The organism is Actinomyces sp. HMSC065F11, assembly GCF_001813085.1.
Taxonomy (GTDB): Bacteria; Actinomycetota; Actinomycetes; order Actinomycetales; family Actinomycetaceae; genus Gleimia; species Gleimia europaea.
Genome location: NZ_KV811483.1, coordinates 2,570 through 49,688, shown reverse-complemented (window position 1 = coordinate 49,688; position 47,119 = coordinate 2,570). Strand labels below are relative to the sequence as shown.

At 55.6% G+C, this 47,119-nt stretch carries 40 protein-coding genes; 13 read left to right on the top strand and 27 right to left on the bottom strand.

What is annotated here, in order from left to right; genetic code table 11:
* Window positions 1–54: 54 nt before the first annotated feature.
* From HMPREF2891_RS07335 to HMPREF2891_RS07310, 6 genes are all read left to right on the top strand, one after another.
* Complete coding sequence (locus tag HMPREF2891_RS07335) at window positions 55–1,842, top strand: alpha-galactosidase (protein WP_315940659.1); 1,788 nt, start codon at window positions 55–57, stop codon at window positions 1,840–1,842.
* A 32-nt stretch (window positions 1,843–1,874) separates the two neighbouring features.
* The gene (locus tag HMPREF2891_RS07330; RefSeq protein ID WP_070618330.1) at window positions 1,875–3,146 is read left to right on the top strand and encodes an ABC transporter substrate-binding protein; all 1,272 of its coding nucleotides are present in this window, start codon (window positions 1,875–1,877) and stop codon (window positions 3,144–3,146) included.
* 68 nt (window positions 3,147–3,214) lie between these two features.
* Window positions 3,215–4,117, top strand: coding sequence for a carbohydrate ABC transporter permease (locus HMPREF2891_RS07325; RefSeq protein WP_070618333.1), 903 nt, complete (start codon window positions 3,215–3,217; stop codon window positions 4,115–4,117).
* A complete protein-coding gene (locus HMPREF2891_RS07320) occupies window positions 4,117–4,950 on the top strand; it encodes a carbohydrate ABC transporter permease (protein WP_052038770.1) in 834 nt (277 codons plus the stop codon). Before HMPREF2891_RS07325 ends, HMPREF2891_RS07320 begins: the two co-directional genes overlap by 1 nt.
* A 21-nt stretch (window positions 4,951–4,971) precedes the next feature.
* A complete protein-coding gene (locus HMPREF2891_RS07315) occupies window positions 4,972–5,994 on the top strand; it encodes a LacI family DNA-binding transcriptional regulator (RefSeq protein WP_070664738.1) in 1,023 nt (340 codons plus the stop codon).
* Window positions 5,994–6,632 (top strand): sugar O-acetyltransferase, encoded by a 639-nt coding sequence (locus tag HMPREF2891_RS07310; protein WP_070664736.1) that lies wholly within the window; start codon window positions 5,994–5,996, stop codon window positions 6,630–6,632. Before HMPREF2891_RS07315 ends, HMPREF2891_RS07310 begins: the two co-directional genes overlap by 1 nt.
* A gap of 295 nt (window positions 6,633–6,927) precedes the next feature.
* Here the strand turns inward: HMPREF2891_RS07310 and feoB are convergent, their stop codons facing one another.
* The 9 genes from feoB to HMPREF2891_RS07265 form a co-directional block, all read right to left on the bottom strand.
* The gene (feoB, locus tag HMPREF2891_RS07305) at window positions 6,928–9,153 is read right to left on the bottom strand and encodes a ferrous iron transport protein B (protein WP_070664734.1); all 2,226 of its coding nucleotides are present in this window, start codon (window positions 9,151–9,153) and stop codon (window positions 6,928–6,930) included.
* Window positions 9,150–9,374 carry a FeoA family protein gene (locus tag HMPREF2891_RS07300; RefSeq protein ID WP_083309375.1) on the bottom strand — a complete coding sequence of 75 codons (225 nt, stop codon included), beginning with the start codon at window positions 9,372–9,374 and terminating at the stop codon, window positions 9,150–9,152. The genes feoB and HMPREF2891_RS07300 overlap by 4 nt, the downstream gene beginning before the upstream one ends.
* Window positions 9,375–9,665: 291 nt before the next feature.
* Window positions 9,666–12,368 carry a pyruvate, phosphate dikinase gene (gene ppdK / locus HMPREF2891_RS07295; protein WP_070664732.1) on the bottom strand — a complete coding sequence of 901 codons (2,703 nt, stop codon included), beginning with the start codon at window positions 12,366–12,368 and terminating at the stop codon, window positions 9,666–9,668.
* A gap of 206 nt (window positions 12,369–12,574) precedes the next feature.
* The gene (locus tag HMPREF2891_RS07290) at window positions 12,575–15,040 is read right to left on the bottom strand and encodes an ATP-dependent Clp protease ATP-binding subunit (RefSeq protein ID WP_070664730.1); all 2,466 of its coding nucleotides are present in this window, start codon (window positions 15,038–15,040) and stop codon (window positions 12,575–12,577) included.
* 91 nt (window positions 15,041–15,131) lie between these two features.
* Window positions 15,132–15,560 carry a D-aminoacyl-tRNA deacylase gene (gene dtd, locus HMPREF2891_RS07285; RefSeq protein ID WP_070664728.1) on the bottom strand — a complete coding sequence of 143 codons (429 nt, stop codon included), beginning with the start codon at window positions 15,558–15,560 and terminating at the stop codon, window positions 15,132–15,134.
* Window positions 15,557–16,756 (bottom strand): CAF17-like 4Fe-4S cluster assembly/insertion protein YgfZ, encoded by a 1,200-nt coding sequence (locus tag HMPREF2891_RS07280; RefSeq protein ID WP_070664726.1) that lies wholly within the window; start codon window positions 16,754–16,756, stop codon window positions 15,557–15,559. Before HMPREF2891_RS07280 ends, dtd begins: the two co-directional genes overlap by 4 nt.
* A gap of 2 nt (window positions 16,757–16,758) precedes the next feature.
* A complete protein-coding gene (locus HMPREF2891_RS07275; RefSeq protein ID WP_070664724.1) occupies window positions 16,759–17,334 on the bottom strand; it encodes a heme-binding beta-barrel domain-containing protein in 576 nt (191 codons plus the stop codon).
* Between the two features lie 97 nt (window positions 17,335–17,431).
* A complete protein-coding gene (locus HMPREF2891_RS07270) occupies window positions 17,432–18,448 on the bottom strand; it encodes a hypothetical protein (protein WP_148131743.1) in 1,017 nt (338 codons plus the stop codon).
* Window positions 18,449–18,696: 248 nt separating this feature from the next.
* A complete protein-coding gene (locus tag HMPREF2891_RS07265; RefSeq protein ID WP_070664720.1) occupies window positions 18,697–19,272 on the bottom strand; it encodes an Lrp/AsnC family transcriptional regulator in 576 nt (191 codons plus the stop codon).
* Window positions 19,273–19,610: 338 nt separating this feature from the next.
* On the opposite strand from HMPREF2891_RS07265, the gene HMPREF2891_RS07260 reads away from it, so the two are divergent.
* The 3 genes from HMPREF2891_RS07260 to HMPREF2891_RS07250 are packed head-to-tail and all read left to right on the top strand — an operon-like array spanning window position 19,611 to window position 21,750.
* The gene (locus tag HMPREF2891_RS07260) at window positions 19,611–20,231 is read left to right on the top strand and encodes a DUF47 domain-containing protein (RefSeq protein ID WP_070618375.1); all 621 of its coding nucleotides are present in this window, start codon (window positions 19,611–19,613) and stop codon (window positions 20,229–20,231) included.
* 3 nt (window positions 20,232–20,234) lie between these two features.
* Complete coding sequence (locus HMPREF2891_RS07255) at window positions 20,235–21,287, top strand: inorganic phosphate transporter (protein ID WP_070618378.1); 1,053 nt, start codon at window positions 20,235–20,237, stop codon at window positions 21,285–21,287.
* A gap of 7 nt (window positions 21,288–21,294) precedes the next feature.
* Entirely contained in the window at window positions 21,295–21,750 is a 456-nt protein-coding gene (locus tag HMPREF2891_RS07250; protein ID WP_070618381.1) for a septum formation family protein, read from the top strand.
* A gap of 90 nt (window positions 21,751–21,840) precedes the next feature.
* Here HMPREF2891_RS07250 and pstB read toward each other — a convergent pair whose 3' ends face one another.
* From pstB to HMPREF2891_RS07160, 18 genes are all read right to left on the bottom strand, one after another.
* The gene (pstB, locus tag HMPREF2891_RS07245) at window positions 21,841–22,620 is read right to left on the bottom strand and encodes a phosphate ABC transporter ATP-binding protein PstB (RefSeq protein WP_034507247.1); all 780 of its coding nucleotides are present in this window, start codon (window positions 22,618–22,620) and stop codon (window positions 21,841–21,843) included.
* Window positions 22,621–22,632: 12 nt separating this feature from the next.
* Window positions 22,633–23,586, bottom strand: coding sequence for a phosphate ABC transporter permease PstA (pstA, locus tag HMPREF2891_RS07240; protein WP_070664718.1), 954 nt, complete (start codon window positions 23,584–23,586; stop codon window positions 22,633–22,635).
* Window positions 23,586–24,515 carry a phosphate ABC transporter permease subunit PstC gene (gene pstC, locus HMPREF2891_RS07235; protein WP_070664716.1) on the bottom strand — a complete coding sequence of 310 codons (930 nt, stop codon included), beginning with the start codon at window positions 24,513–24,515 and terminating at the stop codon, window positions 23,586–23,588. The genes pstA and pstC overlap by 1 nt, the downstream gene beginning before the upstream one ends.
* Entirely contained in the window at window positions 24,516–25,631 is a 1,116-nt protein-coding gene (pstS, locus tag HMPREF2891_RS07230) for a phosphate ABC transporter substrate-binding protein PstS (RefSeq protein ID WP_070664714.1), read from the bottom strand.
* Window positions 25,632–25,785: 154 nt separating this feature from the next.
* Complete coding sequence (locus HMPREF2891_RS07225; protein ID WP_261666852.1) at window positions 25,786–26,799, bottom strand: NUDIX hydrolase; 1,014 nt, start codon at window positions 26,797–26,799, stop codon at window positions 25,786–25,788.
* A 215-nt stretch (window positions 26,800–27,014) separates the two neighbouring features.
* The gene (locus tag HMPREF2891_RS07220) at window positions 27,015–28,250 is read right to left on the bottom strand and encodes an Nramp family divalent metal transporter (protein ID WP_083311304.1); all 1,236 of its coding nucleotides are present in this window, start codon (window positions 28,248–28,250) and stop codon (window positions 27,015–27,017) included.
* 103 nt (window positions 28,251–28,353) lie between these two features.
* On the bottom strand, window positions 28,354–29,259 hold the full coding sequence (locus HMPREF2891_RS07215) for a glycine betaine ABC transporter substrate-binding protein (protein ID WP_070618397.1): 906 nt from the start codon (window positions 29,257–29,259) through the stop codon (window positions 28,354–28,356).
* Window positions 29,260–29,313: 54 nt separating this feature from the next.
* A complete protein-coding gene (locus HMPREF2891_RS07210) occupies window positions 29,314–29,988 on the bottom strand; it encodes an ABC transporter permease (protein WP_070618400.1) in 675 nt (224 codons plus the stop codon).
* Window positions 29,985–30,692: an ABC transporter permease gene (locus tag HMPREF2891_RS07205; RefSeq protein ID WP_034507263.1), complete on the bottom strand. Its 708-nt coding sequence runs from the start codon at window positions 30,690–30,692 to the stop codon at window positions 29,985–29,987. Before HMPREF2891_RS07205 ends, HMPREF2891_RS07210 begins: the two co-directional genes overlap by 4 nt.
* Window positions 30,689–31,492, bottom strand: coding sequence for an ABC transporter ATP-binding protein (locus HMPREF2891_RS07200; RefSeq protein ID WP_070618402.1), 804 nt, complete (start codon window positions 31,490–31,492; stop codon window positions 30,689–30,691). Before HMPREF2891_RS07200 ends, HMPREF2891_RS07205 begins: the two co-directional genes overlap by 4 nt.
* Window positions 31,493–31,652: 160 nt before the next feature.
* Window positions 31,653–33,917, bottom strand: coding sequence for an RNA degradosome polyphosphate kinase (locus HMPREF2891_RS07195; protein ID WP_070664712.1), 2,265 nt, complete (start codon window positions 33,915–33,917; stop codon window positions 31,653–31,655).
* A 41-nt stretch (window positions 33,918–33,958) separates the two neighbouring features.
* Window positions 33,959–34,594, bottom strand: coding sequence for a hypothetical protein (locus HMPREF2891_RS07190; protein ID WP_083309324.1), 636 nt, complete (start codon window positions 34,592–34,594; stop codon window positions 33,959–33,961).
* A 43-nt stretch (window positions 34,595–34,637) separates the two neighbouring features.
* On the bottom strand, window positions 34,638–35,192 hold the full coding sequence (locus tag HMPREF2891_RS07185) for a sortase family protein (protein ID WP_070618410.1): 555 nt from the start codon (window positions 35,190–35,192) through the stop codon (window positions 34,638–34,640).
* A gap of 44 nt (window positions 35,193–35,236) precedes the next feature.
* Window positions 35,237–40,825 (bottom strand): LPXTG cell wall anchor domain-containing protein, encoded by a 5,589-nt coding sequence (locus tag HMPREF2891_RS07180; RefSeq protein WP_070664710.1) that lies wholly within the window; start codon window positions 40,823–40,825, stop codon window positions 35,237–35,239.
* 2 nt (window positions 40,826–40,827) lie between these two features.
* Window positions 40,828–41,802 (bottom strand): Cna B-type domain-containing protein, encoded by a 975-nt coding sequence (locus tag HMPREF2891_RS07175; protein ID WP_070664708.1) that lies wholly within the window; start codon window positions 41,800–41,802, stop codon window positions 40,828–40,830.
* Complete coding sequence (locus HMPREF2891_RS07170) at window positions 41,786–42,598, bottom strand: class C sortase (protein WP_186822314.1); 813 nt, start codon at window positions 42,596–42,598, stop codon at window positions 41,786–41,788. The genes HMPREF2891_RS07175 and HMPREF2891_RS07170 overlap by 17 nt, the downstream gene beginning before the upstream one ends.
* A 133-nt stretch (window positions 42,599–42,731) precedes the next feature.
* Entirely contained in the window at window positions 42,732–44,357 is a 1,626-nt protein-coding gene (locus HMPREF2891_RS07165) for an isopeptide-forming domain-containing fimbrial protein (RefSeq protein WP_070664706.1), read from the bottom strand.
* Between the two features lie 97 nt (window positions 44,358–44,454).
* Window positions 44,455–44,961: a hypothetical protein gene (locus tag HMPREF2891_RS07160; RefSeq protein ID WP_070664704.1), complete on the bottom strand. Its 507-nt coding sequence runs from the start codon at window positions 44,959–44,961 to the stop codon at window positions 44,455–44,457.
* Window positions 44,962–45,087: 126 nt separating this feature from the next.
* On the opposite strand from HMPREF2891_RS07160, the gene HMPREF2891_RS07155 reads away from it, so the two are divergent.
* The 4 genes from HMPREF2891_RS07155 to HMPREF2891_RS07140 form a co-directional block, all read left to right on the top strand.
* Window positions 45,088–45,324 (top strand): type II toxin-antitoxin system RelB family antitoxin, encoded by a 237-nt coding sequence (locus tag HMPREF2891_RS07155; protein ID WP_070664740.1) that lies wholly within the window; start codon window positions 45,088–45,090, stop codon window positions 45,322–45,324.
* 178 nt (window positions 45,325–45,502) lie between these two features.
* On the top strand, window positions 45,503–45,739 hold the full coding sequence (locus tag HMPREF2891_RS07150; RefSeq protein WP_070664702.1) for an antitoxin VbhA family protein: 237 nt from the start codon (window positions 45,503–45,505) through the stop codon (window positions 45,737–45,739).
* On the top strand, window positions 45,736–45,939 hold the full coding sequence (locus tag HMPREF2891_RS07145) for a hypothetical protein (protein WP_070618432.1): 204 nt from the start codon (window positions 45,736–45,738) through the stop codon (window positions 45,937–45,939). The genes HMPREF2891_RS07150 and HMPREF2891_RS07145 overlap by 4 nt, the downstream gene beginning before the upstream one ends.
* Window positions 45,940–46,333: 394 nt before the next feature.
* Window positions 46,334–47,119 (top strand): hypothetical protein (locus tag HMPREF2891_RS07140; protein WP_070664700.1); only part of this gene is annotated, 786 nt, incomplete at its 3' end.

Below are 47,119 nucleotides of genomic sequence, written 5' to 3'. Positions count from 1 at the left end.
CCCTACTATTAAACTGTCTAACTTTCAGGGGACAATTCATTCGAACAGGGCCCACTGCGTATCCGCGCGGAGCTAACCAACCTCTCTGAGTCCGATTACCACTTGGAAGAGCTGGGCATCTCACTTAACTTGCCGCTGGAAGCTAATGAAATCTTCGATACCACCGGAAGGTGGGGCAAGGAACGCGTGGCTCAAAGCCGCCCCGTAGTTCTAGGCTGTGACCTGCGCGAAGGACGCCACGGACGCACCGGCTTTGACGCTCCTGGCTTCACTTTCGTTGGCCCGAAGGGCTTCTCGTTCCGCCAAGGCGAAGTTTGGGGCCTGCACACCGCGTGGTCTGGCAACCACCGCACCTGGGTGGAAAAGTCAATCGCCGGCCAGCAGGTCATTGCAGGTTCGGAAGTGCTTATGCCCGGTGAAGTTACGCTGGGCAAGGACGAAACGTACTCGACTCCTTGGTTCTACGCTGTGCACGGTTACGGTCTAGACGACGCTGCCCAGCAGGTACACCGCTGGTTCCGCAGCCGCAAGAATCACCCAAAGACTGAGCGTCCCGTAACCCTTAACGTATGGGAAGCGGTCTACTTCAACCATGATCTTCCGAAGCTCCAGAAGCTCGCTCAAAAGGCTGCCGAAATTGGCGTAGAGCGCTTCGTCCTCGACGACGGCTGGTTCCTCGGCCGCCGCGATGACTTTAAGGGGCTCGGCGACTGGTACGTGGATGAAGATGTTTGGCCAGATGGACTATCGCCATTGGTTGACATGGTGCACAACCTCGGTATGCAGTTCGGGCTCTGGTTTGAGCCGGAAATGATCAACGAAGATTCCAACCTGGCCCGTAAGCACCCGGACTGGATCATGGCCGCGCAGGGAAGCACCGATGCAAAAGACCTACCGCTACAGTGGCGCCATCAACAGGTTCTCAACATCGCAATCCCGGAAGCGTTTGAGTATGTTAAAGACCGCGTCGTGTCGCTAGTACGCGAGTATTCGATCGACTACATCAAGTGGGATCACAACCGTGACCTGATCGAAGCGGGTAACACTCAGCTTGGCGGACGCGCTGGCGTATCTGCTCAAACACACGCTGTTTACCGCCTGTTTGACGAGATCAAGGCAGAATGTCCCGGCCTCGAAATTGAAAGCTGTTCTTCTGGAGGTGGCCGCGTAGATCTAGAGGTCTTGCAGCACACCGATCGATTCTGGGTATCGGACTGCATCGATCCGGTTGAGCGCCAAGAGATGACCCGCTGGTACAACCAGGTGTCACCGCCGGAGCTCATGGGCACGCACGTGGCATCAACTGAATCGCACACCACTGGGCGCCACTCCACTATGGCCATGCGCGGTGGCACCGCTCTTTGGGGCCATTTTGGAATCGAGTGGGACATTCTTGAAGCCACTGACAGCGAGATGTCCGACCTGAAGGATTGGATCGCGTTCTACAAGTTGAACCGTGACTTCCTCCACTCTTCGGACATTGTTCGTTGCGAAACACCCGATGAAACGATTTGGCTACACGGAGTAGTTACGAAAGATAAGTCTCGCGCGCTATTCCAAATGGTTACGCGAGGACGCTCCGCTATCTCTCCGCGCGGAAGGCTACGCTTTAGCGGATTGGATGATTCGCGTACCTACACTATTCGTCCGGTAATCGTTGGCAGTGAGCCCTCAGGGTTGGTGCCGCCACTGTGGTTTGGCGAACTTAGCCAACCCGCTGAAGATGGCCGGCGCTACTTTGATGGAATCACCACCACCGGTTCCATTCTCCAAAATTCTGGTGTGCAGACACCCCGTCTACACACTGACCAGACGCTACTTTTCGAAATAGTCGAAAAGTAGGAAACCAATAAAGACGAAGGAGTCTTTTCACGATGAGAAAAGGGAAAATTTTCGTTGCAACCGTAGCAGCGTCAGCACTGGCACTCGGCCTAGCTGGCTGTTCAGGAGGCTCTGGCTCTGACGCAGGCGGTAGCGCTGACGGCGGATCCATTGACGTGTTCATGAACATGCCTACCGGTTCGCCTCAGGAAGCCAAGATCAAGGAGCTGACCGCAAAGTTTGAGAGCGAAACGAATTCAAAGGTAAATCTCACCATCGCGTCCTCTTCGTTCGAAGATGACATGAAGGTCAAGATGGCTTCGGATTCAGTGCCAGACGTGTTTTCAACGCACGGCTGGTCTGTTAACCGCTACAGTCCCTACTTGCGCCCATTGAATGACCGGCCTTGGGCGGAGTACGTCAGCAAGGGCCTCGACAAGGTCATGTATGACGCTGACGGAAACATCTACGCCCTTCCTCTTGAGTACTCAACCACAGGACTCTTGGTCAACTACGAAATCCTCGACAAGGTAGGTGTTGACCCGGATTCGCTAAAGACCTGGGATGACGTCGACGCCGCCATGCAGAAGATCAAGGACGAGCTCAATATTTCCCCGATCACTGCATCCGGTAAAGAATCCAACGCAGGTGACATTGGCAACTACATTGCTTCTGGCGCATTTACGCCCGAGCAAAACGAAGCGTTTAAGAATGGCGATTTCAGCACTGAACTTTGGGCTCAGGGCGTAACTTCGCACGTTCAGAAGTGGCAGGAAAAGGGATTCTTCAACCCTGACTACGTGTCCGCGACGCTTGACGACATGTCGCGTCAGCTAGCTGACAACACCGCAGCTTTTGCGATCTCTTGGCCGTTCGTTCTTTCCACGGCTTACGAGTACAACCCGGATGCAAACCTTGGCTTCATGCCGATGCCCGGCGTTGACGGACCGTACATGGTTGGTGGCGAAGGCGTGAGCGCATTCGGCGTTTCCAAGACCAGCCAGAACGAAGAGCTTGCTTTGAAGTATGTTGACTTCCTTGCACAGCCAGAAAACGCAAAGCCATTCCTTGAGGCCATGGGCGCTTACGCTGGCCTAACCAACGTTGAAGTAGACCTGGGCAACCTGCAGCCGAGCTTCGACAAGTACGTTGCTCCCGGCGAGATTCCGACCATGCCGTTCTTCGACCGTCTCTACCTGCCTAACGGCATGTGGAACACCATTATTACCACCACTGATGGCGTGATCAATGGTCAAATGACAGCGGAAGTTGCTGCTCAGCAGATGGCAGACCAGTACCAGACGCTGTACTCACAGCAGAAGTAATTATCTGCTTAGAGGTGGGGTAAAATCGCCAGATTTTACCCCACCTCACTACCACGATTAGGTGAACCATGAGTGATACAAAAACAGCGGTGCGCAGATTCTTTAAAGGTTCTTCTGTGAACCTAATGTATGTTCCCGCTTTAACAATCTTCGCGATCTTCCTCGTATGGCCCGTACTCCAGGGCGCATACCTATCCACCACCAGTTGGGATGGATACTCTCCAACTCTTTCCAGTGCAGGATGGTCTAACTACGCGAGATTAGTACGCGATCCCAACTTTCTTGTGGCAGTGCGCAACACGTTCATTTACGGAATTGGAAGCACGATACTGCAGCAGATCATTGGTCTCTTTCTAGCAGTACTGCTAGAGCGTTCCGGCAAGATTTCCAACAGCGTGCGAGCCATTATCTACCTGCCGGTCCTCATCTCACCGGTCGTTATGGGCACCTTCTACTACCTCGTATTCCGGTTCCGCCAAGGCGCGTTGAACGGGATCCTGGAAGCGTTTGGTGGTCAGCCCGTCGCATACCTTGCAAACTCCAACTTTGCTATCGCCGTAATCGTATTCATCAACTCGTTCCAGTTCGTTGGCGTATCGATGATCATCTACCTATCCGGACTGCAGTCGATTCCAACAGAAGTTCACGAAGCCGCCCAACTTGACGGCGTTAACGGCTGGCAACAGTTCAAAGACATCACCTGGCCAATGCTCCACCCGGCATTCGCAGCTTCCGTTGTTATTAACCTAATCGGCGGACTCAAACTCTACGACATCATTAAGGTTCTAACCGATGGAGGTCCGGGCTTTGACACCAACTCCGTTTCAACGTTGATTGGACGCACCTACTTTGGCAGTCAGGCCGCCGGCTACGCAGCCGCGCAGGGCGTGGTGCTGTTCTTCATAATCGTTCTATTCACGGTTATTACAAACCGCTGGCTTGATAGGCGCGCTACGAGGGTGGGTCTGTGATGAGTGAAAATAAGAATTCTTTGAAAACTCCTAAGTTCATACTTTTCCTCCTGGTACTGGTCTGCCTTGTACAGTTAGTACCTTTCTACCTAGGCGTGGTTGCGTCCTTTAAAGGTTCGCGAGATCAAAGCTCTGCGTGGGCGATCCCATTTGGAGAATCCACATTTGAGAACTTTGTCATCGCCTGGGAGCGCGGACACGTAGGCCAAGCCATTTTAAACTCGGCCATTGTTACCATCCTGGCTACAGCCATCGTGGTAATTGTTGGCGCACTGGCCTCCTACCCGCTTGCGCGACGCCGGACAAAGTGGAATCAAACTATCCTCATGCTGACGCTTACCGTCATGATGATTCCCCCGCTGTCCATCCTTGTTCCCTTGATCCGTCTGCTCAAGAGCTTCGGCATGATGAACACCTACATGGGCCTAGTTTTGCCGCTGGCAGCTTTCGCTCTTCCCCAGGCGATCTTCCTGTACACGCAGTCTCTGCGCGGTATCACCGGAAGTTTGGAGGAAGCCGCGAAAATCGATGGAGCAGGAACGCTACGAACCTTCTTTTCTATCGTTTTGCCGCTACTAAAGCCCGTTACAATCACGGTGGTTATCCTTACCGGCACTAACGTTTGGAACGAGTTTGCGCTGAGTAGCTACATCATGACTACAAATGAGATGCGCACGTTGGCCCCCACTATCGCGTCCTTCTTCGGCGCGGCCGGATCCAACGTGAACGCAGCAATCGCCGGATCGTTCCTGGGTGTCATCCCCGTGCTAGTTGCATACCTGTTCTTGCAAAAGTACTTCATGAAGGGCATGCTCGCGGGCGCGGTGAAGTAATGATCTCAAGGTGGTGGCAACGTGCGGGCTGAACCAAAACGTCGGGTAACTCGAGATGAGGTGGCCGCTCGAGCCGGCGTCAGCTCCGCCGTTGTCAGCTACGTTGTAAACAACGGGCCTAGGCCCGTGGCTGAGAGCACCCGGCTCAGAGTGCTTGAAGCTATCCAAGAGCTTGGCTACCACCCCAGTGGCACGGCACGAGCACTACGGCTTGGAGCTAGACAGACGTGCGGCGTTGTTATTCCCAACGTAAAGCACCTGTTTAACTCCGCCGTTGTGCACAGACTGGACCAAGAACTGTCGCGCCACAACCTCTCCATGCTGCTTTCCAACACGCATAACGATCCCGAAACTGAAAAAACCGTTATCAGCGAAATGCTCTCTTGGGGAGTGGACGGTCTTATCGTTATGGTCTCAGCGCTCGACGACGATGACTGGCGCCACCAAAAACTTCCCGTTCCAGCAATTCTTTTGGACCGCCAGATTGGCCTGGAACACTTCACCACACTTGGCCCAGATTTTGCCGAGGGAGGCAGAATCGCTACCCAGCATCTGATCGACCATGGGCACGAACAGATCCTGGCAGTTCTCGGAGGTTTGTTCCCCGGCGATAACACTAGGCTGGCCGGCTACCAAAGGGCACTATCCGATGCGAGATTGCAGCCCCTCACTCCCATCATTACTTCGTGGTCATTAGAGGGCGGATATGAGGCCGGAAAGCAGTTCCTACAGCTAGACTCGCGCCCATCCGCCGTATTCTGTTTTTCTGACGCACTAGCTATTGGCTTCCAAAAAGCCGTAACAGAAGCTGGCGTGCGCGTCCCTCAAGACGTTGCCATCATGGGCTTCGATGGCACGGACACCGTTAAGTATGTTCAACCTCGAATCACCACTGTAAGACAGCCCATTAACGAAATGCTTACCACCGCAGTCGAGACCCTCGTTAAAGAGCCGTACGAGCCTTTACCTGAACACGTGATTTTCCCTGTTTCACTGGTGCCAGGAGAATCTTGCGGCTGCCCAAGAATAGAAGGAATAGACTAATGGCCACTTATTTTTCAGAAGAAGAAGTTCGCAGGCGCATTGAAGAGCGTGAGCTGTACTGCGATGCCTACGAGGGCTTGGAAGGACTCAAGAGTGAGCGGGACCGGGCTAAGCGCCTGGTTGCGCGCTTCAATCGAACAACTGTTGATGATGAGGCCCTACGTAAAGAACTCATTGCGGAACTGTTTGGGGAAAGCGCTTCAAATGCGTTCCTCGAGCCGCCTATTTCTGTTGCTTACGGGCACCGAACAACTTTTTCTGGCAACGCTTATGCCAATACAGGTTTGACGCTTGTAGACGACTATGAGATCAACATTGGCAAGAACGTTATGTTTGGTCCCAACGTGACTCTAACGTCCACTAACCACCCGATTCACCCTAAGTTGCGTGAGGATGGCACGCAGTTTTCTGCTCCCATCAACATTGAGGATGACGTGTGGATCGGTGCGCACGCTGTTGTGCTTCCCGGAATCACCATTGGCAAGGGCTCTATTGTGGGCGCCGGAGCCGTGGTGACCAAGAATGTGCCTCCAATGTGCGTTGTGGCTGGAGTTCCCGCAAAGATCATCAGGCGAATCACCGATGAAGACCTGGAGTGGGAGTACAGGGAGCCGGGAACTTTGGAGTTCGACGACTAGCCCCGACGCACACTCATTCTGCCACGGCTAACGGAGCCGGCCACCTACTAACCGACGGACAGTGGACAACCTGCGCAGTGGACCTTCACCTCTTGCGAAGTTCCACCGCCGCAGGCTCCCAATCCGGATGAGCACAGCGACCCTGCGCTTTGCAAGCGCCCCGACCGGTTCAAGTGATCTACCATCACTTGCGCAATCTCAACTCGCAGCCCCGCCCGCTGGGCGGCAGCCTCCAAAGTTGCGCCTTGCCTAAGCTCATCCATCAGCCGGTAAAGAGGCGGCTGGTTCCGGACAATCACCACAGCAGCCTACCAACCTGGAACACCAGCACTGCCAGCAACCAGGCTGCAGCCAGCTGAACGATCATTGCGCCTATCGTCCAGCGCGCCCCAATCTGGCGCTTTTGCTCCGCAACCGTAGCCAAACACGGCGTGTAAGTCAGAACGAACACCAGGAAGCCAAACGCTGCCAAAGACGCGTACTGCTCGCCCGCAGTCCTCTCAAATGATGCTGTTACCAACTCGGGCAGCGAACCAAGATCGTCACCCCCGTCCTCCGCGTCACCTGCCGCGGACTCATCCAGGTTGTAGGAAGTCACAATCGAAGAGATCAGCGTTTCCTTAGCCACAAATCCCGTCATCAGTGCGCCAGTCATGTGCCAATCACCAAAACCAGCGGGCTGGAATACAGGTTCAAGAACGCGCGCGGTGGAACCGTACAAGGAGTTCTCCATCGGCAACTCCTCATCAGCGAAGGAGTAGCCCTTTGCCATCGGGATTGCGCTCATCAACCACACCACAAGAGTCATAACCACGATGATCTTGCCGGCGCCCTTCACAAACGCCCACGCCCGGTTCCAAGTATTTTGCAAAATCACGAGAATACGCGGCATCTGGTAAGCCGGCAGCACCAGCATCAGTGGAGCCCTCGACTCCCCCTTCGTGATGAACGGCTTCAGCACGAGCGCTCCGAGCACCACCATGAAAAGCGACAAAACGTACATCAAGAACACGACATTGCCAGCGTTATCTTCAAAGAAGATTCGCGCGATCATCAAATAGATCGTGAGCCTAGCCGCGCAGGAGGTGTAGGGAATGATGAGCGTTGTAACCAACCGCTGCTTGGCGTTTGGTAGCGTGCGAGTTGCCGCAAGCGACGGCAAGTTGCATCCAAAGCCCATAATCAGAGGTAAGATTACTCGCCCGTCCAGGCCGATCATGCGCATAACGCGATCCCCTAGGAACGCTGCGCGCGCCATGTAGCCAGAGTCTTCCAAGATCGCGATCGCCAAGAAGATCACGAACATGAGCGGAACGAACGAGGCAACTACGCCCAGGCCAACTGCGAGACCGTTAACAAACAGCGACTCAACCCAAGTGCCGGACAAGCCCACGCCTGCGAACGCAAACTTCAAAAGGTTAGCTAGTGAGAAAGCGCCTTCGTCGGTGCTGGAAAACAGCCCATCGAAGAAGTCTTGCACGGGGCCAACCCAGTTACCCGCGGCTTGGAATAGAAGCCACATGAGCAAGAAGAATACCGGGATGCCAACCAGCGGATGAAGAAGGAGGGAATCAATCTTGTCTGAACGAGACGGTTTACGCGCAGAGTCGCGTTTACGTCCCGCCTGTTCCTCAACCCGCTCAACCCAGGCAAACAGTTTTGCCGCGCGATCAAACTCGGACGTATCAGCCAAGCGCGCCGCTTCCACCGAAGAATCCGCCGGCCCCTTACTGGTATTTTCTGCCGCGGAGCAACCGCAATCTACCGCGCTCGAGACCGGAGCGCCCTCACCAATGCCCAAAATCTGCGGGGACTTCAACTTATCAATCTGTTCGAAAGCTGCCTGCGCTGCCACCTGGTTAAATCCGGGAGCAGTCGGATCGGGCAGAATCGACTTTACGCGGGGCCGAGAAATCAGAGCGGAACGGATCATGTCTTCAACCGCGCGCACTCCCTGCTTCGTGCGCACATCCGCCGCCAAAATCGGGATGCCGAGCGTGTTTGAAAGTGCGGCCGCATCAACTACCTCACCCTCGTGCTCGACAACATCCGCCATCGTTATAACGCCAACCATCGGGCGCCCCGTTTGTGCTACCTGGCCAAGCAAGTACAAGCTGCGCGTCATTGCCGAGGCATCCAGCATCATGACCACAAGGTCAATAGACTGACCCGACGCCATGTCCGTAGCAGACCCTGTTGCACCTGCCAAGGTATCGACGACGACTTGTTCGTCCTCAGAATTGGCCACCAGCGAGTAGGTGCCGGGAAGATCAATAACACGTGCTCCCAGCGCCGTAGAACGACCCTGCATGAGCTCCACGGTTGTACCCGGAGCGTTCACAACCGCCTGATGAGCACCCGTAACCGCGTTAAAGAAGGTGGACTTACCAACATTTGGGTTACCAACCAGCACCACGGTGTCACGGGGATGGCGAACATCCTTGACGTCTAAGAGAACAGACCTGGCCTGCGGGTTATCGCAAGACTGCGGATTTTTGGGCGAACACTTTGGGCAACTCACTTAACTAACTCCACGTCAATCAATTTTGAAGAACGATGGTCTACCGCGACTCGCGTTCCTCCGATATTTAGGACCATGCCTCCAAAGGCGGCGCGGTTTACGACTGTGAAATGCGCTCCTGAACGCAGGCCCAGTTCTTGCACCCGTAGCTGATAGCACGGTTGGATTTCAACATTTTGCAGCTGGCCAGTATCGCCGCGCTTACACTCAGAAAGTTTCACACCGAAAAGATTAGATACGGCATACCTAACCTGCAACGACCGTTGCGTAAATCAACCCACCTCAAGAACGCCAAAATCGCTTTTTCGCGTGATTGCGGGCAAATTTATCAATGCTCCAAATGCCCATAGCCGTAACAATGCATGAAGTACGCAACAATATACGATCGTAAACGCCTGTATTCATGAAACGTTTATGTTTCATAAATAGTGTTGGGGCTGGAGAAAGGTTTTAAAACTCTCTCCAGCCCCAACTACAAAGAAGCTGTCAGTTAAGCTCGTTAGAAGCCCTGATTAGCCCTCCATTACCGCTGCGCGGCCGGCCTCTAGACGAGCTACCGGAACGCGGAACGGCGAACAGGACACGTAGTTCAGATCCGTCTTGTGGAAGAAGTGGATCGAATCCGGGTCACCGCCGTGTTCACCACAAATACCGAGCTTCAAGTTCGGCTTAGTGCTTCGACCGCGCTCTGCACCCATGCGAACGAGGGCGCCAACACCCTCCTGGTCGATGGTCTCAAACGGGGAGACACCGAACACAGAATCCTGGATGTAGGTCGGGAAGATCGTGCCCTCCACGTCGTCACGCGAGAAGCCCCACACCGTCTGCGTGAGGTCGTTAGTGCCGAACGAGAAGAAGTCAGCCTCGGTAGCCAAGTCAGCAGCGGTGATAGCCGCGCGCGGAAGCTCAACCATGCAACCAAGCGGGAAGTCGTGCTCAACCCCGGCGGCAGCAATCTCGGCACGGATCAAAGCCTCAGCTTCTTCACGAACCTTGTGCAACTCGCGAACCGAACCAACGAGAGGAACCATGATCTCGGGACGAGGATCCAACCCCTCCTTCTTCAGCTTCAACGCGGCCTCAACAAGAGCGCGGATCTGAAGTGCGAACAAGCCCGGCAGCAAGATACCTAGACGAACACCGCGGGTACCGAGCATCGGGTTGGTCTCATGCAGACGACGAACCGCCTCAAGAATCGTGCGATCCTCGGGGGAAAGTTCCTCGCCCTGGGCGCGCTGCACCGCAGCCTTCACCTCAAGCTGAGTGAGATCCGGAAGGAACTCGTGAAGCGGCGGATCGATCAAACGAACCGTCATCTCCCGACCATCCATCACGCGAAGCATGTCTTCAAAGTCAGCAAACTGGAGGCGTTCTAGCTCTGCAAGAGCGTCAGCGCGATCCTGCGAATCGGCAGGTGACAAAATCACGCGCTCCACCAGAGCGCGACGCTCACCAAGGAACATGTGCTCCGTACGGCAAAGACCAATGCCCTCCGCACCGAAGCTCAGCGCGCGAGCCGCATCGTCTGGCGTATCCGCATTGGCACGAACAGAGAGGCGGCGCTTCTCATCGGCATGCGTCAAAATGCGATCAACCGACTTAATCAGGTCTGCAACCATCTCGTCATCTGCGGCCGCTGCTAGACCCGCCTCAAGCCCCTCAGCAAGGTAGGTGGTCACAGCAGAATCCGTAACCGGAACATCACCGACGAACACCTCGCCGGTCATGCCATCAATACCAATCACATCACCATTGCGTAGAACCTGGTCCCCAACCCGGATGAACTTCTTCTTTTCCTTAACAACCAGTTCCTCAGCACCAACAACAGCGGTCTTACCCATGCCGCGAGCAACCACGGCCGCGTGCGAGGTCTTACCACCGCGAGCGGTCAAAATACCCTCTGCGGCAACCATGCCCGGAAGGTCATCCGGGTTGGTCTCACGGCGAACCAAAATGACCTTGCGACCTTCCGCAGCAGCGGCAACGGCGTCCTCGTTATTGAAAACAATCTCGCCAACAGCAGCGCCCGGCGAAGCGGCCATCGCCTTCGTCAGCAAGGTCTTCTTAGCCTTCGCGTCGAACTGCGGGAACATCAGCTGGGTAAGCTGTTCACCCGTCACGCGAGTAAGAGCCTCATCCATATCGATCAAGCCCTCATCAACCAGCTGGGTGGCAATACGGAACGCGGCGGCAGCCGTACGCTTACCAACACGCGTCTGCAACATCCACAGCTTGCCGTGCTCAATCGTGAACTCAATATCGCACAGATCCTGGTAGTGCTTCTCGAGCTTATCCATGATTGCAATCAGCGCGTCGTAAGACTTCTTGTCATGCGTTGCAAGCTGAACCAAAGGCTCCGTGTTACGGATACCCGCCACAACGTCTTCACCCTGGGCGTTCATCAGAACATCGCCGTACACGCCAGAGTGGCCGGTAGAGGGGTCACGCGTGAAGCAAACACCCGTGCCCGAATCCTCGCCCATGTTGCCAAACACCATGGTCTGAACGTTCACAGCCGTACCTAGATCGTCAGAAATGCGTTCACGACGGCGGTAAATCTTTGCGCGCTCCGTGTTCCAAGACAGGAACACTGCCTCAATACCAAGATCAAGTTGCTCGCGCGGATCCTGCGGGAAATCACGGCCCGCAGCTTCCTTCGTGATCTGCTTAAACTCGGCGACGAGCTCCTTCAGATCCTCTGCAGAAAGCTCGTGGTCGAAGTGAACGCCGCGCCTTTCCTTGATGTGGTCAAGGGCATCCAAGTAAAGAGCGCCATCTACGCCAAGCACGGTGTCACCAAACATCTGTACCAGGCGACGGTAGGAGTCCCACGCGAAACGCTCGTTACCCGAAACCTTTGCAAGCCCCAGCACCGACTCATCGTTGAGGCCGATGTTAAGCACCGTGTTCATCATGCCCGGCATCGAGAACTTAGCGCCGGAGCGAACCGACACCAGCAACGGATTTTCCGAATCTCCGAGCTTGCGTCCCATCTTCTCCTCAACAGCAGCCAGATTCTCCGTGACTGCTGGCGCGAGCTCCTCTGGAACACCACCCTGCTTCATGTACTCACGACAAGCATCCGTAGTAATCGTGAACCCAGGAGGAACCGGGAGTCCGAGCTTGGTCATCTCAGCAAGGTTTGCACCCTTGCCACCAAGCAAGTCCTTCATGTCCTTATCGCCTTCGGAGAAGCGGTAGACGTACTTGACCATTCGTGGCCTCTACTTTCTATAACCAGTTTGTTACATAGCCACACCATCGCGGCTAGTGCTCGCACACTGCCTCCAGGGTAACAACTTGGGGTCAAGTTGCGTTAACTGAGCCGAAGCGCTGCAAAAATGCCCACCCTTTGTGCAAGAATAACCTCCCGGCATTAGAACCGGGAGGTCACGCGCATTATTTACTACCCGGTTTTGCGTTAGCGAACCGGAGTGAAAGTGAAGCGGCGCTCGCCTTCCTCACCCTCGGCGTCAACACGCACCGTGTCGCCGCTCTTGATTTCGCCAAACAGGATCTTCTCTGACAGCATGTCTTCAATCTCGCGCTGGATTGCACGGCGTAGCGGACGAGCACCGAGCACCGGGTCGAATCCCTTATCTGCAAGCAGCAAACGTGCGGCCTCGGTCATCTCCAGCTTCATGTCCTGCTCGCGCATGCGCTCATCAAGCCTGGCGATCATCAGGTCAACAATCTTAATGATCTGATCCTTCTGAAGCGGCGGGAACACGATCGTTTCATCCACGCGGTTCAAGAACTCGGGGCGGAAGTGCTGCTTCAGCTCCTCGTTCACCTTCTGCTTCATGCGATCGTAATCATTCGCCTGCGTACCCGTGGCCTGGAAGCCCGTCAGCACGCCCTTATTAATGTCGCGCGTACCCAGGTTCGTAGTCATGATGATGATCGTGTTCTTAAAATCAACCACGCGCCCCTGCGAATCCGTCAGGCGGCCTTCCTCCAAAATCTGTAGCAGCGAGTTGAAGATATCAGCGTGAGCCTTCTCCACCTCGTCAAACAGCACCACGGAGAACGGGCGGCGACGCACCTTCTCGGTAAGCTGGCCGCCCTCGTCGTAACCCACATAGCCCGGAGGGGCGCCAAACAGGCGTGAGGCAGTGTGCTTCTCGGAGAACTCTGACATATCCAACTGGATAAGGGCTTCCTCATCACCAAACAAGAACTCGGCAAGAGCCTTCGCCAGCTCCGTCTTGCCCACACCCGTTGGCCCCGCAAAAATGAACGAGCCACCCGGACGCTTCGGATCCTTCAAACCAGAATGCGTACGACGAATCGACTGAGACAAAGCGCGGACCGCGTCCTCCTGGCCAATAATGCGCTTATGAAGCTCAGCCTCCATGTTGAGAATCTTGTGCGACTCAGCCTCCGTCAGCTTCACCACCGGAATGCCCGTAGACATTGCGAGGACCTCCGCGATCTCAGCCTCGCCAATCTCGCCAATCGTATCCATATCGCCAGCGCGCCACGAACGTTCCTTCTCTTCGCGCTGCTCCGTCAGCTTCTTCTCCTCATCACGAAGCGCAGCCGCACGCTCAAAGTCCTGATCATCAATCGCGGACTCCTTATTGCGACGCACCTCAGAAATACGCTCATCAAGCTCGCGAAGCTCCGGCGGCGCCGTCATTCGACGAATGCGCATACGTGCACCGGCCTCATCCACAAGGTCAATAGCCTTATCCGGCATGAAGCGATCCGAAATGTAACGATCAGCCATCTGCGCCGCAGCCGCAAGAGCCTCATCCGAAATAATGATGCGGTGATGCGCCTCGTAACGGTCACGCAGGCCCTTCAAGATCGCGATGGTCTCTTCAACCGAGGGCTCTTCCACCTTCACCGGTTGGAAACGTCGCTCTAAAGCCGCGTCCTTCTCAATGTACTTGCGGTACTCCTCCAACGTGGTTGCACCAATCGTCTGAAGCTCACCGCGCGCCAACATCGGCTTCAAAATCTGGGCCGCATCAATCGCGCCCTCAGCCGCGCCAGCACCAACCAGCGTATGGATCTCGTCAATAAACAAAATAATGTCGCCGCGCGTGCGAATCTCTTTCAGCACCTTCTTCAAGCGTTCTTCAAAATCACCGCGGTAACGCGAACCCGCAACCAGCGAGCCCATATCAAGGCTGTAAATCTGCTTATCGCGCAACGTCTCTGGAACATCACCACGCACGATCGCCTGCGCAAGACCCTCAACCACAGCGGTCTTACCCACGCCAGGCTCACCGATCAACACCGGGTTGTTCTTCGTGCGCCGCGACAGAATCTGCATTACGCGTTCCATCTCCTGCACGCGGCCAACCACCGGATCAAGCGATCCCTCACGAGCGGCATTTGTAAGCGAGCGGCCAAACTGCTCCAACAACGCCGAATTCGTCTGCGGCTCGCGCGCCGGACCGCCCACACCCACGGCCTCACGCCCGCCCCCAGCCTGACGCTGGTAGCCGCGAAGCAACTGGATAACCGTCTCCCGCAACTGACCCAAATCCGCACCAAGCTCAACGAGGACCTTTGTAGCCACACCCTCGCCCTCACGGATCAAACCGAGCAACATATGCTCCGTGCCGATGTAGTTATGGCCCAGCTGAAGAGCCTCGCGCAAAGCGAACTCCAAAACCTTCTTCGCTCGCGGAGTGAACGGAATCGTGCCCTCCGGAGCGGAAGAGCCCTTACCGATCATCTCCACAACCGTAGCCCGGACGGCCTCCGGCTCAATCCCGGTCATCTCCAGGGCCTTAGCAGCAACGCCTTCGCCCTCCTCAATCAAACCCAGCAACAAATGCTCCGTGCCGATGTAGTTGTGATTGAGTCCGCGCGCCTCATTCTGCGCTAGAACGACAACGCGGCGAGCGCGGTCGGTAAACCTCTCGAACATAGTCAGCCTTCCTAAGAATCTACTAACTACACAGTAGAGGCAGCGCTACATAAAATCGCGTTTGTTCACCATAAGCGAGAAACGCGCAGACTCATGCCTCCAGGAGTATCGTCACCGGCCCGTCGTTTGTGAGCGAAACCTGCATATCCGCTCCAAACACGCCCGTTTCTACATGCAGGCCGTGCTTTGAGCGCAACTGTTCGACCACCGCGGCCACCAAAGGCTCCGCCACACCGCCCGGCGCTGCCGCCTGCCACGTGGGCCGCCGCCCCTTACGAGCATCCCCGTAGAGCGTGAACTGGGAAACCACCAGCACCTGCGCGTCCACATCAGTTGCAGACTTCTCCTCATCTAGTATGCGAAGCGAGGCAATCTTGCGCGCGATCGTCTCCACCTGGGCCGGCCCATCATCATGGGTAACGCCAACCAGTACGCAAAGCCCCTGGCCCGTGATCGCACCCACGACCTCGCCATCAACGGAGACTGACGCTCCCCTAACGCGCTGAATCACAGCCCTCACAGTGACCGACCTCCAATACCAAAACCGCCCGGAGATCCCGGATGGCCCGCACCCGGCATTTCGCGGCGCGCCCTGCGAAGCTCCTCGCCCGGCCTCTCCTTAGGCGACGCCGACGAGCGCCCCAGCGGATCCACAACCACTTCTTGAGCCGCGGCGACCTCACCCTCATTCGTCTGCACGTCAAGCTGCACGTCCAGCGGAATCGCGCGGCGAATCACCGCGAGCGCCACCGGCCCCCAATCGGCATGACGCGCCACCGAGGTCACCTGGCCAACCTTTCGGCTTTTGAGCATCACATCCGCACCCGGCTTAACCACGCGCGATTGCGACCCGTCAAGTTGCAACAGCACCAGCCTTCGCGGCGGCTTGCCCATATTCACGATGCGCGCCACCGACTCCTGTCCCGAATAGCAGCCCTTATTCAAATGCACTGCCGTGCGTAGCCAGTCAAGTTCGTGCGGAACAGTCTTATCATCAACCTCGCGTCCAAAGCGCGGACGTAAATCCTCAATCCGCAAGGCCTCCCAGGCGTTGCGACCAGCCCAACTGCCGCGCTGGGCCCACGCGGACACAAACTCTGCGAACTCCTCTCGGGCCACGCAGTGTAGGGCGCGGGTACGGCCCTGCGCGGGGTGAGCGAAATCCTGCGGAGTGTAGCTCGCCCCGCCCTCGGTCACGCCCGGCCACGGATCTACCCACGTGAACAGGTAGCCCGGCAGATCCGCTACGGACCGGCTCGCGGCCTGGCGCAAATCAGCTACTCCCGCTTTTATGATGCTTCCAACAACCGCGATCTTGCTTGTCACGTTGCGTACTTCCACGCGCAACATGAACTGCATGCGCTGTAAGAACTCGGTTAAGTCCTCCACCTTCGCGCCTTCCACGAGGAGCGTTGCTACCTGCCCGTCATCCACAATGCCAGCTGCAAAACTAATGCGCCCATTTGGATCCAAAAGGAGTAGCTCGCGAGACTCCCCCGGTTGCAGCGGATTCACCACCTGCGACGAGATGGTAGTTAGCCATGAAAGCCTATCTGGCCCCGAAACCTGCACCACCCCTAAGTCCGAAAGGTCAGAGAGCGCCTGCCCCGCCTCCAACTGCCACTGCTCACCGCTCCAATCACCAAAGCGAGCCGGCACGTCCTCATCAAACTCATCCGGCACGGCTCCGGGCATATCCAGCAGTGGAGAGCGCATCACTACTCCTTCTCAAACGTCTCGATCGGTTTCGCTTCCTCAACGCGGGCCACGCGGCCCGAGACCACAAAATCACCCTTATCGGTATTCAAGGTCTCATTAAAGAAAATATCGGAGTTCACCAGGCCCAGCATCCGCTCGCCGAGCGATGCGGCCGGCGCCCCCTCCTTATGCACGGCCGTATCAATCAGCAGGCGAATACGTGGGCCTTGTACCCTGCCCACCCACAGACCGGCAATACCATCGGTGGACGCGGAAGTTACCTGCAGATAGTTATCCTCCCCATCGGTGTCTTTGAGCACCTTCCAGTAACCGGTTTCCTCACTGGCAACGCCCGAGCGGGGCAACAAATCAATGCCCTCTAACGCGCCCACCTGTGCGTCTACCTCCACCACCGCATCCGTGTTAAACACAGCGAGGCGAGTAGACACCTGCTCGCCCACCACCTGGCAATCAAACTCAAACGTCACCAAGTTACTGCCATCCGGCGAGCTCTGGGTGCCCCAACCAACCCACGTGCCCAGCAGCCAAGTTAGGGGCGCAACCTGACTGGGAAGATTCTGCGGAATAACGATCATGTACCCAGGCTAAAGCCGCGTGCGGACAATTGTTTGAGGCGTGCGGGTAAACCCTCACATGCCTCCAAGTTCTCAAAAGAGAAACTCCACAGATGCGTTAGAGCAGAGCGCCTACTCGCACAATCACGTAGATCGGCATCACTGCGAGCAGGAACTTCATTGCCCCGCGCGAGAATGCTCCCGCCTCGGGGATACGGCGATCATGTTCGCCAAACAACATGTCTACGATCACGATCACGCCTCCCATTCCTAAACCGATCAGCGCAGACATTAGCAAAAGTGACACCTGCGGCGGCACGGCTGTGGACATACTTGCGAACACGAAAGAGAGCAAGCTGGCAGGCTGACCTACCGCGAGCGCAATACCTGTAACCGTAACGGCGCTAAGCGGCCCCAATAACAGCGCCCAGAGTGCGTTTGCCCCCGCGCTTGCACCCAGCTGATTACCCACCATGGTGACAATGAAGGCGAGTGCAGCTGTAACCATAACGGCAGACCACAGCTCTGACTCGCACAGGGTCACCCAAGCGCTACCGATCACCACCACAAATCCACCAAACACTGAGGCCGATAGTGAATGGAGGAGGTCTGTGCGCGGAAGTGGCCGGGTGGCCTCCATGACCGCCGCCACCAGCACCACCATGCCAAGCCCTACGGTTGCCCACGCAAAATCATCACTTACGCTAATGGCAATCACCGTGACGATCCCGACGATCAGGATCGTCACCAGCGACGTGTAACGCACCGGAGTTTGAACCAGATCAGCCCAACCACGCGCGAAGACAACTATCGCAACCACGATCACAAGCATCACCACAGCCCTGGTGTCGAACACCAGGTTTGAAATCACGATGGACGCCGCCAACAAGATAGCGATCGTGGCAGAAAGATAACGAGCCGGGATAGACAAGATTTGCTGCGCCCTACCGCGAGTTTTCGTTCCCGCGCGGCGTTGCGACAAGCGCGCCCTCTTCAAGCTCTTAGACACGCGCGCAGACCTAGACGAATCCGCCCCCTCCTTCGGGGCCGACAAACCCGGCGTACCTAAACGCGAAGCATGCCTATGTTTGCTCAAATCGTTCTTTGCCTGATCTTGCGTATTCTTGTCATCCACACCCAAATGCTCCCACACTTTCAACTAAGAATCCCCACCACAACAGGCAATCTGGCATGCTCCAACAAAACCAACGCGCACTATGGGGCATTTTGAGGTGCACAGTTCACAATATGCATTAGTATTGAGACAGGCACCGAACCAACTATGCCCCGGGCTCCAACTTCTGCCGCTACGAGCGGCCTTCGCGCCGACAGGCGCATTTTGGTTCGGTGTCTTTTACTTTGCGTTTTGTGCCGCTTGCCGCGCTAGTCTTTAGCGCCTAACCCATCACGAAAACCGCGCGACGCATTCGACTCAAACTTCAAAACCCCAAGCAAATCAAGCGTTGCGGGCTGAACCTTCTGCGGAGCCAAATCAAAATCGCTGTCTTGCTCTTGCATTAGAAACACCGTTTCAGTGTCGCGTACGCATTCCCATTGAGAAATGACGTCCACCACCGCATGTTGAATCCCGGGCACATCGTCTGCACGCAACCGCAACATAACGTCATATTCGCCCGTAGTCACCGCGTAATAGTCAAGCTCTGACAACGCGCTAAGCTGCATTCCGAACTGCTTCCACTTGCTCTGGTCAAGCGAAACGAACACGAATGCGCTCACCTTCTTGCCAATCAAGCTCGGATTAATATCGACCGTGAACCGTTCAATAACGCCGGACTCCACCAAAGTATTAAGCCGCGCATACGCATTAGAACGGGAGATGCCCACCGCCTCTGCAAGCGCCGCAACAGACATGCGCGAGTCACGACGCAACTGACGAAGGATCTCCAAATAGGTTTCATCCAACTCAAATTCTGGATCTTTAGAATGCTCACTGCTCATACGCCGATTCTAGCGAGACACAATGTCTAAAACCATGCGGATTTTGAAACAAACTGTTAAAAATACCGCGGGGTTCAAAACATCGCTCTTGTTCACCAGAGTTGCATTCTTTTATCTTCATTTTACTTTTGGTCGTGATTGTCAGATTGCAATCGCCAACTCCGCGCCCCGCCACACAATCGCCTAATCTCAAGACCAAACGGCTTATCTACGCACTTCTCGAACTCTAAAAATGTTACCAAAAGTTAAACGGCGGATTACTGAAATAGGTCAAATCGGTAAAGTACACTAATGTTGAATTTGTATGTGACCAACGACCGCGTATTGGAGTATGACAAGTGCGTTTTTCAAGGTCCAACGACGACAACATCTTCTTCACTCTTTTCACCAAACAAGCCACTTTTTTGGTATCTGCAGCTGAGTTACTTGCAAAAATCAGCGCTGCAACTCCGGAACGTCGCGTTGATCTTCGCGACGAACTACACCGACTTGAACAATCCTGTGACGAGGTAACCCACGAGATTGCAGAGCGACTCAACCAAACGTTTGTCACTCCGCTCGACCGCGACGACATCACCTACATCTCCAGCCGCCTCGACGACTGCATGGACTACATGGACGAGGCCGGTGACCTCATCGTCCTATACAAGGTTGGCGTGCTCCCTCCCGGCGTGGCAGAGCAACTGAACGTCATTCAGCGTTGCTGCGACCTCACCGCCCAAGCGATGCCTCGCCTCAAAACCCTTGGCGGGCTACGCGACTACTGGGTTGAAATCAACCGCCTTGAGAACGACGGCGACCAGGCATACCGCAAAACCATCTCTGCACTTTTCGAAAGCGGACACGACGCCCTCGAAGTGATCAAGCTGAAGGACGTCATCGAAGTCCTCGAAAAAGCGATCGACTCCTTCGAAGCACTCGCAAACGGCGTTGAGACCATCGCGATCAAGGAGTCCTAAGCGGTGGATCTGAATCTCATCCTCGTCGTTGTTGTAATCGTCATTGCGCTCGGCTTTGACTTCACCAACGGCTTCCACGACGCGGCAAACGCCATCGCAACATCCGTGTCCACCCGGGCGCTAACGCCCCGCGCGGCACTCGCCATGGCGGCAGTCATGAACATCGTTGGCGCCCTGCTCGGCACCGAAGTTGCAAAAACTATCGGTGAAGGCATCATCGACATTCAGCACTTCACCATATCCAGTGATCCAACGATGCAGGTGCACGGGCTCGGGATCATCCTGGCCGCACTAATCGGCGCGATCACCTGGAACCTCATCACCTGGTGGTTTGGGCTACCGTCCTCGTCTTCACACGCCCTCATCGGCGGCCTTGTGGGCGCGGGCCTGGCGTCCTCCACCACCGTGTTGTGGGGCGGCATCACCATGCAGGTCATCATCCCGATGTTCCTCTCGCCGCTCGTAGGCTTCTTCCTGGCGTACATCATCATGCAGATCGCGCTGTACCTTGTACGCAACCTCGCCTACCACCGCACCATGCGTAAGTTCCGCTTCGCACAAACCGTGTCCGCCGCCGCAATGGCGCTTGGCCACGGCCTCCAAGACGCCCAAAAGACGATGGGTATCATCGTCATGGCCCTCCTTGCTGGTGGTTACGGCGAAACCCACAACGTGATCGTAGACGGTGAGCTCACCATCCCCACGTGGGTTAAACTCGCGGCTGCACTCGCAATCTCTGCAGGAACCTATTCCGGCGGCTGGCGCATCATGCGTACCCTCGGACGCCGCGTTATCGAACTGGACCCGGCGCGCGGCTTCGTTGCCGAAACCGTATCCGCGGTTGTCCTTTACTTCACGGCATTCATAGTGCACGCACCGATCTCCACCACGCACACCATCACCTCGGCCATCATGGGTGTGGGCGCCACCAAGCGACTCTCCGCCGTCCGGTGGGGCGTGGCCGGAAACATCGTTATCGCCTGGTTCCTCACCCTCCCTGCGGCCGCAGCAGTGGCAGCAATAATCTACCGATTACTGCACCTAGTGTTACCGTAGAGAACTGATGAGAATCTTTAACCACAATGCGAAGCCCCGCTACATTGGCGGGGCCCTCGCTTTAGCACTACTTCTATCCGCCTGTTCCACTACCTCAGCGCTCGAACTCGAAGCGGGGAACTGCTTGGACCTGCCTGACAACGCCGAGCTGTCCGCAGGATTCGAGCTGGCAACCGTCCAAACGGTTGCATGCACAAGCGAGCACGAAGCCGAGGTATATGCCGAAAAAGAGCTAACCGGTGACGAGTTCCCCGGCACGGACGCCATTCAAAACATCGCATCCGAGTTTTGCACCACCGAGTTCAAAACGTTTGTAGGAAGCGAAATCGGCACCTCTACCTTAGATATTTACCCGCTGATGCCTACCGCAGAAAGCTGGGATCAAGCAGGAGACCGCACACTTCTTTGCGTTGCAATCAGCCCCACGCCGGTTACCAACACGTTTGAAAACTCCGGCCTGTAGCTTCTTCAAACCCAACGCGAATCGCAAATTCCGCTAGCACAATAAAGCGAGGGCGAGGATTTAATCCTCGCCCTCTACCTTTTGAAAAATCTATCCGAAGCGTCCTGAAATATAGTCTTCGGTTGCCTTCTCAGTTGGATTAGAGAAAATCTTTGACGTGTCGTCAATCTCCACCAAACCGCCCGGCTCGCCCGCTGCGCGCAGGTTGAAGAAACCCGTGCGGTCCGAAACGCGCGCCGCCTGCTGCATGTTGTGAGTGACAATCACGATTGTGTAGTCATCCTTCAGCTCCATCATGAGGTCCTCGATTGCGAGGGTCGAGATGGGGTCAAGCGCGGATGCCGGCTCGTCCATCAGCAAAATATCAGGCGAAACCGCGATGGCGCGCGCGATGCAAAGCCTTTGCTGCTGGCCACCCGAAAGAGACGAACCGGGGCTGTTCAAACGATCTTTAACCTCTGTCCAAAGGTTAGCTCCACGCAAGGACTCTTCAACCAGGTCATCCTGATCCGACTTTGGCATCCTCTTGTTATTTAGCCTGATGCCAGCCAAAACATTTTCGCGGATACTCATCGTCGGGAAAGGGTTTGGACGCTGGAACACCATGCCAATGGAACGGCGAACCTGAACCGGATCCACATCCTTGTCGTAAATGTTCTTATCCCCAACCTTCACGCTTCCCGTCACGCGAGCGCCTGGAACGACCTCGTGCATCCTATTAAGCGTGCGAAGGAACGTAGTTTTTCCACAGCCCGACGGGCCAATCAACGCTGTGATTGACTTCGCGTGGATCCGCATATTCACATCTTTTACGGCCAAAAAATCGCCGTAGTAAATGTCTTCATTCTCAACAATGATCTCTTTAGCCATCGTTATTCTCTTTTAGCTCCTGCCCTTAGGCGCAAAGCAGTACGCCACGATTCGAGCAATCAGGTTGAACAGCATTACCAGCAAAATCAGCACCAGGGCGGCAGCCCAAGCCCGATCGTAGTTGATCGTCTCCACACAGTTCTCCAGCGCACCACAAGGAGCCAGACCCTGCGAATACTGGCGGTACACGTATACGGGAAGCGTCATGAGGCGCCCCTCGAACACGTTGTAGTTGATCGAATCAATCACGCCTACAGTCATAAGCAGCGGCGCGGTTTCACCAACAACGCGTGCGATTGCAAGCATCACTGCGGTTGTTAGGCCGGCAGCGGACGTGCGCAGCACGACCTTCACAATCGTTAACCACTTCGGAACGCCAAGAGCGTAAGACGCTTCCCTAAGCTCGTTAGGTACTAGGCGTAGCATCTCTTCACTCGAACGCACAACCGTTGGTATCATCAGCACCGACAGTGCTACCGCACCCATTATGCCAGCGCGGTATGCCGGCGAGACGAGCAGGCCGAACAGTGCTGCGGCGAACAGGCCTGCAACGATGGAAGGAATACCCGTCATCACGTCCACGAAGAAAGTGGTTGCGCGCGCAAGCTTAGAGTTACCCGCATACTCAACTAGATAAATCGCGGTTGCCAGACCGATTGGCACGGAGATGAGCGTAGCCCAGCCTGTGACCAGCAAAGTACCAATAATCGCGTGGTAGATACCGCCCGCATCCATGCCGCCGTACACACCATTCATCGAGACGGTGAGGAAGTACGGAGACAGGCGCCCCCAACCGTTTTCCACCACGATCCACAGCAGGGAGACCAGCGGAATAATCGCGAAAGCAAATGCCAGCACCACCAGCACGACCGAGCTCTTGTCAGCCAGCTTACGGCGCCTATCCAAGGCGGGATTGCGCGAAGCGAACGGGTTAGGGTTCGCTGTTGTTTGAGTTTCGACAGACATTAGTTGGCCCCCGAGAACTCGGCGCGTCTAGCAATAATCCAACGCGCAAGCATATTAACGATCATCGTGATTGCAAACAATGCCAGACCCGTAGCGATGAGGGCAGAAGTGTACGTGCCCGTGGCCTCGGGGAACTGTAGGGCAATGTTTGCCGCGATGGTGGAGTGCTTACCCGCCTGCAAAATGTTGAACGAGTAGCTCGATCCCACCGACAGCACCATTACAACCGCCATCGTCTCGCCAAGAGCGCGGCCCAAACCGAGCATTGCAGCTGAGATAATGCCGGAGCGACCAAACGGCAGTACCGCCATTTTCACAACTTCCCAACGCGTCGCACCAAGAGCCAATGCGGCCTCTTCGTGCGCCCTCGGGGTTTGCAAGAACACCTCACGCGCAACCGCCGTGACAATCGGAAGGATCATCACAGCAAGGATCAAGGAAGCGGAGAAAATCACACGGCCGGTTGTAGACACCGGACCTGCAAAAAGCGGGATCCATCCAAAGTATTTAGACAAGAACTCGTAGAACGGAACGAGCCTTGGAATAAGCCACATCGCACCCCACAGGCCGTAAATAACCGAGGGGATTGCAGCCAAAAGGTCAACCATGTAGCCGAGCGGCTGAGCAAGGTGCTTTGGCGCGTAATGGCTAATAAAGAGTGCGATTCCGATGGAGAGTGGCACGGCCAGCAACATGGCAAGGACAGCCGCCAGCACCGTACCGAAAATTTGCGGCCCGGTGAACTGCCAAATGTTTAGCTCTTCCGCACTGCCAACCGTTCGGATACGCACCGAAGAATCACTGATCGCCGGCCAGGCTCTCACAATCAGAAATGTGGCAACCGCCGCGAGAGTCACGAGGATCGTGACCGCCGCAGCAGTTGCCCCTGACCGGAAGATCTTGTTACCGATCTTCCCGGTGTTGTTCATTTACTTAGCCACCTGGATCATGTCGAGCGAGGACTTGATTTCGCCCTGCATGCTAGCGGAGATAGGAGCCGAACCAGCAGCCTCAGATGCCGCGGCCTGGCCCTCAGCGGAAGCCTGGAAGCCAATGAAGCTCTTCACTAGGTCAACCGTTTCCTGATCCTCGTAGGTGGAGCAGACGATCGAGTAAGAGACCAGAACTAGCGGGTAAGCCTTCGGATCCTCCGGCGTGCGGTTGATGGTCAAACCAAGATCGCCCTTGATACCCGAATCTACGCGCTCAGCCGAGTCAACAGCAGCCGCTGCAGCCTCGTTCGAGAACTTCACGTAGCCATCACCCGCCTTCAGCGCTACCGTGCCGAGTGAGCCAGCCTGCGACGCATCCGCGTAACCAATCGTGCCGGTACCAGCGGTCACAGCCTGCACAAGACCCGAGGTCTTGTCACCAGACTCGCCACCAGAAATCGGCCATGCCTTGCCGGCCTTGTGCGGCCACGCATCCGGGGCGGCCTTGCTCAAGTAGTCAGTGAAGTTCTGCGTGGTGCCCGACTCGTCTGCGCGGTGAACCGGGGTGATTGCCAGATCCGGAAGCTCAACATCCGGGTTCTGCGAAGCAATCGCCTCATCATTCCACTTGGTGATCTCACCGGAGAACACCTTCGCGATGGTATCGGCATCCATGTTCAGCGTGTCGATGCCCTCAAGATTGAAAATAACCGCAACCGGGGAAATGTAGACCGGCAAGTTAAGAGCGTCCGAGCCACAGCGTTCCTTAGCGGCCGTAACCTCGTCATCCTTTAGGACGGCGTCTGAGCCCGCCCAAGCAACCTGCTTGCCAACAAACTGAGTGATGCCAGCACCCGAACCAACCGGATCGTAAGAAACGGTTACGCCCTGTTGCTGTGCCTGGTACTTAGCGATCCACGCATTCATCGCGGCTTCCTGAGAAGAAGCGCCCGCACCTGCTACGGAGCCAGAAAGCGTTGCGCCCTCAGCCATCTCCGTCGAGGTATCGCCCTCATTCTGGGCAACCGGGTTATCCGAACCGCAAGCGGCAAGACCAAAAGCGATCGTGCCCGCTCCAAAAGCTAGAGCTACTCTAGAGAGTCGAAGGTTCATCACGTCAAATAGTCCTCTTCAATAAGGTATTCCCAAACGCAAACGCGCGGGAGAAGCTGCTTTTTGCAACCGCTAAAAAGGTATCGACGCAAAGTTAAGACCGGACGCGAACTAGGTAAACGGACGGTGAATTGTTAAAGCACACGCGGCCAACTCAAAACCGTTTGATGGTCCTTTGTGTTTCAAACGCCACAATTTCCGGAGTTTTCGCATTCGCGGCGGGGTAAGCCAGGTGCGCAACCAGCATTTGCGCGGGCCGTAAATAAGGGTCTTCCGCTGGAATCTGGCGAGCCAACTGACTGGCCGCAATCGCCTGCAACGGCTCAAACATTGCCGGCAGCGCGGGCCTATGGCCGCACACCACAACCGGCTGCGCCGGTCGCTGTACCAAGCGCTCAATCACCTGCGCAGCTTCATCCGGCGCGACCTGCGCATGCTCCTGCGTAAGCTCCTGTGCAGTAACCAGATTAAGACCTGCCACTGCAGCGTACGGCTCCAACGAAGACCTACACCTCACCCACGGACTGGACAGTAGCCTCGAAACGCCAAGCGCCGAGAAAATATCCACCAGATCCAGCGCCTCTACAACACCGGTGCGATTCAACGGCCTCTTTGCCTCCGCGCCGTCCCACTGTGCCCGCGTGAGTGCCGCCCCGTGGCGGACAATCGCGAGAGTTGCCGTTACCAGCCGGCCCGACTCCGCCCTCGCAATCACATCATCCAACAAGCGCCTATCACCGCGGCGCGTCAGCATGTCGAGCGCCGTGCGCGGATCCACCCAGCGCGTCAAATCAATCTCTTTAGCGGGTGCAGGAACCACCGGAATGCGCGAACGCTCCACTCCCCCGTGCGTAACCGGCGTGCCAATCCAGTAGTGCACTTCCTTTGTCTGCCCTGAACCAAGGCGGTAACGCTGCGTGTTCAGCGGGGCGTGCATTTGCACGAGGACGCCGGTTTCTTCCTCCACCTCGCGAACACCCGCCGCAATAAGGGGCTCATTTATCTCCGCCTTGCCCTTCGGCCAAGACCAGTCATCATAGCGAGGCCGATGGACGATCAAGACCTCGATCTCATCTGCCTTGTATTCTCGGCCGAACTCCACCGGCATATGCCGGTCTCGCGGACGCCAAACAATAGCGCCCGCAGACCTAACAATCCGGCTAGGCACTGGGCTGGGTCGAAATTTAGCCACGGTGAACTTTCAAAACTTACATACCACTGAACGCGTCGCCACTGCGGTGGCAAGAGCCTTCAAGGTTGCGGATACGGACAAATCTGATTCGATTCTACCGGTTTTCACTCTGAGCTGTAAGAGAGTCCGCACCCCGGCCATGCCCGCCGTTTGCGTAGCGCGGACAGGGAGACGATAGGTGACACTCGCGTTTAAGCGGGCACGTTCACGCCAGTGAACGTTAGATAAATGAGAGCGAAGTTCAGCGCCACAATCAGGGCAGAAACCGCCGCCATTGCTATCTTCATTGCCGTGCCGTCACGGTAATCCCCCATAACGTCCTTACTGGCCGTGTACCAGGTGAGCGGGATGATCGCGAACGGAATACCAAACGAAAGCGCAACCTGCGAAATCACCAGCGCCCACGAGGGATTTGGGTACACCCAAAGCACAATCAACGCAGGGATTAGGGTAACCAAGCGCCTCGCCCACAACGGCACCCGTACGTGCAGCAAGCCGCCCATGATCTCCGAGCCCGCATACGCTCCAACCGACGTGGACGCAAGGCTGGAGGCTAGCAAACCCACCGCGAACACCACGCCGATCCCCGAGCCCAACACGGCCTCGATCGCGGCGTGGGCCCCCTCGATCGAGTCGGTTCCCGCATGTCCACCCAGCGCGGACGCGGCAAGCAGCAGTAACCCCAAGTTCACCGCGCCCGCAACAATCAGGGCGAACACCACGTCCGTCCTCGTCGCGCGAAGCAAAATCTTTAAATTTCGATTCTTCTTATTGAACCGGTGATTCACCAAAGACGAGTGCAAATAAATCGCGTGAGGCATAACGGTTGCGCCCAGCATCGATGCGGCGATCAACACCGAGTTCGTGTCACTAAAACGGGGAACGAGGCCGGAAACCACGCCGCTTGCCGAGGGCGGCTCTATAAACAACCCCGCTAAGAAACCGCCGGTGATAACTACCAGCAAGGCAACCACGATGGCCTCAAACTGGCGCTGGCGCTGCGCATTTTGGAAAATCAGCAACGACATCGACACAGCGCCCACAATCAAACCGCCCACAATCAGCGGCAAATCGAACAGCAACTGCAATGCGATAGCGCCGCCAATTATCTCCGCCAGATCAGTGGCTGCAGCAATCGTTTCGGCCTGCAACCAAAACGCGATGCGGCGCCGCTTGGGCAGACGATCGCCCAGGATCTCAGGCAGTGAGCGACCGGTAACCAGGCCGAGCTTAGCGCTCTGATACTGCACCAGCACAGCCATCAGGTTCGCGAGCACCAGCACCCACACCAGCATGTAGGAATACGTAGCGCCCGCCGAGATATTCGCAGCCACGTTACCGGGGTCAACATACGCGACAGCGGCAACAAATGCCGGCCCCAACATGGGCCAAAGCCTGTGCTTGCGAACTTTCTTAGCGGGCGCCACAGTGACCTCTTCCCACCCGAAGCCTAACGAATAACCCTCATCGTATTTCGGGTAACCGAAATCCTCAAGTGGCAGGGCCGCACAAAGCGTTAACTGCCCTTATCTACAGGTTTTGCTCAATCCACTCGCGAGCGATCACATCAGCGGACTCCTGATCCTGCGACGAACGCACATTCAGATCCAGCAAACCATCGGCAGTGAGTTTTGCCTGCACCTTGTTAAGCACCTCGGCGGCCTTCGGATCAAGATCTGACACCGTTAGCGGCACCACGTGCGACGAGAGGAACATGCCCTGCGGATCGTCCAAAACCACAAGATCATTCAGCTTGATGTCCGGGCTGGCCGAGAAGATATTAGCCAACTGCACGTCACCATCAAGTAGCGCCTTCACCGTCAACGGGCCGCCCTTGTCCTCAATCGGCGCGAAATCAACATCCACACCGTAATGCTTCTTCAAGCCCTTCGGGCCATTCGGACGGTTCTCAAACTCAGAGCTACCAGCAACAATGATCTTGCCGTCATAGTTCTTCAAATCAGCAAGCGACGTGATTCCGTTTTCTTCTGAGAACTTGCGCGAGACCACGTACGAATCCTGATCCGTAGCCTCGGCCTGATCCAGCACCTGCAATCCCTGCGGAGCGGTCTTCTTCAACTCCTCATAAATCGCATCCTTGCCGGTTACCTCATTATCCGGATTCCAGAACTGTAGCAGTGGCCCCGTGTACTCAGGACGAACGTCAATGGAGCCGTCTTCCATTTCCTTATTCAAAACCTCGCGCGCACCGATCTTGAAGTCACGCTTCACGGCGAATCCCTCGGCCTCAAGCGCCTGCGCGTAAATCTCCGCGATGATCTCATTCGAGTAGTAATTCGACGAGCCAATCACGATCGCATCTTCGGCAGGCTTTGACGCATCGCCCTGTTCAAACGAAGACGAACCGCCGCAAGCCGCGAGCGACGCCGTCAGGCCAACCGCCAACGCGGCGCCCAGAACACGTTTCAAAGACATAAACACTCCTACTATCGATACCTTCAACAAACCAAAGCGGGCGGCAACCCTTGCCTAAGCTAAACCGGTGCTTCTGCGAGCATGCCTTTCGCTGACCTTTATCGCAAGATGAAACGCCAAATCCACAAACAGAGCCAACAAGATCACCAGGATAGCGCCGCCCAGCATCTCGTCATAACGCCGAGCCGACAAGCCCGAAAATATGAACCGGCCCAAACCAGCATCCGCCACGTACGCAGCCAAAGTAGCCGTGGCCACCACCTGCAGCGCCGCCGAACCAACACCGCCCATAATCACCGGGCTAGCCAGCGGTAGCTCAACCCCGCGCACAATCTGCCACTCCGACATGCCCAGCGCGCGAGCCGCCTTCACCGCAGTCACATCAACATTTGCCACACCCGAATACGCGCCAGCCAACAAAGGCGGGATAGCCAGCACCACCAACACAATCACCGGCGCCTTCAAACCGATTCCCATCAAAAGGCCGAGCAGCGTCAGCAAACCGAGAGTTGGCACAGCCCTAGCAGCGCCGGCAATCGCGGCCACCACGCCCTGTCCCCTGCGCGTATGCCCCACCGCCACGCCCGCCGGAAGCGCCACCGCACTAGCAATCAACAGCACCACGAGCGCGATAGCCAAGTGTTGGCCCAGGCGCACCCAGATCCCGGACGCACCCAACCAGTTGCCCGGATCCGCCACCCACGCAAGCGCATCAACCAACAAGTTCATCGTGCGCCCTCCTCATCGGCCGGCTCATCCTGCGTCACGCCCGCAACCACCAGAGGCCCCGGCCCGGGCCGCTCCGCCCTCTTCCACGGGAACAGTAGCCAACCAGCCAACACCGTCAGGGCATCCAACGCGAGCGCCAGCACAATCGTGAGCAGCAAACCCGTCACGACCTCGGCAATGATTCCACGCTGGAAACCATCCGTGAACAGCGTGCCGATACTTTGGATACCAATCACCGCGCCAACCGTTACCAAACTGACCGTGTTCACCACAACCACGCGCAGGCCCGCAATGATGATCGAACCGGCAAGCGGCAACTCAATACGCCAAAACTTCTGCCAAGATGAATAACCCATGGCCGTAGCGCTATCCAGCACTTCTTGCGGCACCGCTGCGAAGGCGTCCGCAGCCGTGCGTTGTAGCAGAGCAACGCCGTAGATGCTCAAAACGATCACAACCGCCGCCGCAGACCGGATCGAAACGCCCGTAATCGCCGGAATCACAATAAACATCGGCAAAGACGGCACCGCATAAATCACGCTGATCAACGCAATCAAAGCCTCGCGCGTCAGCTTGTGGCGATTCACCAGCCAACCAACCGGCACCGCGATCAGCACACTAACCAAAATCGCGCTCACCGACAGCCACAGATGAAGCCAAACTAGCTGCGCAATCCACTGCGCGTTATTAGCCACCCAAGTCATTCAAGCGCCCCAAGCAGCCGGCCCGTAGCATCCTCCACAATCCTCGAATCACCCCGTACACGCAACCTGCGCGCACCGGACGTGAGGCCAATAAATGACGCCACAAAATCGCTAGCTGGATTCGTAAGCAACTCATCGGGGGTACCCCGCTGGGCTATCTGCCCGCCCGAGCCCAACACGATCACGTCATCGGCCAGGGTAAACGCCTCGTCAATATCGTGGGTTACGAACAGAACCGTCTTGCCCAGCTCACGCTGCAACCGCGAAACCTCATCTTGCAACTCGCGGCGAACAATCGGATCAACCGCAGAAAACGGCTCGTCCATAAGCAAAATATCGGGATCCGCGGCAAGTGCTCTGGCCACCCCCACGCGCTGCTGCTGCCCGCCCGAGAGCTGCGCCGGGTAGCGATTAACCAACTGCGCCTCCAGGCCCATCAGATCCATCAGTTCACGGGAGCGCTCATACGCCTTAGAACGAGACACGCCGCCCAGCAACGGAACCGTTGAAATGTTGTCGATGATCGTGCGATGCGGCAACAAACCACCCGCCTGCATCACGTAACCGATAGAACGACGCAACTTCACAGGATTAACCGTAGCTACGTCAACCCCATCGATAAGAACCCGCCCCTTCGTAGGCTCAATCATGCGATTGACCATCGACAACAGGGTGGACTTACCCGACCCCGATGAACCCACAAGCACCGTGGTTGAATGACTTGGCACAGTGAAAGACACGTTAGAAACGGCCTGCGTGCCCCCGGGGTAGGTTTTTGACACGTCGTCGAACTCGATCATCGGTTCTCCTAGCTTCGCTTGCCATAATCGTATGTAAAACCGCGCCGAACCCCGACGTTGAATCAGACAAACCCGGCCATAAAGCGCCGAAAGTCACATATAAATATCCCTAGGACGCCGCGGGGCATCCTCGGGATTGGTGATAATGCGGACCTGGCCGTTAGAAAACCTTCCGGCCCTTCACCCGCGAAGAAGCGTTCTCCATCAGCACCTCTTGAATATCAGTGAGTTTGCGGCCCTTCTTACCGTGCGTGTGACGAACCCAAGAGCCATCGCCGCGCAAATGCCACGAAGTCACATCGTCAGAGGCCTCCGTGCGCAACAACTTCGACAGGTACGCAACCTGGCCCTCATCTGTGATTCGCACCAGGGCCTCCACGCGCCTATCCAAGTTGCGATGCATGAGGTCGGCCGAGCCGATCCACACCTCCTCGCTACCTTCTGGCCCGAAACAGTAGATACGCGAATGCTCCAGGTAGCGGCCCAGAATGGAGCGAACCCGAATATTTTCTGACAGATCCTTCACTCCCGCGCGGATCCCGCAAATACCGCGGACCACTAGATCGACGGGTACGCCCGCCCTCGAGGCCCGATACAATGCGTCAATCACGGCCTCGTCAACAATCGAGTTCACCTTGATTCCAATGTAGGCTTCCTCGCCGCGCTTCTTGCGCTCCATCTGTTCATCAATGCGCTCAATCAGGCCCGAGCGGATCGACATTGGGGCAACCAGCAGGCGGTGGAACGTGGTGCGCGGAGCATAACCGGACAGTTGATTGAACAAACGCGTGAGGTCCTGGCCAACTTCACGGTCACAGGTAAGCAGGCCCAGGTCCTCATATCCGCGAGCCGTCTTGGGGTGATAGTTGCCCGTGCCCACATGGCAGTAGCGGCGCAGCCCATCGGATTCTTCCCGAACAACCATGGACAGCTTGCAGTGCGTCTTCAGCCCAACCATTCCGTAAACCACGTGCACACCCGCACGTTCGAGTTTGCGCGCCCACGAAATGTTCGCTTCCTCATCGAAACGCGCCTTGATCTCTACGATAGCCACTACCTGTTTGCCGGCGTGCGCGGCATCGATTAGGGCCTTCACAATCGGGGAATCACCCGACGTGCGGTACAGGGTTTGCTTAATCGCTAAAACCTTTGGGTCGGCCGCAGCGGTAGCCACAAAATGCTGCACCGACGTTGCGAAAGAATCATACGGGTGGTGGAGTAGCACGTCGTGGTTGCGGATGGACGAGAAGATGTCCCCCGCCCTCGCAGACTCATACTCCGCCAACCCCTTCGGCGTTACCGGCACGTACTTGGGGTACTTCAAATGCGGCAAATCCAAATCATGCAGGTCGTTAAGCGCCATCAGATCAAGCGGCTCTGGCAAGCGCAACACATCCTGCTCTGAAATCTCCAACCGGTCGATTAAGAAATCCAGCACCGTCTGCGATATGTCCTCCGCCACCTCCAGGCGCACCACCGGACCAAAACGACGCCGCAGCAGCTCTTGCTCCATCGCGGTTAACAGGTTCTCCGCGTCATCCTCTTCGACTTCCAAATCCTCATTACGAGTCACGCGGAACGTGTGCGACTCCAGCACCTTCATGCCGGGGAATAGCGTATCCAAATGCGCGGCTATTACCTCTTCGAGGGGAACAAAGTTTGTGCCGGCCTTCGTGGCGGCGAGGTCTTCCGTAGCTACGCCCTCAAAATCTGGCATAACGGACTCGACATTAACGAGGCGTGGCAGCGACTGCGGCACCTTAACCCGCGCGAAATACGTCTTATCGGTGGCTTCGTTTAGAACCACCACGGCAAGGTTAAGAGACAGGCCCGAAATGTATGGGAACGGGTGCGAGGGGTCCACTGCGAGCGGCGTCAACACGGGGAAAACCCGCTTTTGGAAGTATTTCGACAATGCGTCTTGCTGCGCGGAATCGAGTTCGCTCCACGAACGCAAATGCAGGCCTTCTTCATGGAGGAGGGGCAGGAGGTCCTCATGGAACGACTTCACCTGGCGGGATGTAAGCTCACGCGTCAACTGCATGATACCGTCCAGGATCTGACGCGGGGTCAGCCCCGACGCTGCGACCTTTGCGATGCCCGCCGCAATGCGGCGCTTCAAACCGGCAACGCGCACCATGTAAAACTCGTCTAAGTTCGACGAAAAAATGGTTGAAAACCAAGCGCGCTCAAGTAGTGGGAGTTCGGTGTCTTCGGACTGTTCGAGGACGCGGCGGTTGAAGTTCATCCACGAAAGTTCGCGGTCTGCAAACCTCTCTTTTGGTAGCTCATCTACGGCTTCTGGAGCCTTCTTTTTGACGAGCAGGAACATGTCCTTTTGCTCCGCAGATGCGAAAGGCGCACCAGCCTGGTCCGTGTTTTCAAGGGCCTGCGGCTGTCCGCTGGGCGAAATGTTTTCAGCCATCGTTTCTCGGTCTCACTTTTCTATTCAAAGCCCAAGGGGCATCAGATTAGCCGGCCATTTTCCGATCTTATCGCCGCTTCATCCAGTTCTTTAGCGGTTTCAATCAGGGCGCGAGCACGACGGGTCACCATATTCGCGAGCCTGTCTTTATCTGTGCGAATCCAGGTGGTGCCAAACGTTGCGCCCGATGCGAGGATCCTCATCACCAGGGCCGCGTCGCGCAAGAGCTTAGACAAATCTGCACATCCGGCTCCCGTCATCAGCTCATTCAGTCGTTCAAAGAACTCGGCGTCGTCCGGCGTTTGCGGCCGCGGGTCTGCGTCATCAACTCCTGCAGTGAACGGCGCGTTTAGGCCCTCCACGAACCTCTCGTGAACCTTGATTGAGTCGCGCTGATACCACTCGTTCAACAAATACAGACGCCACAGCGCGCCGGGGAGCGTGAACGCCGGGCTACGTTCCCACAGGTCAGAAACTATGTCCACACCCTCTTCTTGGATTGCCGCAACCAGTTTCTGCACCGCGTTGTCACCAAACTCGTCATCAGCGAGGCCCAGCAGGGCGCGCGCCGACGTCATTGCTACCAAAGCCGCGGCTGCCGGATCTGAATCACCTTCGATCTTCTCAGCGTCCTCAAAACTGAGCATTGCGGGACGGTGGAACCTTGGCTGACTCATTGAACTCATCTCCTAACACTTGCAGTCTAAATTATGTGCGGAGTTATTCGCTGACCACCGCGGTGGCGCGGATGATTTCAAACTGCACGCCAGACAGTGAAGGGGTGTACAGCGTGAGGTCCCAGTCATCCCCGCTACTAAGCTTTGAAGCATCTGCGGCAGGAATGGATTCTGCGGTGAGCACCCGGTAGCTGTACTGTTCGCCGGTAACAGCAGTAAACCTAATTTGAGCACCGTCTTGCAGGGATGTAAGGCCGCTAAAGCCCGGCAAATAGCTCGATACCCCTACTATTAGGGTTCCATTGTTTGCAGCGCCGGCATACACCCCAGGAAATTTAGCCGTTTTGTCCATTGCACTTAGCACTGGGAAGTCACGGCCAAAATCCGAAATAGTCAGCACACCAACCACGTCTTGCCCGCGCACATTCAACCCGGGCATGGCAGGATCGTTTTCTTTATTAACCACTGCGGGTTTAGGGTCGGGCATGATCTTCAGAGTTTGCTCCGCCAGAGCGCGCGAGTTGCTCGCGCCTGGCGACGCGAGCAACCACACAAGTGCCCCTACGGCCACCCCAACTATCAGCAGGCCGAGAGCCATTAAAACTCTGCCTCTTTTTCGGCCCTTCGGTTTCATACTAATCGTTAAGAGCGCCTACGTAGCGCGAGCCCACCTAGTGCCACAGCCATGGTCAGCGCACCGAGCAAATACACCACGTACACACCAACGCCACCAGTTTTTGGTAGCTCAGTTGCAGCTGGTCCAAGGACCTTTACCCCCACCTTCAAGGGGATAGATGAAAGGTTCAGATCACTACCTGGCGCCTGGTAGTTGTAGCCGAACGTTGACCACGCTATCTCGTCAGGATTAACTTCAGCGGGCTTGGCAACATTCGCGTCAAAAGACAGTGCCAGAGTTGATTCCCCACCGAACGAGAAATCTGAATCCTGAGCCGTTTCGTTTAGCACTAGACGGATCGATCTTGAATTCTTAGTGGGTGTAGTACTCCAGTTGGCAGTTGGATTACCAGCCCAATCTGCAGCCGTGAACGCTTCCGGTTCCTGCTGATCTGAGTACTCGATTCGGTAAGCACTTGCCGGTAGTACCTTGCGGGTGCCGTCCTTGCTAACTACCTCAACTTTCAAGTTCAGATTGTCAGCAAAGCGGACCGCGAACTCAGAGTTTCTCTCCGGAGCGGAAGGGAACGTGTAGTTATCGCCCACATACGGCAGGTTAGAAATCATCGTGATCCGCTTAACCGGGTCCGGCTTGTTGTTCTTAACTTCCATCGAGTAGCGGAAGGTCGAGGACGCGTCTTTCAGCGTAATGTAATTCGGCGAGGAGGTAGACGTCGCGACATTCGCAGGATCCGAGACCTCTTCCACCCGTTCGATAGAAGACGTAAACGCATCGCCGCCAATCGGAATCGTGGCTTCAGCCTTGATCGTCTTCAGCCCCTTGGCAGTGTGATTGCTTCCAGTGTTGCCACTCCAGTTAGCGTTGTAGAAGTCGTCAGCGAGCTTCAAGTCAATCTCGGTGTTCTCACCTCTCTTGACTTGCTTTGGATCATAATCTTGCCGATCCAACAAAGTGAAGAAAGCAGTATTAAAAGCAGCTGGATAGTCGCCAGATTGCTTTGGATTCTTCGTGGAAAACTCCATAGTCAGCGACTCACTCGATTTTATGGGCACGCCGCCTACGGAGTATCCCAGGGACGCGATTTTCGGAGAATCCTTGTCGGCACGCAAGTCAAACCTGATGCGACCATCGGAAGTAGATGTCAGCGACAGGTGGAAGATAGCTTGCTGGCCTCTTCGCGACATTATCGCCACCGGATCACCGTTAACTACAAGTTTCTTCGGTCCCACGCTATAAGCCAGATTCGCAGCCCTAATTTCGACGGCAGTAGGCTTACCATCTTGCACAGTCCAATCACCGAATGTGAAAAGCGCATTGCTACTTCCGTCAGTGAAGCGTGTACCACCCACCGAAAGCTTGACCTCGCCCGTAGGTAGATAGTTCGGATCCCAAAGGTCTGAAACTACGTAACCCTCGATGGTCTCCTTGGCGTCGTTGTACGCAGAGATATTCCAGTGCAAGGTATCGGCGTAAGCCGCGTGGGTGGGATCCGCAGTTCGTTCTCCGCCCGTGGAAGTCTTAGCCACAATAGATTTTTCGATACCCGGAACTGGCTTGTCTCGCATCAAGCTGACGTTAGAAGCCAGCCACTGCTCGGTGCCCGGCTTAGGTGAGAAGCCCTTATCTGAAGCCTTTTCGTTATCCAAAATGAGACGCTTACCGTCATTTAGAACCTGGTCACCCTGTTCAACAGACTTGATGGAGGTGTCCGGATTAACGTCCACACCCTGCCCGGTCACATCGTCATAAGGCATTGCCACATTATTTACAACAAAATCCTCTGGAGCGTTCGGGCCAATCAGCACTATATAGGAAAATGCGAGCAACTCATTTGGATTCAAATAGAACTGTTGCCTCTCCTCGTCATATGCGAGGTTCCCCTTCTGCCCATCATCTCCATTGGATACCTTGAAAGTAATCTTCGAAGGGTTGGTGACATCTGCTAGTGCAGTAATAGTAGCGTTCTTCGGCTCCGCGCCAGCAACGGCGATGGGAACGTCAGAGCTCTTGGCTTGCCAGGTGCGGAAATTATCCACGTTTGCAAGCCAACCGGAGCCGCCTGAGTTATAAAAACCGTGCCCTTGAGTAAACTCATCTGTGGTTGGGTAGAACGCTCTATACGTCACGCCCTTGGGGAGCATGTCCTGAATATCGTTCAAATACAGGCGCGAATCTCCGTCATTGAATAGCGACACGTAATACAGCGCGTAAGGTCCGTTAAATGACCGTTTTCCTTCAGGATCTGTTGTCGAACGAGAATACACGGTGCGCGCGGTGCTATCGGAATTTGGGTCCAGCATAATTCGCGGCCCATAACCGCCGCCGCCATCTGCAAAACTGTAGGAGCCAGAGCCAAGGTCAAAATTACCCGTACCTAGCACGCCCTTTTGTAGCGCGGCGTTAGCAGGTTTCCCATCCTCACCAGCTTTGGTGACAAAGTGGCTGACGCCATCGTTCATAGTCTTTACATGCCAATTGTTGTACAAAGTGTCTTTCAAATACTTAGAGACATAAGCTTCGCCGTCATCAGCATCAGGGAACTTCAACGTGATATAGGCGTAAACCTCGCCCTTCACGCTCAGTTTGAAATCTTCACCCCACACTATGTACTGCTGCGTGTCATCCCCGTCATTAGCACCATTCGGAGGAGTTTGGGAAACGCTCCAGTTCTGCCCGCCCTGCACCGAAGTTCCAACGGGGAACTCCACGCTAATGTCTTCCTTTGTCCACGGCCTGCCCGGCAACGACTTGGGTAGCGCGTCGTAAACGTCAGCGTTGGTGAAGTCGATCGCAGTGTCCCGAGAGTTCGCTACCGAGACGCGGTAGGTGACTGATTCCCCTGGGCGGACCGGACTTTGTTTAACTAGCTCGTCCTCGCCGGGCGTATCGCCCCGCTTCGTGACGATGTTCTTGGTCACGTACTGACGTGAAATCGGGTGAGAGGTCTTTGCGCTCGGCGGTTTACTGTTGCCTGCCGTGTTAATCACGTAGTGCTGTTCATTATCAGACGGATCTAGCTCATCAACCAGCGTCGAATAGTGAGCGGTAACAACCGCGCCTGGACTGTACTTCGCAGGGTCTACGTACCATTGGATTCGCGTTGATTCATTGCCGACCTCAACGTGATCTGCAATGAATTCGTGCACTATATCCGTCTTATGCGGAGGAGTTTCCACCAGTTCAAACGTGACGTTTTTGTATGTGCCGGGCTTATCCAGCACGTAGTAGTCAACCTTTTTAATAGTTTTAGTTTCCAGCCCAAGACCTTTTAGGTCCGGGTTTTTCTCGATTTTAGCGAGCAACTTGTGAGGCCCCGACAGCTCGTCGATGAGCGGCATAATAAAGCCTTCTGGAGAGCCGGTGGCCAATTGCACTCGAATCGAATAGTCGATCTTCTGGCCAGAGTTAACTTCCTCGTTATCGGCCGGGTCAGAGATTTTGCCGATCTTTGCCTCCGGCATCGCTTTGAACGTGGAGTTACTTGGCGTGTCCCCAAAATATGCCGTGTTCTTTACATCTTCACCCGAATCGTTTTGGATCGGATCGCCAAAAATGTAGGTGTCTTTCACCGTGGCGTTAAACGAGAGTTTCAGCTCATTGCCACCGTAAATCTTGCCATCGGGCACCGCCCAAGAAAGCGAGTATGCGGTGTTTTTCCTTACTGCAAAAGCGGCCAGCTTGCTCTCAATTTCGGCAGCCGAAAGTGTTTCTTCCGCACCATTTCCCACCTTGAACGTGATGGAATTGCCGGCACGTTTTATCTGCACGGTGGTTGGGTCGGCAGTACACGCCGGGTTGTAAGATGGCGAAAGACCCGCCTCTTCGCCAGAGGCCACCTTAACGTTAAGCTTTGCATCACACGGCACGATATTTGAGATGGTGATCGACAAGCCAGAAGATTCGGGCTTTCCCAGCACCTGCCGAACTTGCGCCGGTGTCATGTAAAGGGTGGTGGGTAAATCGTCCTTCACTGTCGCAAGATCCAACGGGCCCGAACCAACATTCTTGGCGCTTAGTGTGAAGGGAACGGCCTGGCCGCGCAGGTAAATCTCTGTTTTTCCGTCACCCGCAGTCTTTACAAACTCACCCTTGCCTGGCTCTACCTTGACCGGCGTTGTTACTTCCGCATTGGTTGTCTTCGGATCGGTATGCGTGTAATGCGCCGTCATTCCAACCCCGTTGCTCACGTCAACGGATCCACCCTCAGGAAGTTTCTTGGCCACAAGCAAATCGTCAGCGAAACGCAGGTACAGGCTTCTGGTTGCAGTGTTCTTATTTCGATACCAAGACAGTGTCAGGGTGCGGCCGTCGTCACTGAGTTTGCCAGTCACGTGCCTGTATTCAGGCTGCGGGACAGCCCAACCGATATCCACCTGATCTAGCCCAAATCCGTGAATGCCGAAAATCGGCGTTTTCTTGCCGTTGATGCTAGGGGCGAAAACGAGGTCATTAACGTAGCCGTCTCGCGTCCACCCGTCCAAGCCATCATAAGACATAAGTCCACCACGGCTGCTACTGTTCAGCCCGTCTCTGATCCCCTTAATATAGTCAGGATTGATTTCGAAGCCGTCGGGCACGGTGAACGTCTCTTCCACCTTGATCTTCTGGAACGGATCCTGACCTACCCCACCGGTAGGCAAAGTGGGGGAATCCTGAGCCTTTTCAAGGTAGAGCCTGTACCTCAAATTATGTAGCTCATAAACGCCCTTTTCTGCGTTGTAAGCGATGGCTGGCTCTGACGCTGCTGGCCACGCACGAGAATAATTACCCGAAGTATTCTGGCTCTTAACAGCCTGATACTCTGGCCGCACCGTGTCCCACTTCGCTGCGTGGACACCACAACCAGGATCAACCGCCGTCTTGCCTGCAGCCTCTGCCTGCTCCGTTGTGAGCTGCGCGCCCCAGATGCGGGCCGTGCCACCCGGCGATGCCGGGGAGTCGTACTTCGTTTCTAGATCTACAGAGAAAGCCTCACCGATCTTCGAGCCGGGGACCTCAATGTAATAGGTGTTCTCCGCGCCCTCCGCCTTGCGGAAATAATAGGGGTTTACCTGGTTTTCGCTGTTCTGGTAATACGGCTCATCACGCACTTCCAGTTTCGAGCCATTTACCAGGGCGTAACCGTCCTTATTCGAAAACTCGAGGTAAATGCGGTGTTGCACGTTTTCTGCGGCAGCGGTGTTCGAAATACCGATGTGTTGCTTAAATGTCTCGCCCGTATAACGCTGCGCAACACTATCGACCACATTGGGATCCTTTTGCGTTACGGCCTGCGCGATTTCGATCTGCAAGTCACCAACCACCTGCGGGTTGACAGTGGTCTCATTCTTATCCGCCGGGCACTGCCCAGCAGCCCCCGCATCTGGGTTTGGCTCCCCCACCGGCTGATCAGCAGCAGCGGTGTCCTCGCTAATGGAAAGCTCGGTGGGCTCCTCGGGTTGATTATCGGGTTCAACCGTCTGGGATTCCACCTCAGGCGCAGCTGGGTCAGCATAACTGGTAGCGGGCATAACAAACATGACGCCCAGGAGAGCAATGACGCTCACCAATGCGACAAGAATGCGTGTTCTGGCGGCTTCAACACCTCTAAACATGGCTACGCCCTCTCATTTCTTCCGCGCATGCGCCCTGCACCTACAAGCACCAAACCGGTTAAGAACAAAACGATGGCTACACCGCCAATTTTCCCGTCAATACCCGTTTTTGACAGTGGGCCCTTTGGCTTCGGATTCTCAGGTTCGGGAGCAATGTTTGTCAGCGTGAAAACGTGATTATCCACGGCAGTTCTGACCTCGTAAGACCCGTTCAGCTTCTCAGCTACCGACCAGCGGCGGTCTCCCGTCTCGTCCTGCCACTCGAAAGTCCAATCATTCTGCGCGCTTAGTGTTACACGCTCAAAAAGCTTTCCGTCAGCCAAAACGTCCACCTGGATCGAAGTTGGCCTGCGATCCTTCACCGGCTCATCCTGCCAAAGCTTGACCAAACGGTACTTCGTTGGCTCTACCTTCTGCGGCTCCAGCTTTGGCGCGACTACCACGTCGTAATCGAGCTCCCCCTCGCTGCCCTTTTGTGGGAGCGAGAAAATCGCTGGCGACGCCACGTACCTATATGCCCCCTGCTTCACGGGAGCTGCCGTCATCAAATAAACGCCTACCTGCAAATCCTGCATACGGACCTGCCCCGCAGAATCGGAGGTGGCCTGCGCCGTTGGAGCCACACCGTCCCTCTCCAGCAGATACTGCAACGTAAGCGTGGCGCTAGCTGCCACATCAGGATCGCTCGGCTCGGTCGCATCAGTCAACGACTTCCAACCAATAGCCGTGGCGTAAGAATCATCCAATACGAAAGGCAAACCCGGGGCCATCTCAGCGATCCGGTACAGGCGGACCTCCACGCCGGGCAGCGGCTGGTTATCCACCGCGTGGAACAGAGCCGACACCGAACCCAGGCGGTCTGCCTCAACATTTTCAAAATCTAAAACATCGGGCCTTGAATCAGCGTGAGCCGGAACCAACGAAAACGCCAGCGCAATCGACAACCAAAGCGCTAATAGGCTACTTTTCGTCCGCATGGTTACTTTCCTTCCCCATGTGCCTGGGCGCATACACACTTCGCGTCCGGCGCAACACCACAACAAGCCCCACCACAAAAATAGGAACAGCTACAAAAGCTGCCACCAACACCGGGTCTACCCGCACAGCATCCGCCGCGATAGACCCCACCGCCGACAACTCAGTTCGCTCACCAGTAACCAGCAGCCTATGAGTATTAATCCCATACGGGGTGCAGGTAACCAGCGTCACCAAATCTCGATCAGCCTCGAGCTGCAGAGCACCAACTTCCGTTGGTAACACCTCAACGATGTCGCTCACGCGATACGCCAGCTCTCGGTTACCCGTTCGGATCACAAAAATGTCACCCGACTTTAGCTTGTCTAGATCCGTAAAGAGCTTGCTTGAAGGCAAACCCCTATGGCCTGTCAGTACCGAACGGGTTCCAACTCCACCAATCGGTAGCGACGTACCCGGGATATGGCCGACACCTGCCTGCAACACGGCCTCGTCAGTGGTGTGGTAAATCGGCAGATTAACTCCCAACGAAGGAATCTGGATTGTTCCCATCACCGACGTGCCCGTGAAGTTCAGCATCCGCAGATACTGATCCATCTGCGAAGCAGGTAGCCTACCCGGCTCATAAACAAGCGCATCGTTGTACGCTTCCGCCTCATCCAAAAGACGTTCCACCTCAGTGGTGTCCAGTTTTGACACGGCTTCCTCATAACTAACTACCGTAGCCTTTTGCCTCTGATGGTTATAAAAGTTAGCCACCGGCGGGTAGAGGAAAACCAGCAAGCCAAAAATAAACAAGGCGATTAACGCTATGTCTGAAAAACTGCGACGTCCCTTTTTCGTGCGCGTTGTTCCCGCCGGCGGCTTAGTTTGCCGGCGGGAACGTCCGCGCGTTGAAAGGGTCAATCTAATCGCCCGTTACGGCTGGTATCTACGCCTTCTTGCGATTACGTAGAACGAAACCACCCGCAGCAGCAACCATCGCGGTTACGCCAACGATCGTAAAGATTGTGGTACCAATGCCACCCGTCTCCGGAAGCGTTGAACCCTTCGAGTTCTTAATCTGGAGCGTCGAGAAGGTGCCGTCTGCTGGAGACGCATCGGCCTTCTCACCAAGCTTTAGCTCCGTAACAGCAGGCTTCTGGCCCTCCTTAGCTTCAACCTTGGCAGTCAGCTTAATCGACGTGTACTTCGCGTCTCCAGAAGGAAGGTTGTAGCCAGTCGGGGCCTTGGTCTCTTCCAAGTAGTACTGCACGTCAGCATCAAGACCCTCAACGGAGAATTGGCCGCCATTGGGAACAGTAATTGTGGTGCCAGCATTAAGCTCAGCCCAGCCGGTAATCTTGCCGTTGCTGATCGTGGCAGCCTTGGTCTTGTCAGCGTTCACCAAACGGAACTCAGCGCCCTCAAGCTTAGTCTCAGGCTTGTCTGCGTCTACCTTCTCAGAATCAACCTTGTAGGTGAAAACGAAAACTTCCTTGTCAGGCGTTTTACCAGTAGGCTCGCCCTCATCGTCAGATGCACTCTTCGAGTACTCAACGTGCACCTTGTTAGGCTGCGGCTTACCAGCTTCAGACTTCTCGTTCAGCTTCGCGGTATAACGAACGGTGATCGTGGAGTCAGCAGTTACGCCCGGAACATCTTTCAGGTTGGCAAAATCAATACGGATACGCGTTCCGTCCTGGTAATCACCAGCATCGGCGATCTTTTCCGAAGTGACCGTGTATTTGCCCGCATCGACCTTAGTGGCGCCAACGTAAACCTCTACCGAATCAGCGTTGAAGTCGAATCCCTTTGAAAGCTCATCGACAAAAGCGTACTTGTAAGTCTTGTAGTCTGCGAGGTTCTTCGAAACTGTTCCCGTGAGAAGGAACGGTACGTCTGCGCCAATCTCATAGTTAGCCGTCACATCATAAGCGGTTTCACCATCATTAACCTTGCTTGCGTCGATTCCGGTAGTTTCCTGAACCTTCTTATCCGAAGTAGGAACAGAAGACTTCGATGCAACCTCAACCGGGCCAACAACCTGCAAGATCGGAGTAGTCAAAGCGGCGGCGTTGGTGTCCGTATCCACAACTACGTAGTAGCCGGGGGCAACTTTGCCGGTTTTGTAAGTAAAGGGAGCCGCATCACCGGATTTAGTGAAATCAGCTTTAGTATCGCTTAGGTTCTTAGAGACCAGCTTTGCAAACGCAAGAGCCGTATCGCTATCTGCCTTCTCTAAAGCCTTTGCGACATCGGCTGCTGAAGAGCCTGCAGTAACGCCATCAAGAAGATTCGCGCCAGCCACAGCGGCCAAGAGCTCGGTGGACTTAACACCGGTACCCCACTCGATGTTCGACAGCACCTTCTTGCCGTCAACATCAGCTAGGTCACCCTTGAAGACCTGGTACGCACCGTAAGTGTGATCGCCTTCCTGGCTGGTCACAGTGATTGTGGGATCATCCGCAGCTTTCGCTAAGCCCGGGAAAGATACCGCCAACAAAAGGGCAAGTACCGTGGCAAACGCGACCGCGACTGCACGTACTCCCCTCTGCACGGAGATTTGTCGAGACATGAAATTTCCTTCTTTAGTTCGAAAGACGTGCAGTTCGCACCTTTGCAGGTTATCAAATTATTTTAAGACGTAGGACTCATTGCCTAGACGTAGAGGCTCAAATTCTTCCCCAACTCCGCACAGGCCACACTTGCAACACCACGCGGCCAACAAAATCCTCGCCCGCCACCTCGTGCAATGCGGAAGTATTGCCCTGACCGATCACAACCAGCACGCCCCCCTCGGGCACCGTTGACGGAAACGAAACCTCGGAGCGAGCTAAATCTTCAGGCGTTAACGCAGCTGGGGACTCAATACCGTTTACCGCCAGATGACCGTTATCGAGCACATCTACCTCATCGCCGGAAATGGCGATAGCTGAGCGGACCAGTATGCGGTTTCCGTGGAAGAACGCGACCGTGTCACCCCGACCAAAATCCACATGATGCGCGGCAACCAACACGTCATCCTTCTCAAACCCGTTTCCCGTGCCGCGGACCTGGAGAACAGTTACAAAAAACGTGGACAGAATGATTGCCAAAGCGCTCAATACCAGCGCCACCTCCGCAACCCGGAGGAACACTCGGGTGATCCGAGCTAGCGAATCCCATTTTCTATCTGGCATCACGCCGCCTTAGAACTAACCAGCAACACGCAAAAACAACTGCCCGCCCGCATTCTATTATGAGCGGCTGGATTCCTGCGCCGTTTGTGCCTGGATATGCTAACGTCCTACTGCATACTTGTTTATATGAGTAGCGATGTTCTTAGTTTGCGCTTGCCGAAAGACACGAAAAAGCGCCTCGACAGCCTCAGCGCTCAAACTCGACGCCCCGCCTCCGTTTACGTTCGCGAGGCGCTCGAAAAATACCTGGATGACCTAGAGGACTACTACCTGGCTGCAGAAGAGCTAGACGCAATCCGCGCCGGCAAGTCGAAGACCTACTCGCTTGAAGAAGTGAAGGCTGACCTTGGCCTGGACGATTAGAATCTCGAAGGACACGCTAAAGGAACTAGCGAGACGTAAGACGATGGGAAAACAGCTGTGGGGAAGAGTTCTACATTGGACAAGCCAAACAGTGCTCACACCCGCACCCGCGCATAGCTGACACCCAGTGAGCATTGCACGCCCCTGTGGTACAAGTTGGATAGATATGGGAGGCATTATGCGCACTTTTGACATTGAGCAACGCCAGCCTGAATTATTCCAAAACCTTGATGATCAACAGCGACTCGGCGTGCGCAATACGCTTGCGGCATTGTGGCATGAAGGATTCGAGCTGACCAGAGAAGATGTCGAAAACCTTACCAACTACGCCGCGGGCATTATTGACGCTAACGAATACAGGGCTAGAGCACACGCAACGGCGGGCGCACACCACGGAAACGAGGAAGCATTATGAGCGTGTCAGCACAACCGCGTTTAGTAACTCAGGCCGCAGTACGCGAGGCCATAGCATTTGCAGATGCTGCGCTTGCTTTAGCTGGCCACACTGTTACTGACGCCTACATTAGAGATTTGCTCGAGCAGTGTTTATCTGGACAAATCAGCGACGCTGAATACCTCGCCCTAGCCACCCAGCACATCGACCGCACACAGTGATCGAACAACGTTACTACTCTTGGAACGACTACTACATTCCAGGAACGACCACCCTGAAAAACAAATTCGTGACGGCAATCCACCCCTTTGGGGAGCCTGATGCGAAGAAGCCAAGAACAAAAGGGAAACCGTAGCCGTGTCGAAGTAAAGGCGCTAACACGGTTACGGACGGGGAATGTAATAAGCCTTGCTGTATACGCGGAAGCTCCTGCTTTCGCAGGGGCTTCCAACGGGTGGGCCAACCGGGAATCGAACCAGGGCCGACGGGTCTTGCAGCTATCGCTCGCTCGATTGGTGCGATGCCTGAAGTTTGGCTGAGTTACCAGGCGCGCTTCCAAGCGAGCCACTGCCGTCGATCAACTAGACTCGACACCAGCAAGTAAAGGAAAAGACCATGAGCACGAACCAGTCCAACACTCCACCAGAAGAAACAACCGAGCAAGACTTGGCGGTCAAACCGGCTTGGTATAAGCGCCCGCCCATTATTGCCGCTATCGCAGTAGCGCTAATCGCCGTGCTAGTAGCGGTTGGGTTGGCATGGAAAACCCAGGCAGATACCAAGAACGCACGCGAGCAATACCAAACAGCCCAAGCGAGCTATCAGCAAACCCTCACTGAACTAGACCAGACCAAGACGCAAGCGGCGGGCCTTATCGAACTCGCAGCGCAGCGCGCAAAAGACACGGACACTAAGGCCCTTGCCGAAGCGGTAGAAGAAGCAGACAACCTCAAAGGCATTGAGGCAAAGGATGCTTCCACGCTAGGACGGGAAAAAGCCAAGGAAGCCACAAGCGCGGTTAAGAGCGCGCAAGAGCAGGCTCAAAACGTACTCGACAAGCTCACCGCCTCGTTCAAGGACGTGCGCGAGGAAGTCGTGGGCAAAGCCGCAACTGAGTTTGACCAGGCAGTAAAGAACCTTAACGAGGCAATCGAGACGGCCGGTAAAGCTAACCGTGAAGGCGTAGAAAAAGAAGCGACCGACAAGCTTGATGCTGCGCTGAAAGAAGCTAAAGCTATCGACCAAGCCAAGCCAGAAACGCTAGAGGCCGTGGCCGACATTGAGGCCGCGTTTACTCGCGCTGACGAGGCGAGTAAGAGTGCTAAAGCCTTGAACGAAGCAACCAAGGCTGTAAATGACGCAGCGAGAGCCAAGGCAGAAGCCCAGCAGGCACAACAAGAG

Excerpts from the sequence above, each read along its gene's own strand:
- HMPREF2891_RS07330 (WP_070618330.1), top strand. The coding sequence starts at position 1,875 with ATGAGAAAAGGGAAAATTTTCGTTGCAACCGTAGCAGCGTCAGCACTG.
- HMPREF2891_RS07325 (WP_070618333.1), top strand. The coding sequence starts at position 3,215 with ATGAGTGATACAAAAACAGCGGTGCGCAGATTCTTTAAAGGTTCTTCT.
- HMPREF2891_RS07320 (WP_052038770.1), top strand. The coding sequence starts at position 4,117 with ATGAGTGAAAATAAGAATTCTTTGAAAACTCCTAAGTTCATACTTTTC.
- HMPREF2891_RS07310 (WP_070664736.1), top strand. The coding sequence starts at position 5,994 with ATGGCCACTTATTTTTCAGAAGAAGAAGTTCGCAGGCGCATTGAAGAG.
- ppdK (WP_070664732.1), bottom strand. The coding sequence starts at position 12,368 with ATGGTCAAGTACGTCTACCGCTTCTCCGAAGGCGATAAGGACATGAAG.
- HMPREF2891_RS07290 (WP_070664730.1), bottom strand. The coding sequence starts at position 15,040 with ATGTTCGAGAGGTTTACCGACCGCGCTCGCCGCGTTGTCGTTCTAGCG.
- HMPREF2891_RS07280 (WP_070664726.1), bottom strand. The coding sequence starts at position 16,756 with ATGCGCTCTCCACTGCTGGATATGCCCGGAGCCGTGCCGGATGAGTTT.
- HMPREF2891_RS07275 (WP_070664724.1), bottom strand. The coding sequence starts at position 17,334 with ATGATCGTTATTCCGCAGAATCTTCCCAGTCAGGTTGCGCCCCTAACT.
- HMPREF2891_RS07265 (WP_070664720.1), bottom strand. The coding sequence starts at position 19,272 with ATGAGCAGTGAGCATTCTAAAGATCCAGAATTTGAGTTGGATGAAACC.
- HMPREF2891_RS07250 (WP_070618381.1), top strand. The coding sequence starts at position 21,295 with ATGAGAATCTTTAACCACAATGCGAAGCCCCGCTACATTGGCGGGGCC.
- pstB (WP_034507247.1), bottom strand. The coding sequence starts at position 22,620 with ATGGCTAAAGAGATCATTGTTGAGAATGAAGACATTTACTACGGCGAT.
- pstA (WP_070664718.1), bottom strand. The coding sequence starts at position 23,586 with ATGTCTGTCGAAACTCAAACAACAGCGAACCCTAACCCGTTCGCTTCG.
- pstC (WP_070664716.1), bottom strand. The coding sequence starts at position 24,515 with ATGAACAACACCGGGAAGATCGGTAACAAGATCTTCCGGTCAGGGGCA.
- pstS (WP_070664714.1), bottom strand. The coding sequence starts at position 25,631 with ATGAACCTTCGACTCTCTAGAGTAGCTCTAGCTTTTGGAGCGGGCACG.
- HMPREF2891_RS07215 (WP_070618397.1), bottom strand. The coding sequence starts at position 29,259 with ATGTCTTTGAAACGTGTTCTGGGCGCCGCGTTGGCGGTTGGCCTGACG.
- HMPREF2891_RS07210 (WP_070618400.1), bottom strand. The coding sequence starts at position 29,988 with ATGAACTTGTTGGTTGATGCGCTTGCGTGGGTGGCGGATCCGGGCAAC.
- HMPREF2891_RS07205 (WP_034507263.1), bottom strand. The coding sequence starts at position 30,692 with ATGACTTGGGTGGCTAATAACGCGCAGTGGATTGCGCAGCTAGTTTGG.
- HMPREF2891_RS07200 (WP_070618402.1), bottom strand. The coding sequence starts at position 31,492 with ATGATCGAGTTCGACGACGTGTCAAAAACCTACCCCGGGGGCACGCAG.
- HMPREF2891_RS07195 (WP_070664712.1), bottom strand. The coding sequence starts at position 33,917 with ATGGCTGAAAACATTTCGCCCAGCGGACAGCCGCAGGCCCTTGAAAAC.
- HMPREF2891_RS07190 (WP_083309324.1), bottom strand. The coding sequence starts at position 34,594 with ATGAGTCAGCCAAGGTTCCACCGTCCCGCAATGCTCAGTTTTGAGGAC.
- HMPREF2891_RS07185 (WP_070618410.1), bottom strand. The coding sequence starts at position 35,192 with ATGGCTCTCGGCCTGCTGATAGTTGGGGTGGCCGTAGGGGCACTTGTG.
- HMPREF2891_RS07180 (WP_070664710.1), bottom strand. The coding sequence starts at position 40,825 with ATGTTTAGAGGTGTTGAAGCCGCCAGAACACGCATTCTTGTCGCATTG.
- HMPREF2891_RS07175 (WP_070664708.1), bottom strand. The coding sequence starts at position 41,802 with ATGCGGACGAAAAGTAGCCTATTAGCGCTTTGGTTGTCGATTGCGCTG.
- HMPREF2891_RS07165 (WP_070664706.1), bottom strand. The coding sequence starts at position 44,357 with ATGTCTCGACAAATCTCCGTGCAGAGGGGAGTACGTGCAGTCGCGGTC.
- HMPREF2891_RS07160 (WP_070664704.1), bottom strand. The coding sequence starts at position 44,961 with ATGCCAGATAGAAAATGGGATTCGCTAGCTCGGATCACCCGAGTGTTC.
- HMPREF2891_RS07155 (WP_070664740.1), top strand. The coding sequence starts at position 45,088 with ATGAGTAGCGATGTTCTTAGTTTGCGCTTGCCGAAAGACACGAAAAAG.
- HMPREF2891_RS07150 (WP_070664702.1), top strand. The coding sequence starts at position 45,503 with ATGCGCACTTTTGACATTGAGCAACGCCAGCCTGAATTATTCCAAAAC.
- HMPREF2891_RS07145 (WP_070618432.1), top strand. The coding sequence starts at position 45,736 with ATGAGCGTGTCAGCACAACCGCGTTTAGTAACTCAGGCCGCAGTACGC.